The organism is Klebsiella electrica, assembly GCF_006711645.1.
Classification (GTDB): domain Bacteria; phylum Pseudomonadota; class Gammaproteobacteria; order Enterobacterales; family Enterobacteriaceae; genus Klebsiella; species Klebsiella electrica.
The window spans coordinates 1,552,616-1,610,286 of record NZ_CP041247.1 but is presented as its reverse complement, the minus strand read 5'-3'; the positions used below and the strand labels follow the sequence as shown (position 1 = coordinate 1,610,286).

At 56.0% G+C, this 57,671-nt stretch carries 51 protein-coding genes, 1 tRNA gene and 1 pseudogene (2 of these 53 running past the window's edge); 23 read left to right on the top strand and 30 right to left on the bottom strand.

Annotation, left to right across the window (positions count from 1 at the left end; genetic code table 11):
• Together yeiB and folE are read right to left on the bottom strand one after the other, a co-directional pair.
• Positions 1-460, bottom strand: partial view of a DUF418 domain-containing protein YeiB gene (gene yeiB, locus Electrica_RS07740; RefSeq protein ID WP_141964167.1) — the 5' end (the start) only. 698 nt of this gene lie to the left of the window's left edge; the window shows 460 of its 1,158 coding nt (coding positions 1-460); it begins with the start codon at positions 458-460; its stop codon lies beyond the left edge, outside the window.
• An 18-nt stretch (positions 461-478) separates the two neighbouring features.
• Positions 479-1,147 carry a GTP cyclohydrolase I FolE gene (gene folE, locus Electrica_RS07735; protein WP_100682697.1) on the bottom strand — a complete coding sequence of 223 codons (669 nt, stop codon included), beginning with the start codon at positions 1,145-1,147 and terminating at the stop codon, positions 479-481.
• Positions 1,148-1,517: 370 nt separating this feature from the next.
• Between folE and fghA the strand changes: the two genes are divergently transcribed.
• The gene (gene fghA / locus Electrica_RS07730; protein ID WP_131048162.1) at positions 1,518-2,354 is read left to right on the top strand and encodes an S-formylglutathione hydrolase; all 837 of its coding nucleotides are present in this window, start codon (positions 1,518-1,520) and stop codon (positions 2,352-2,354) included.
• 207 nt (positions 2,355-2,561) lie between these two features.
• On the opposite strand, the gene cirA is transcribed toward fghA, so the two are convergent.
• The 3 genes from cirA to yieE form a co-directional block, all read right to left on the bottom strand.
• Positions 2,562-4,535, bottom strand: coding sequence for a catecholate siderophore receptor CirA (gene cirA, locus Electrica_RS07725; RefSeq protein WP_131048163.1), 1,974 nt, complete (start codon positions 4,533-4,535; stop codon positions 2,562-2,564).
• A gap of 309 nt (positions 4,536-4,844) precedes the next feature.
• Positions 4,845-6,314 carry an amino acid permease gene (locus tag Electrica_RS07720; RefSeq protein ID WP_131048164.1) on the bottom strand — a complete coding sequence of 490 codons (1,470 nt, stop codon included), beginning with the start codon at positions 6,312-6,314 and terminating at the stop codon, positions 4,845-4,847.
• 191 nt (positions 6,315-6,505) lie between these two features.
• Positions 6,506-7,372, bottom strand: coding sequence for a DNA-binding transcriptional regulator YeiE (yieE, locus tag Electrica_RS07715; RefSeq protein ID WP_131048165.1), 867 nt, complete (start codon positions 7,370-7,372; stop codon positions 6,506-6,508).
• Between the two features lie 341 nt (positions 7,373-7,713).
• On the opposite strand from yieE, the gene Electrica_RS07710 reads away from it, so the two are divergent.
• Both Electrica_RS07710 and nfo read left to right on the top strand, forming a co-directional pair.
• Complete coding sequence (locus Electrica_RS07710; RefSeq protein ID WP_141964165.1) at positions 7,714-8,763, top strand: YeiH family protein; 1,050 nt, start codon at positions 7,714-7,716, stop codon at positions 8,761-8,763.
• 93 nt (positions 8,764-8,856) lie between these two features.
• The gene (gene nfo / locus Electrica_RS07705) at positions 8,857-9,714 is read left to right on the top strand and encodes a deoxyribonuclease IV (RefSeq protein ID WP_131048167.1); all 858 of its coding nucleotides are present in this window, start codon (positions 8,857-8,859) and stop codon (positions 9,712-9,714) included.
• 111 nt (positions 9,715-9,825) lie between these two features.
• Here the strand turns inward: nfo and fruA are convergent, their stop codons facing one another.
• From fruA to fruB, 3 genes are read right to left on the bottom strand one after another with little or no spacing between them, the layout of a single operon-like run.
• The gene (gene fruA / locus Electrica_RS07700) at positions 9,826-11,517 is read right to left on the bottom strand and encodes a PTS fructose transporter subunit IIBC (protein WP_131048168.1); all 1,692 of its coding nucleotides are present in this window, start codon (positions 11,515-11,517) and stop codon (positions 9,826-9,828) included.
• A gap of 16 nt (positions 11,518-11,533) precedes the next feature.
• Positions 11,534-12,472 carry a 1-phosphofructokinase gene (gene fruK, locus Electrica_RS07695; RefSeq protein ID WP_004864796.1) on the bottom strand — a complete coding sequence of 313 codons (939 nt, stop codon included), beginning with the start codon at positions 12,470-12,472 and terminating at the stop codon, positions 11,534-11,536.
• On the bottom strand, positions 12,473-13,603 hold the full coding sequence (gene fruB / locus Electrica_RS07690) for a fused PTS fructose transporter subunit IIA/HPr protein (RefSeq protein ID WP_141964163.1): 1,131 nt from the start codon (positions 13,601-13,603) through the stop codon (positions 12,473-12,475).
• 331 nt (positions 13,604-13,934) lie between these two features.
• On the opposite strand from fruB, the gene setB reads away from it, so the two are divergent.
• Complete coding sequence (setB, locus tag Electrica_RS07685) at positions 13,935-15,122, top strand: sugar efflux transporter SetB (RefSeq protein WP_141964161.1); 1,188 nt, start codon at positions 13,935-13,937, stop codon at positions 15,120-15,122.
• Positions 15,123-16,421: 1,299 nt separating this feature from the next.
• Here the strand turns inward: setB and Electrica_RS07680 are convergent.
• From Electrica_RS07680 to Electrica_RS07640, 8 genes are all read right to left on the bottom strand, one after another.
• Entirely contained in the window at positions 16,422-16,847 is a 426-nt protein-coding gene (locus Electrica_RS07680) for a hypothetical protein (RefSeq protein ID WP_100682707.1), read from the bottom strand.
• Positions 16,825-17,124 (bottom strand): polymorphic toxin type 44 domain-containing protein, encoded by a 300-nt coding sequence (locus Electrica_RS07675; protein WP_141964159.1) that lies wholly within the window; start codon positions 17,122-17,124, stop codon positions 16,825-16,827. The genes Electrica_RS07680 and Electrica_RS07675 overlap by 23 nt, the downstream gene beginning before the upstream one ends.
• Positions 17,115-17,959, bottom strand: a protein-coding gene (locus tag Electrica_RS07670; RefSeq protein WP_141963343.1) for an IS5 family transposase whose coding sequence is annotated in 2 segments (ribosomal slippage) — positions 17,115-17,614 and positions 17,614-17,959 — 846 coding nt in all. Because the reading frame shifts where the segments join, the coding sequence is not laid out codon by codon here. The genes Electrica_RS07675 and Electrica_RS07670 overlap by 10 nt, the downstream gene beginning before the upstream one ends.
• A gap of 193 nt (positions 17,960-18,152) precedes the next feature.
• Positions 18,153-18,644 carry an Hcp family type VI secretion system effector gene (locus Electrica_RS07660; protein ID WP_100682709.1) on the bottom strand — a complete coding sequence of 164 codons (492 nt, stop codon included), beginning with the start codon at positions 18,642-18,644 and terminating at the stop codon, positions 18,153-18,155.
• A 222-nt stretch (positions 18,645-18,866) separates the two neighbouring features.
• The gene (gene tnpC, locus Electrica_RS07655) at positions 18,867-20,423 is read right to left on the bottom strand and encodes an IS66 family transposase (RefSeq protein ID WP_141964155.1); all 1,557 of its coding nucleotides are present in this window, start codon (positions 20,421-20,423) and stop codon (positions 18,867-18,869) included.
• A gap of 19 nt (positions 20,424-20,442) precedes the next feature.
• Positions 20,443-20,790 (bottom strand): IS66 family insertion sequence element accessory protein TnpB, encoded by a 348-nt coding sequence (tnpB, locus tag Electrica_RS07650; RefSeq protein ID WP_141964154.1) that lies wholly within the window; start codon positions 20,788-20,790, stop codon positions 20,443-20,445.
• Positions 20,787-21,461: an IS66-like element accessory protein TnpA gene (gene tnpA, locus Electrica_RS07645; RefSeq protein WP_141964153.1), complete on the bottom strand. Its 675-nt coding sequence runs from the start codon at positions 21,459-21,461 to the stop codon at positions 20,787-20,789. Before tnpA ends, tnpB begins: the two co-directional genes overlap by 4 nt.
• A gap of 105 nt (positions 21,462-21,566) precedes the next feature.
• Positions 21,567-21,821 carry a YkgJ family cysteine cluster protein gene (locus Electrica_RS07640; RefSeq protein WP_100682710.1) on the bottom strand — a complete coding sequence of 85 codons (255 nt, stop codon included), beginning with the start codon at positions 21,819-21,821 and terminating at the stop codon, positions 21,567-21,569.
• Positions 21,822-21,970: 149 nt separating this feature from the next.
• On the opposite strand from Electrica_RS07640, the gene yeiP reads away from it, so the two are divergent.
• Positions 21,971-22,543 (top strand): elongation factor P-like protein YeiP, encoded by a 573-nt coding sequence (gene yeiP, locus Electrica_RS07635; protein WP_100682711.1) that lies wholly within the window; start codon positions 21,971-21,973, stop codon positions 22,541-22,543.
• Positions 22,544-22,661: 118 nt separating this feature from the next.
• Here the strand turns inward: yeiP and uxuA are convergent, their stop codons facing one another.
• Complete coding sequence (gene uxuA, locus Electrica_RS07630) at positions 22,662-23,852, bottom strand: mannonate dehydratase (RefSeq protein ID WP_141964149.1); 1,191 nt, start codon at positions 23,850-23,852, stop codon at positions 22,662-22,664.
• A gap of 206 nt (positions 23,853-24,058) precedes the next feature.
• On the opposite strand from uxuA, the gene Electrica_RS07625 reads away from it, so the two are divergent.
• From Electrica_RS07625 to yejF, 9 genes are all read left to right on the top strand, one after another.
• On the top strand, positions 24,059-25,525 hold the full coding sequence (locus tag Electrica_RS07625; RefSeq protein WP_141964147.1) for a mannitol dehydrogenase family protein: 1,467 nt from the start codon (positions 24,059-24,061) through the stop codon (positions 25,523-25,525).
• Positions 25,526-25,646: 121 nt separating this feature from the next.
• Positions 25,647-26,624, top strand: a complete 978-nt coding sequence (locus tag Electrica_RS07620) for a CobW family GTP-binding protein (protein ID WP_141964145.1) — start codon at positions 25,647-25,649, stop codon at positions 26,622-26,624.
• A 42-nt stretch (positions 26,625-26,666) separates the two neighbouring features.
• Positions 26,667-27,374: a phosphatase PAP2 family protein gene (locus tag Electrica_RS07615; RefSeq protein WP_131048174.1), complete on the top strand. Its 708-nt coding sequence runs from the start codon at positions 26,667-26,669 to the stop codon at positions 27,372-27,374.
• A gap of 426 nt (positions 27,375-27,800) precedes the next feature.
• Complete coding sequence (gene mepS, locus Electrica_RS07605; protein ID WP_100682717.1) at positions 27,801-28,373, top strand: bifunctional murein DD-endopeptidase/murein LD-carboxypeptidase; 573 nt, start codon at positions 27,801-27,803, stop codon at positions 28,371-28,373.
• A gap of 187 nt (positions 28,374-28,560) precedes the next feature.
• Entirely contained in the window at positions 28,561-30,123 is a 1,563-nt protein-coding gene (locus tag Electrica_RS07600; protein WP_131048175.1) for a cyclic di-GMP phosphodiesterase, read from the top strand.
• A 43-nt stretch (positions 30,124-30,166) separates the two neighbouring features.
• Complete coding sequence (locus tag Electrica_RS07595) at positions 30,167-31,972, top strand: extracellular solute-binding protein (protein ID WP_131048176.1); 1,806 nt, start codon at positions 30,167-30,169, stop codon at positions 31,970-31,972.
• A 9-nt stretch (positions 31,973-31,981) separates the two neighbouring features.
• Positions 31,982-33,076 (top strand): microcin C ABC transporter permease YejB, encoded by a 1,095-nt coding sequence (locus Electrica_RS07590; protein WP_131048177.1) that lies wholly within the window; start codon positions 31,982-31,984, stop codon positions 33,074-33,076.
• Positions 33,076-34,101 (top strand): microcin C ABC transporter permease, encoded by a 1,026-nt coding sequence (locus Electrica_RS07585; RefSeq protein WP_100682721.1) that lies wholly within the window; start codon positions 33,076-33,078, stop codon positions 34,099-34,101. Before Electrica_RS07590 ends, Electrica_RS07585 begins: the two co-directional genes overlap by 1 nt.
• 1 nt (position 34,102) lies before the next feature.
• Positions 34,103-35,692: a microcin C ABC transporter ATP-binding protein YejF gene (yejF, locus tag Electrica_RS07580; RefSeq protein WP_141964143.1), complete on the top strand. Its 1,590-nt coding sequence runs from the start codon at positions 34,103-34,105 to the stop codon at positions 35,690-35,692.
• A gap of 3 nt (positions 35,693-35,695) precedes the next feature.
• On the opposite strand, the gene Electrica_RS07575 is transcribed toward yejF, so the two are convergent.
• The 3 genes from Electrica_RS07575 to rsuA all read right to left on the bottom strand — a co-directional run bounded on the left by Electrica_RS07575 (position 35,696) and on the right by rsuA (position 38,286).
• The gene (locus Electrica_RS07575; protein ID WP_004864837.1) at positions 35,696-36,040 is read right to left on the bottom strand and encodes a YejG family protein; all 345 of its coding nucleotides are present in this window, start codon (positions 36,038-36,040) and stop codon (positions 35,696-35,698) included.
• Between the two features lie 333 nt (positions 36,041-36,373).
• Positions 36,374-37,570, bottom strand: coding sequence for a Bcr/CflA family multidrug efflux MFS transporter (locus tag Electrica_RS07565; RefSeq protein ID WP_141964141.1), 1,197 nt, complete (start codon positions 37,568-37,570; stop codon positions 36,374-36,376).
• Entirely contained in the window at positions 37,567-38,286 is a 720-nt protein-coding gene (rsuA, locus tag Electrica_RS07560; protein WP_100682725.1) for a 16S rRNA pseudouridine(516) synthase RsuA, read from the bottom strand. The genes Electrica_RS07565 and rsuA overlap by 4 nt, the downstream gene beginning before the upstream one ends.
• A 147-nt stretch (positions 38,287-38,433) precedes the next feature.
• Here rsuA and Electrica_RS07555 point away from each other — a divergent pair, with 147 nt between their 5' ends.
• Together Electrica_RS07555 and rplY are read left to right on the top strand one after the other, a co-directional pair.
• Positions 38,434-40,191, top strand: coding sequence for a DEAD/DEAH box helicase (locus Electrica_RS07555; protein WP_141964139.1), 1,758 nt, complete (start codon positions 38,434-38,436; stop codon positions 40,189-40,191).
• Positions 40,192-40,328: 137 nt separating this feature from the next.
• Positions 40,329-40,613, top strand: coding sequence for a 50S ribosomal protein L25 (gene rplY / locus Electrica_RS07550; RefSeq protein ID WP_100682727.1), 285 nt, complete (start codon positions 40,329-40,331; stop codon positions 40,611-40,613).
• A 56-nt stretch (positions 40,614-40,669) separates the two neighbouring features.
• Here rplY and Electrica_RS28795 read toward each other — a convergent pair.
• Positions 40,670-40,819: pseudogene (locus Electrica_RS28795) on the bottom strand (LysR family transcriptional regulator); the annotation flags it as partial.
• A 32-nt stretch (positions 40,820-40,851) separates the two neighbouring features.
• Positions 40,852-41,472 (bottom strand): NUDIX domain-containing protein, encoded by a 621-nt coding sequence (locus tag Electrica_RS07540; protein ID WP_141964137.1) that lies wholly within the window; start codon positions 41,470-41,472, stop codon positions 40,852-40,854.
• A gap of 81 nt (positions 41,473-41,553) precedes the next feature.
• Here Electrica_RS07540 and Electrica_RS07535 point away from each other — a divergent pair, with 81 nt between their 5' ends.
• The gene (locus Electrica_RS07535; protein ID WP_141964135.1) at positions 41,554-42,318 is read left to right on the top strand and encodes a DeoR/GlpR family DNA-binding transcription regulator; all 765 of its coding nucleotides are present in this window, start codon (positions 41,554-41,556) and stop codon (positions 42,316-42,318) included.
• A 63-nt stretch (positions 42,319-42,381) separates the two neighbouring features.
• On the opposite strand, the gene yejK is transcribed toward Electrica_RS07535, so the two are convergent.
• Complete coding sequence (yejK, locus tag Electrica_RS07530; RefSeq protein WP_141964133.1) at positions 42,382-43,389, bottom strand: nucleoid-associated protein YejK; 1,008 nt, start codon at positions 43,387-43,389, stop codon at positions 42,382-42,384.
• A gap of 189 nt (positions 43,390-43,578) precedes the next feature.
• Between yejK and Electrica_RS07525 the strand changes: the two genes are divergently transcribed.
• From Electrica_RS07525 to eco, 5 genes are all read left to right on the top strand, one after another.
• Positions 43,579-43,806 carry a YejL family protein gene (locus tag Electrica_RS07525; protein ID WP_015583825.1) on the top strand — a complete coding sequence of 76 codons (228 nt, stop codon included), beginning with the start codon at positions 43,579-43,581 and terminating at the stop codon, positions 43,804-43,806.
• Between the two features lie 19 nt (positions 43,807-43,825).
• Entirely contained in the window at positions 43,826-45,586 is a 1,761-nt protein-coding gene (yejM, locus tag Electrica_RS07520; protein WP_131048186.1) for an LPS biosynthesis-modulating metalloenzyme YejM, read from the top strand.
• A gap of 77 nt (positions 45,587-45,663) precedes the next feature.
• Positions 45,664-45,740: transfer RNA gene (locus tag Electrica_RS07515), tRNA-Pro, on the top strand.
• A gap of 238 nt (positions 45,741-45,978) precedes the next feature.
• Entirely contained in the window at positions 45,979-47,088 is a 1,110-nt protein-coding gene (locus Electrica_RS07510; protein ID WP_141964131.1) for an AI-2E family transporter, read from the top strand.
• Positions 47,089-47,299: 211 nt separating this feature from the next.
• Positions 47,300-47,791 (top strand): serine protease inhibitor ecotin, encoded by a 492-nt coding sequence (gene eco, locus Electrica_RS07505; protein WP_100682733.1) that lies wholly within the window; start codon positions 47,300-47,302, stop codon positions 47,789-47,791.
• Between the two features lie 56 nt (positions 47,792-47,847).
• Here the strand turns inward: eco and mqo are convergent, their stop codons facing one another.
• Positions 47,848-49,479, bottom strand: coding sequence for a malate dehydrogenase (quinone) (gene mqo, locus Electrica_RS07500; protein ID WP_131048189.1), 1,632 nt, complete (start codon positions 49,477-49,479; stop codon positions 47,848-47,850).
• A gap of 273 nt (positions 49,480-49,752) precedes the next feature.
• Here mqo and Electrica_RS07495 point away from each other — a divergent pair, with 273 nt between their 5' ends.
• On the top strand, positions 49,753-51,000 hold the full coding sequence (locus Electrica_RS07495) for a SulP family inorganic anion transporter (protein WP_141964129.1): 1,248 nt from the start codon (positions 49,753-49,755) through the stop codon (positions 50,998-51,000).
• Here the strand turns inward: Electrica_RS07495 and mgtE are convergent.
• The 6 genes from mgtE to Electrica_RS07465 all read right to left on the bottom strand — a co-directional run.
• Positions 50,963-52,399, bottom strand: coding sequence for a magnesium transporter (gene mgtE / locus Electrica_RS07490; RefSeq protein ID WP_100682736.1), 1,437 nt, complete (start codon positions 52,397-52,399; stop codon positions 50,963-50,965). The genes Electrica_RS07495 and mgtE overlap by 38 nt on opposite strands.
• A 141-nt stretch (positions 52,400-52,540) precedes the next feature.
• Positions 52,541-54,184: a multidrug ABC transporter permease/ATP-binding protein gene (locus Electrica_RS07485; protein ID WP_141964127.1), complete on the bottom strand. Its 1,644-nt coding sequence runs from the start codon at positions 54,182-54,184 to the stop codon at positions 52,541-52,543.
• A 75-nt stretch (positions 54,185-54,259) separates the two neighbouring features.
• Positions 54,260-54,910 carry a DNA oxidative demethylase AlkB gene (gene alkB, locus Electrica_RS07480; protein WP_141964125.1) on the bottom strand — a complete coding sequence of 217 codons (651 nt, stop codon included), beginning with the start codon at positions 54,908-54,910 and terminating at the stop codon, positions 54,260-54,262.
• A complete protein-coding gene (ada, locus tag Electrica_RS07475) occupies positions 54,910-55,974 on the bottom strand; it encodes a bifunctional DNA-binding transcriptional regulator/O6-methylguanine-DNA methyltransferase Ada (protein WP_142255855.1) in 1,065 nt (354 codons plus the stop codon). Before ada ends, alkB begins: the two co-directional genes overlap by 1 nt.
• 72 nt (positions 55,975-56,046) lie before the next feature.
• Positions 56,047-57,099: an FAD:protein FMN transferase ApbE gene (gene apbE / locus Electrica_RS07470; RefSeq protein WP_141964124.1), complete on the bottom strand. Its 1,053-nt coding sequence runs from the start codon at positions 57,097-57,099 to the stop codon at positions 56,047-56,049.
• A 102-nt stretch (positions 57,100-57,201) separates the two neighbouring features.
• Positions 57,202-57,671: the final stretch of a porin OmpC gene (locus tag Electrica_RS07465; protein ID WP_141964122.1), read on the bottom strand. Its footprint extends 625 nt past the window's final position; the window shows 470 of its 1,095 coding nt (coding positions 626-1,095); its start codon lies off the right edge, out of view; the stop codon is at positions 57,202-57,204.

Genomic DNA, 57,671 nt, shown 5'->3' with positions numbered 1-57,671 from the left:
CAGAAATCATGCCGAGCAGCACGAGCACGGCAACGCCGATAACGTAGAGCACGACGCCGGTGTTAAACAGCGTTTTGATGTGATGCGCATCGCGCACCATGCGCCACGCCACCAGCCCCACCAGCGCATAGGCCAGCAGGATATCGCCATCCCAGAAAAACAGACCGTGGATAAAGCCTAGCAGCGCCAGCAGCGTCAGACGTGACTGGATCCAGCGCTTGCCGCGAGGCAACAGCATCTGTAGTCCGGCGCCAAACAGCAAGGCAAACAACGTCAGGAATTTGACCTGCGCAAACAGATCGAGAATCGCCCAGGTCCAGGCGTCGGTGAGGGAGATGCTCCCGGACCAGGCCGGGTTGAGGTAAGCGGCCTTCGGCAAGCCGAAGGCGCTGATATTCAGAAGCAGGATCCCAAGGATGGCGACGCCGCGCACAAAGTCCAGCGTGACATTTCGCTCCATCTGTCCTGCTCCGTATTTTTAGTTGTGGTGGCGTACGGCGCGCAGGAACTCCTGGCGAGTATTCTGGCTGGATTTAAACAGGCCGCCCAGTGAGGTCGTCGTCGTGGCGCTGGTGGCATCACGGATGCCGCGCGCTTTGACGCAGTAATGCACCGCATCAATGGATACCGCAACGTTGCTGGTGCCCAGCAGCGTCTGCAGCGCCGTTAAAATCTGCTGAGTCAGTCGCTCCTGCACCTGAGGGCGCTGGGAGAAGAACTGCACGATACGGTTGATTTTCGACAGACCGATGACCGAATCTTTCGGGATATAGGCCACCGTCGCTTTACCATCAATCGTGACAAAGTGGTGTTCACAGGTGCTGGTCAAGGTAATATCGCGCACGGTGACCATTTCATCGACCTGCATCTTGTTTTCGATAACGGTGATTTTTGGGAACCTGGCATAGTCCAGCCCGGAAAAAATCTCATCGACGTACATTTTCGCGATACGTCGTGGCGTTTCCATCAGACTGTCATCAGTTAGATCAAGATTCAGCAGTTGCATAATCTCGGTCATGTGTCCGGCAATCAAGCTCTTGCGGGTTTCATTATCAATTTCTTCTACGGGCGGACGCAGAGGCGTCTCCAGCCCACGAGCGACCAGCGCTTCATGAACGAGTATGGCTTCTTTACTCAGTGCTGACATTTAGGTTCTCCTGCAGGTGTGGCGCTCTTTGCTCTTCTGCGGGCAAAGTTTGCATTCATTGTGCGTGAGGCGGCGCACATAATCCAGTAGCCGAAACGATAATTATTGAAATTTGCGTGAGCTATTGATCCCTCACGACGGGTTGCGGTTACCGCTGAGGAAACTCGCCCGACCCGCCTTGCACTCTGTCGCTGACCGCCACGCGCTATTGCGCCGTCTCCGGCGAGCGACCAGCATCGGGCATGTTGGCTAAAAGTTGCATTAATGATGCAATATGTTCCTCAAAGGAGGAAGTGAAAGTTGCTCACAGGTAGATGAAATATCTGTATTATGACCTGACACCCGCATTTACCTTCCTGAGGAGCCCGGCATGGAATTGCTTGAAGAGCATCGCTGTTATGAAGGTCGGCAGCAACGATGGCGGCACGACTCCAGTACCCTGAACTGCGCAATGACGTTCAGCATTTTTTTACCTCCCCTGTGCGATGAGACGCCGCCGCCGGTGCTCTACTGGCTGTCGGGGCTGACCTGCAATGATGAAAACTTCACCACCAAAGCGGGCGCCCAGCGTGTCGCCGCCGAACTCGGTCTGGTGCTGGTCATGCCGGATACCAGTCCGCGCGGCGATGATGTCGCCGACGATAGCGGCTGGGATCTGGGTAAAGGCGCAGGTTTTTACCTCAATGCCAGCGCCGCGCCGTGGTCTGCGCATTTCCGCATGTATGACTATCTGCGTGACGAACTGCCGCAGCTCATCCGTTCGCAGTTTAACGTCAGCGAGCGCTGCGCCATCAGCGGCCACTCGATGGGCGGGCACGGCGCGCTGATCATGGCGCTGAAAAACCCGGGGCGTTTTACCAGCGTTTCCGCTTTCGCGCCGATTGTTAACCCTACGCAGGTTCCCTGGGGACAAAAAGCGTTCACCGCCTATCTCGGCGCCGATGAGTCTGCCTGGCAGGCGTGGGACAGCTGCGCATTAATGCAGGCAAGCCAGCCCGCTGACGCCATTCCGACGCTGATAGACCAGGGCGATAGCGACACCTTCCTCGCGCTACAGCTGCAGCCAGCGGTGCTGGCGGAGTGCGCGCGGCAAAAAGCGTGGCCGTTAACCCTGAGAATCCAGCCCGGCTACGATCACAGCTACTACTTCATCGCTTCATTTATTGAAGACCATCTGCGTTTTCACGCCCGCTATCTGCTGGCCTGATTTCCTGCCGGTGTGCCGCGCTCCCGGTGGCGGCGCACCGTTTCCCGCTTGCCCGGCCACCGTGCGACGGCCAGGGTCATTCAACACTCTGCGTTGCTTTCTTCTTCGATGGCCGTATCTTTATCCGCGCAATAGCGCCGCTTCCCTGCGACCAGACGCTTTCCGGGGGCAGACAGCGTTCGCCATCTGCCCCTCTTTCCGCGTCGATCAGAAGCGGTAGTCCACGGCCATAAAGTAGCGACGGCCCTCTTCGGTATAGCTGTAGTCGTCGCGGCTCAGATCTTTATCCCCGACGTTCAGTACGCCTGAACGCAGCTTGACGCTCTTCGTCACCTGCCATGCCGCACCAATATCAAACATGGTGTAACCGCCCGGCGTTTTCGAGGTGGCGCTGACTGCGCGCTGCTCGCCGGTATAATTGGCGGTGACGTAGAAGGACCAGTCATCCAGCGGCTTCCAGTCCAGCGTCCCGTTGGCGGTGTGGAACGGCAGCGACTGCAGCGGTTTGTCGCCGCCGTTGCTGAGATCGCGGCCATCGTTATAGGTGTAGTTCACCGTCAGCTTCCACGCGTCGCCGAACGGCACTTTGACTTCGGTTTCCACCCCTTTGATGCGCGCTTTATTGACGTTGAAGTAGCGGAAGACCGGTACGCGTTTGCCGTTAACCGTTTTCCAGCCGGCAAAGTTAGGGTAGCCCGGCGCTTCGCTGGCGCTGGAGGTGCGCAGAATATCGATCATATCGTCGACGTTATTCTGGAAGGTGGTCACGCTGCCTTCTACGCCGTCCAGCAGCCCTTCTTCACCACGGTAATACAGGCCAAGTTCGAAGCTTTCGCTGGTTTCCGGCTTCAGGTCCGGGTTACCGATGATACTGCACGAGCCGCGGCAGGAGTTGGTGGTCCAGTCCGGGTTCAGCTGCAGCAGCGACGGCGCTTTAAAGGCCGTGGCCCAGCCGCCTTTTACGGTGACCGTATCGCTGGCGTTATAGACGAGGTAAGCACGCGGGCTCCAGTGATCGCCGTAGGTCTGATGGTCGTCCATACGAATACCGGTGGTCAGGGCCAGCGGTTCGAAAATACGCCACTCATCCTCAACAAACAGCGCGTACTGGCTGGCAGAGGTGGATTTTCCGCCGCTGCTCAGATTAATCGGATCTTTCAGTTTATCGTGGCGCCATTCGCCACCGAAGGTCAGCAGCTGGTTAATCATCCCCAGCGGCAACACGTACTTGCCATCAACCGCATTGCTTTCAGAGGTGATCGTGCCATTCTGGCCCGGATTTTTGTTATCGACTTTTTCGCCATAAAACTTCAGTTCGCTATTGCCCACATCCCAACGACCGTTATGGCTCAGGGAGTAGTTCTGGCGTTCCAGACGATTACGGTTGAGGGAGTCGGAATCACGATCCTGACGATCGAAGCCATAGCCGGCGGTGATATCCTGGTTATCGGTCGGCGTCCAGGCAAACTCAACGTTGCCATCGCGGCTGGTAAAGCCTTCAATACGCGGCGTTTCACCGGCGGCATTGCTGGAGGACTGCGGATCGTCTTTCGCGCGTTTTGCCAGGTTGCCGTAGGCTTTCATCCCCAGCACGCCGTCAATCAGCGGACCGCTGGTAAAGAACTGGCCGTTGTAGGTATCGCCGCGATCGCGATGTTCCTGAATCGTGGTATCGGCGCTCAGGGTTCCGGTCCACTTCTGACCGACTTTTTTGGTGATGATGTTCACCACGCCGCCGAGGGCGTCGGAGCCATAGAGGGAGGACATCGGCCCGCGGACCACTTCAATGCGCTCAATGGCGTCGACCGGGATCCAGTTTAAATCGAAATCGTTGTGGCGGAAGACCGCGTTGCGCGAGTTAACGCGTTTGCCGTCGACCAGAATCAGCGTGTAGCTGCTGTCGAGGCCACGAATGCTGACGCCCTTGCGGTTGTCGCCTTCGTTGGTGAGCTGCACGCCTGGCACGTCGCGCAGAACATCTTTCAGATTCTGAACCGGACGGCGCTGCAGATCTTGCTGAGTAATGACGCTGATACTGGCTGGCGCATCTTTTACGCTCTGTTCAGTCGCCGCGGCGGTGACGACCAGCGTTTCTTCATTGGCCTTGGCAACAGCCGGAAACGCCAGCGATACGACGGATGCGCACAATCCCGCCCGGACAAAAGGGTTTAACCTGAACATTCCATATCTCCATGAGGTGTATAACGAATCAAACAAAAGGTGCAATTAACACGTACTGCCGGCGCACCGCTCATTGGCGGTACGCGCGCTCTTTTTACAGTTGACGTGGCTGGTCGCCCCTTGCTGGTTGTTTACGACCGGCAAGACAGGGAGATTGGCTTCATCCTGATTTTGATGAGGATGATAAAGATAATGATTTTGATTATCAATAAAATTATGAGGAACTGTATCAATTTGTAAGAATGTACAGATAAAAAAAACCCTCTTAAAAGAGGGTTTCATCAGAACGATTACTGCCAGCGTCGGCCGTCAGCCTTTAAATCGCTGCGGGAACTTCATCTCGCTGTAGCGAACGAAACGGGTGCCTTTTGCCAGCTTATAACCAAACCAGATAACCAGGAACAGCGGGATACCGATATAGGTTGCGGCCACTCCGCCCCAGTCGATGGTGTCTTTCAGGAAGGCTTCATAGTTCTGGCCTAGCGTGACAATCAGGCACAGCACGAAGGCAAAGATCGGCCCCAGCGGGAAGAACCCTGAACGATACGGCAGATCGTTCAGATCGTTGCCCTGCAGCACATAGCCGCGACGGAAACGATAGTGGCTGATGGCGATCCCCAGCCAGGCGATGAAACCGGTCATCCCGGAGGTGTTGAGCAACCACAGATAGACGGTCTGGTTACCAAACATCGAGCTCAGGAAGCACAGCGCGGCAATCACCGTCGTGGCATACAGCGCATTACGCGGCACGCCGCCACGGGACAGCTTCGAGAAGATGCGCGGGGCTTTGCCATCGCAAGCCAGGGTATAAAGCATGCGCGTTGACGCATACATTCCCGAGTTCCCCGCCGACAGTACCGCCGTCAGGATAACCGCGTTCATGATTGCCGCCGCCGACAGCAGACCCGCGTGCTGAAACACCAGGGTGAACGGGCTGACGGAAATGTCTTTCACGTCGTTACGCAGCAGGCTTGGGTCGGTATACGGAATGATCAGACTGATAATCAAAATCGCGAAGACATAGAACAGCAGGATACGCCAGAACACCTGGCGCACCGCGCGCGGAATATTCTTCTCCGGATTTTCCGATTCGCCCGCCGCAATACCGATAAGCTCGGTGCCCTGGAACGAGAAGCCGACGATCATCGCCACGCCAATCATCGCGGAGAAACCGCCGGCAAACGGCGCGTCATTGATGGCCCAGTTGCTCCAGCCCGCTGGCTGCGCGCCTTTAAAGATACCGACGATCATCATCACGCCGACAATAATAAAGATAATAACGGTGGCCACTTTGATAAGCGAGAACCAGTATTCCGCTTCGCCAAAACCTTTCACCGAGATCCAGTTCAGCAGGAACATAATGCCAAGGAACAGGGCGCTCCAGATCCAACCCGGCGTATCCGGGAACCAGTAGCTCATCACCAGTTGAGACGCCACGAGATCAACGGCGATGGTCACCGCCCAGTTATACCAGTAGTTCCAGCCCAGCGCGAAGCCAAAGCCCTCTTCGACATAGTTCTGACCGTAGGTGGCGAAGGAACCGGATACCGGCATGTATGCCGCCAGTTCACCCAGGCTGGTCATCAGGAAGTAGACCATCAGGCCGATCAGAATATAGGAAAGCAGTGCGCCGCCTGGGCCTGCCTGAGAAATAGTTGCACCAGATGCAACGAAAAGACCTGTACCGATGGAACCGCCAATAGCGATCATGGTCAAGTGGCGCGCCTTCAGTTCACGGCGTAAGCCGGGCGCTTCTGTGGTTTTAGTATCCGAAACCATGTGAAAATGCTATCCATCCAAAAAACGAGGCGAGATTGTAGCAGACGATCCGGGTTCTATCCGGTACAAATGCGCAGTTATAAGAGAGCTTCATGATCGACAATGAATTATTAGCAAAGCACTCATCTGCGAAAATGTCCGCCATAATATGCTGATCTCTCACAATAAATGCCTTGCTAACCGCCGATGATTTACACCTGACAGTAGTGCAGAAAACGCTGTAATGCCTTAGAAACATGCTTTTGCCGATGGTGAATCCGCCACAGGGTGCGGGTCAGAGCAGGCAGCGGGACCGACAGTTCGACCAGCGAGCCGACCTCAAGCTGTTCGGCGATAACCCGTCGGGAGAGACAGCTGATGCCCAGGCCGTGACGCACGGCGTGTTTGATAGCTTCCGAATTGCCAAGCTCCATGCCCAGATGAAACGCCGGCAGGTGCGACAGCAGCAGGTAGTCAACGATTTCGCGGGTGCCGGAGCCATGTTCACGCAGGATCCACGGCGCTTCCGCCAGCCGTTGCAGCGTCACCTCTCCTTCCAGCAGCGGCGAATCCGGCGCGGCGAACACCACGAGTTCATCTTCCAGCCATGGCTCGGCGATGATATCTGCCGCATGACATGGTCCTTCGATAAGCCCGATATCCACCCGCAGATCGGCGACCGCATTAATCACGTCCTGGCTATTGCCCACGCTCAGCTCCAGCGGCAGGTCGGGAAAATCACGGCGATAGCGGGCGATAATTTCCGGCAGGATATAGTTGCCGATGGTGCTGCTGGCATAAACCCGGATCGCGCCGTTGTCGCCGCGAAACAGCTGTTCAATCTCCAGCGCGCGCTCCAGTAAGGCCAGCGCCCGCGGGTAGAGAAGCCGCCCGTGTTCGTTTACCACCAGCCGCTTGCCGACGCGGTCAAACAGTTGCACACCCAGCTGTCCTTCCAGATCGGTCAGCGCCGCGCTGACCGCGGATTGCGACAGCGCCAGCATTTGTGACGCCTGGGTCGTTGACCCGCTCTTAAGCACTTCAGCAAACACTTCCAGCTGCCGTAGCGTGATATGCATAGCTCATCCTGCCTTCATTGATATGCTGCGTGGCTCTCCGACAATCCGCCGAACGTGGGAATGTCACCCAAAACGCGAAAATATTCGCATCTACCCGCAATAATTCGAGTTGCAGGACAAAACGGTTGACCGTTTTGCACAGCGCTTGCGCTGGCGTAGGCCGCGAGAGCGACACCCCAGGAGCTTACTGCAGTCAGTGACTGGGGGAATCGGCGCAGCCAACACACATGCAACGTGAAGGATAGCGGGTATACCACTTATTACGATTGATTATAAATATATAATCAATTTTATATTTAAACCAGCGCGTCGTAATCTTTACGCAGACAAAGGAGAAGGTTATGACAGCACTCACTTTACCGACGAAACATCACACGCTATGGCATTTTATCCCGGGACTCGCGCTGACCGCCGTTCTGACCGGTGCCGCGCTTTGGGCCGGTAGCTTTTCCGCTATCGCTGGCGCCGGCTTCAGCGCCCTGACGCTGGCCATCTTATTCGGTATGGTTATCGGCAACACGATTTACCCTAAGCTCTGGCAATCCTGCGACGGCGGCGTGATCTTTGCCAAACAGTATCTGTTACGACTCGGCATCATTTTATACGGTTTTCGCCTGACGTTCGCCCAAATCGCCGATGTCGGGGTCAGCGGTATCACCATCGACGTCCTGACGCTGACCAGCACCTTTTTTATCGCCTGTTTCCTCGGGCAGAAGGTCTTCGGTCTGGACAAACATACCAGCTGGCTGATTGGCGCCGGTAGCAGCATCTGCGGCGCCGCCGCGATTCTGGCAACCGAACCGGTCGTCAAGGCACAAGCCAGTAAAGTGACCGTCGCGGTGGCCACGGTGGTGATTTTCGGTACCCTGGCTATCTTCCTCTATCCGGCGATGTACCCGATGCTGGCGCACTGGTTCACCCCGGAAGCCTATGGCATCTATATGGGCTCCACGATGCATGAGGTTGCGCAGGTGGTGGCCGCAGGACATGCTATCAGCCCGGATGCGGAAAACGCCGCGGTGATTGCGAAAATGCTGCGCGTGATGATGCTGGCTCCGTTCCTGCTGTTCATGGCCGCTCGCGTCAAACAGCTGGCGCCAGCAGGCCTGGGAGAAAAAAGCAAAATCACCATTCCGTGGTTTGCCATCCTGTTTATTGTGGTGGCAGTGTTTAACTCTTTCCATCTGCTGCCAAAACCCATCGTCGGGATACTGGTCACGCTTGATACCGTCCTGCTGGCGATGGCGATGGCGGCACTGGGGCTGACCACTCACGTCAGCGCGCTGAAAAAAGCCGGCGCCAAACCGCTGCTGATGGCCTTAATCCTGTTCGTCTGGCTGATAGTCGGCGGCGGTGCTATCAACCTGGTGATTCACGGCCTGATGGCATAACCCGGTCGGATGAACCCACGCATTCGTTGATGTAACTCTCCGGTTAAGCCGCTATCATTACCCTCTCCCCAGCGGCTTAACTGGAGCTTTTTTATGAAATACATTGGAGCGCACGTCAGCGCCTCCGGCGGACTGGCCAATGCCGCCATTCGCGCCGCGGAAATCGACGCCACCGCCTTCGCGCTGTTTACCAAGAATCAACGGCAATGGCGAGCAGCCCCGCTCAGCGACGAAACGATTGCTGAATTCAAAGCCGCCTGCGAAAAATACCGCTTTGGCCCCGGACAAATCCTGCCGCATGACAGCTACCTGATTAACCTCGGCCACCCGGTTGAGGAGGCGCTGGAAAAATCCCGCGATGCCTTTATTGATGAACTGAGCCGCTGTCAGCAGCTCGGGCTGACGCTGCTCAATTTCCATCCCGGCAGCCATCTGCAGCAGATACCGGAAGACGAGTGCCTGGCTCGTATTGCCGAGTCCATTAATATTGCGCTGGCTAAAACCGAAGGCGTGACCGCCGTCATTGAAAATACCGCCGGCCAGGGCAGCAACCTCGGCTTTCAGTTTGAACACCTGGCCGCCATTATTGACGGAGTGGAAGACAAATCCCGCGTCGGCGTCTGCATTGATACCTGCCACGCCTTTGCTGCCGGTTATGACCTGCGTAGCGTGGAAGGGTGTGAGAAAACTTTCGCCGACTTCGAACGCATTGTCGGTTTCCGCTATCTGCGCGGCATGCACCTCAACGATGCCAAAAGCGCCTTCGGCAGCCGCGTTGACCGCCACCACAGCCTGGGCGAAGGCAATATCGGCCACGACGCTTTCCGCTGGATCATGCAGGACAGCCGCTTCGATGGCATCCCGCTGATTCTGGAAACCATTAACCCGGATATCTGGGCACAAGAGATTGCCTGGCTGCGGGCACAGCAAACGGAAGAAGCCTCGGCCTGACCTCAGGACCGCGTACCGTGTGACGCAGACCGTTACGCAGATAAGCAGAACAGAAAAAGGGCCGAATCCGGCCCTTTTGTTTGCTTCTGACGTGCTTTTGTGCAGGAGAACTCAGGCCGCTTTTCCTGCGGTCTGTCCTTCCGGACGTTTCAGCACCGCGTAGGAGAGACCGGCCACCAGGGTGCCGGCAACAATCGCCAGCAGGTAACCGACCACTGGCGTAATCGCACCAGGAATCAGCAGGACGAACAGACCGCCGTGCGGCGCCATCAGTTTCGCTCCGATAGCCATAGAGATTGCACCGGTCACCGCGCCGCCCACGATACAGCATGGCAGGACGCGCATCGGGTCACGGGCAGCAAACGGAATCGCCCCTTCAGAGATAAAGCACAGACCCAGAACCAGCGCCGCTTTCCCCCCTTCCCGTTGTCCTTTATCAAACTTATTGCGGGCAACCAGCGTAGCGATACCCATCGCCAGCGGTGGCACCATACCGGCCGCCATAATCGCCGCCATCGGTGCGTAGGTTTGGGTACTCAGCAGACCGACGCCGAAGGCATAGGCCGCTTTGTTCACCGGACCGCCCATGTCGGTACACATCATCGCGCCGAGAATAGCGCCCAGCAGTACGGCGTTCGCCGTTCCCATCGTTTGCAGCCAGTGGGTCAGCCCTGCCAGAATGCCGGCAACAGGTTTACCGATCAGGTAGATCATCGCCAGGCCGACGATCAGGCTGGAGACCAGCGGAATGATCAGGATCGGTTTCAGCGCTTCCATGCTCGGCGGCAGTTTTAATTTGGTGCTGATCAGTTTAGCAACGTAACCGGCAAGGAAACCGGCGATAATCCCGCCGATGAAGCCGGAACCGCCGCTGACGGCCAGCATCCCGCCGATAAGACCCGGCGTCAGGCCCGGACGGTCGGCAATGGAGAAGGCGATAAAGCCTGCCAGCACCGGAACCATCAGCGCAAAGGCTGAACCACCGCCAATCTGCATCAGCGCGGCTGCAAGGGTATCTTTTACTTCAAACGCTTTGATACCGAAGGCAAAGGAGAGCGCGATACACAGACCGCCGGCAACGACCATCGGCAGCATATAAGACACGCCGGTCAGCAGGTGACGATAGGCACCGCCGCCCTCTTTCTTCGCCGAAGCCGCCTGCTGGCTGCTCTGGCCGGATGGCTGGTACGGTTTCGCTTCAACAACGGCTTTATCCAGCTCCTGCACGGTTTTCTTCAGCGCCAGACCGGTGGTGGTGCGATACATCGGTTTGCCGGCAAATTTTGCCAGGTCGACTTCAATATCGGCAGCCACAATCACCAAATCCGCCTGCGCCACCTCTTCCGGCGTGATGGCGTTACCAGCGCCGACCGAGCCGCGAGTTTCCACTTTCACCCACCAGCCGCGTTTTTTGGCTTCGGTTTCAATGGCTTCCGCCGCCATAAAGGTATGCGCGACGCCGGTCGGGCACGCGGTGACCGCCACGATGCGTTTTACGCCACCGGCGGCAGCCGGCAGTGTCGCCGCTGCCGGAGCAGCATACGGCGTCGCCTGGCTTTTCGCTTCGCTCAGGAACAGCTCCGGATGGGCAACGGCGCGATTGATATCGCCGAGGAACACCTGTTTACCGCTCAGCGCGCTATCCGCCGGCAGGGTGGTGCCAAGAACGATCGCCAGTTCCGCGTCGTTCGGGTTGTCTGTCAGTTCAAGATGTGCTTTATGCGCTGCGGTACCCAGCAAGGTTTTCGCCATATAGGCGCGCGCCTGTCCAAGTCCGGCATCAATAATCAGCAGCGTTTTCATTATGCCTCTCCTGCTGTCAATTAAAGGGTTTTAAGTCGACACGCGCCATCATGGCGGCCAACTGGGTACGATCGGTAATACCTACATTGCTCTGGCTGACCGCCAGCGCCGCAACAGCAGTAGCCAGACGCAGCGTATGCTCGCTGGATTCACGCATCAGCAGGCCGTAGATCAGGCCGCCAACCATGGAATCCCCGGCACCGACGGTGCTGACCACTTCGACTGAAGGGGGTTTCGCAATCCATTCGCCAGAAGCGTTAACCCACAGCGCCCCCTCTTCACCGAGGGAGATAACCACGTGGGCAATGCCCTGCTCGCGCAGCGCGTGCGCCGCATCAATCACGTCTTTCATTTCCGGCAGTTTACGGCCAGCCCAGATCTCCAGCTCGCGACGGTTTGGCTTCACCAGCCACGGCGCGGCTTTCAGACCGGCAACCAGCGCTTCGCGGCTGCTGTCAAAGATAATGCACGGGCACTGGCTACGCAGACGAACCATCCAGTCTGTGAAGGCTTCCGGGCTAACGCCTGACGGCAGACTGCCGCTGACGCACACCATGTCGAACTGGCCCAGCCAGCTCAGGGAGTCATTCACAAAGCGTTCCCAGTCGGCCGGGGTGACTTCAAAACCGGAGAAGTTGAAATCGGTCACTTCACCATCTTTTTCCGTCAGCTTGACGTTGATGCGCGTCCGCCCCTGAACCACCTGGAAGCGGTTGGCAATCCCCAGCTCGCTGAACAGCTGCTGAAAACCATCCTGGTTGTCTTTCCCCAGGAAACCGCCAACGGTGACGTCAATACCAAGATCTTTCAGCACTTTCGCAACGTTGATACCTTTTCCGGCGGCATGCAGACCGGTGGTCCGCACGAGGTTGACTTCTCCGCGTTCAATTTCCGGTGTGAAACCCACCAAATCATATGCCGGGTTTAATGTAATCGTTGCTACACGTCTGCTCATTTATGCGCCCTCCCCAAGGCCTTCGGCGATCGCTTCGCCAATCGCATCCAGCGCTTGTTGCGCATCTTCACCTTGCGCGGTAAAACGCAGACGGTGACCTTTCTTCACGCCCAGCGCCACGACTTTCATCAGGCTGCGGCCATTTGCCGGCTTGCCGGATCCGTCCAGATTGGTGACGGTAATGTCGCTGGAAAATTGTTTAATGGTGTTCACCAGCATCGTGCCCGGACGGGCATGCAGCCCGTGCTCATTGCGCACCACAAACTCGGCGCTCAGCACGTCGTCGGCGATAGCATCGTCGCTGGTCAGCAGCGCCAGCAGGGTCGCGCCATCAGACTTCAGCAGGCGGTCAGCTTTTTTATCAATCAGCAGATTGCTCAGGCGATTCAGTACCGCGGTAGGCTGTTCATCCGCCATCGCGACGGTAATCAGCAGCGATACCGGCTGCTCATCGGCGGTAAATGTACTGGCGGCACGGCTGACCGCAATCGCGCTGCGCAGGTTGCCTTCCGCGCTGTCGTTCAGCCAGATGCCCTGACCGAGGTTCAGCGGCTTATCATTGATGGTGCGGCTGACGAAGGTGGCGTCAACGGCGCCGGCCTCTTTCAGACGCGCAGCGTTCAGCGCCTGTAAGGTCATCAGATCGCTGGCAGCGATATCCAGGCTCAGCGTGTCATTATCGAGTTTCAGCGCTTCGCTCTGCTTTTCACCCATCAGCAGGGCCCGTAGCTCTTCCGCCGTGGTCGCCGATTTAAGTTGTTCAGCGACCGAATCATCGCTCAGTACGTGGGTCAACTGACGCAACAGCCCCAGATGTTCATCCGAACTGGCGGCGATGCCGATGGCCACGTACGCGGTCTGCCCTTCTCCCCAGGTCACGCCCTGCGGAAACTGGTAGACCTGAACGCCGGTTTTCAGCACCTGGTCACGCGTGTCGGTAGTCCCGTGCGGGATGGCAATGCCGTTGCCAAGGAATGTGGAGGTTTGCTGTTCGCGAGCCAGCATCCCGTTAACGTAGCCTTCCGCCACGTTGCCAGCGCTGACCAGCGCCGCGGCAACCTGACGAATCGCCTCTTCTTTATTACCGGCCTGCTGGCCGGGATGAATATCCTGCACAGATAACTGGAACATGGTTCTCCTCTCCTGCTAGATTGAATCGTTTCAGCTATTTTGTGAAAAAAGGCGTCAACTTCCTGATGGAGAAAATTCCTATAACGCTGAAACGTTTCAATGAGTCTGTACCTTTCTTATCCACTGCGCAAGATCTGTTATCAATCTGATAACGGAAATTAGAGGTGCAGCACACTTTTGCTGAAGCTAGCCTCCCGCATTCAGCCAGGCTTCAGCTTTTTGCTGAAATGACTAATTTGAAACTACTTTTTAATTTTCCGTACCATACTACTGTTCATTTTCTGAGTGACGGCGTAAACTCCGCTGCTCAAACAATGACAGATACTCCGCCATGCAAAACAGTAGCGCTGCCCTTCCCCGCCGCGGGTTCGATTTAACCTCTTCTGCTTTCCTGATCGTCGCCTTCCTGACAGGCATTGCCGGCGCGTTGCAAACGCCGACCCTGAGCCTGTTTTTAACCAATGAAGTGCATGTACGCCCGGCGATGGTCGGCTTCTTTTTTACCGGTAGCGCGGTCATCGGTATTTTGGTCAGTCAGTTTCTGGCCGGGCGCTCGGATCGCCAGGGCGATCGCAAGCGGCTGATCGTCTTTTGCTGCCTGCTTGGGATCCTGGCCTGCCTGCTGTTCGCCTGGAACCGCAACTACTTTATCCTGCTCTTCATCGGGGTCTTCCTCAGCAGCTTCGGCTCCACCGCCAACCCGCAGATGTTCGCCCTCGCGCGCGAACATGCCGATAAAACCGGTCGCGAAGCGGTCATGTTCAGTTCCATTCTGCGCGCCCAGGTCTCGCTGGCATGGGTGATCGGCCCGCCGCTGGCCTACGCGCTGGCAATGGGGTTCGGTTTTACCGTGATGTATCTCTGCGCCGCGATCGCCTTTGTGGTCTGCGGGGCGATGGTGTGGCTCTTTCTGCCCAGCATGCGCAAAGAGAAGCAGAAACTGGCGGCGGCAGGTCATCTGGAAGCGCCGCGCACCCATCGTCGCGACGCGCTGCTGCTGTTCAGCGTTTGCACACTCATGTGGGGCATTAACAGCCTGTACATTATTAATATGCCGCTCTATATCATTAATGAGCTGCATTTATCAGAGAAGCTGGCCGGGCTGATGATGGGGACCGCCGCCGGGTTGGAAATTCCGACGATGCTGATTGCCGGCTATTATGCCCGACGCTTTGGTAAGCGCTTTTTGATCCGCCTCGCCGCAGCGGCAGGAATACTGTTTTACGTGGGGATGCTGCTGGTGCATACGCCCGCTTTACTGCTGGCTCTGCAGGCGCTGAACGCGATATTCATCGGTATTCTGGCAGGCATTGGCATGCTCTATTTCCAGGACCTGATGCCCGGCCAGGCCGGCGCTGCCACCACGCTGTATACCAATACCACCCGCGTCGGCTGGATTATCGCCGGTTCGCTGGCAGGTGTAGTGGCCGAAATCTGGAGCTATCACGCTGTTTTCTGGATTGCCCTTGGCATGGGTGCGGCGTCATTACTTTGCCTGTGGCGCATTAAAGACGTTTAAGACGCAGGCAGAGCCTGCGGAATAAGACAGGTCATGGCCGCCTGGCGATTGCCGTGATCTGTAGGCGTTCTTATCTGCAGGATGACCGTTGCCAAAGAATTTTCGCCTCCAAAGACCGGAATATTATCTTGCCGTGAAGTTGCTTACCTCATGATGTTATCAACTAAAAAACAACCAGTAATGGTTAGAAATAAAGTTCCAGCATTCTACCATCACTGACAGATAGAGGATGCCCCATACGAGTAAGACAAGCGCTGCGAAGTGTTTTTTAATGAAACGAAGCATACCCAGCCATATTTAAAATAAACATACCGAGCAATATAACTTCTGCAAAATAAACATTCGCACAACCAGACCAAATTGAATTGTTATTGAATCGCTAATAATCAGCTCTTGTTTTTCGATTCTTTAAATTCACCAGGCATTAATGTTTCATTTCATATTAAATGTTAATTTTAGTTCTGACGCCCGGAGGCTTTGGGCGTGGTTCCTTGTAATCAACCGATACCCGAATCGGGGCTTTATCATCAGTTCCCGGCACCACTTCAGCATTTAGAGGTGGAACCGCCGGGCCTCTCTGTCCCACTCTTTCCCGCGGGCTCATTCATCCACAGCCTCTCCCGCTCACTTGTCCGGAGGAATGGATTTTCCCCACGAGCTGTCCTTGATGCATGAATACATGCAGTATACAGAGAGACAGGTCAAGACTATCAGGATGATTACAGCAAGAAGATACAATATTAACCTCCCGTAAAAAAACAAACCGCTTAAAGCTGTTGAGGTAAAAATGCCGCACAGTCAGGGAAAGGGACTGGCGGCAAACGGCATCTCAGGACTTTCGATGTTTTTCTATGGAACGACCCCATATAACCATAATCACTGTAATGTTATGTATCCATTTCAAAATTAAATTACGCAGACTGTATAAAAAGCATTTAAGCGTATTAGTTGTAATATTTTATCAGCATATTTAATGCTAAAAAACAGCATTATTGAAACGAAGTTTTTAATTATTTAATTCAGTACCAGGCTGATAATGAGATGTTTTTGGCAACCACCATGAATAACTCAACGCTCAGGGATAAAAGGTGCCTAGGTATCCAGGGTCAAACGCACGACAAAGACTTATGGCGCTGTACTAAACTCTAAATGAATGAGATATGTCATAGCAGCGTCACGATCCGTTGAGCACATATCAGGTGAAGGCTGTAGGCTACCGCATACTTTTGGCCGTCGTTTCGACCTGAAGATGCGACATAGATTGAAAGAAAAGAGCCAGCACCAAAGCTGGCTATGCTATTAGAATGGCGATGAAGTGAGGTAAACAGGAACAGAGTAGATTGAGCCACCCGCAAGATAAGTCGCAGGGCTATTAAAGGTATAAATGGTTCCTTTCACTGACAGATAAAGCGCGTCGTTTTCAGCCTTCGTCAATGCGCCTTTGTCCGTCGTGTTCATAAAAGGCTCGTTCCCGTCCTCCAGACTCGCCATAAACGCTTTATCATCTTTGGATGCATCATAGAGATAGAAACGATAGGAAAAACCGGTAGTTGCTCCTGTGCTCGCTTCGGTGATGTAGAGGTTAGCCAGATTGTTTATTTTCACCTTCTTGATTATCTCTTGCTCAAGCGGCGAGTAATGCAACACCTTATATACCCCAATGACGACAACCGCCAACAGGATTAAGAGTAGGTAGCCTTTCCTAAAAACCAGCGCGTTTTGCATAGTCAATCCCTGCTCTTATCCAATACTGGTCGTTAGGGTCATCGCCATAAGGCGTTGAGCCATACCAATCACCAAAAGCTGGATCGCTCGTTCCTGCTTGACTTTGCGCCCATCCTGCCCCCCGAAGTAATACCTCATCGGAAATCCCCGCAGCGTGACCTACAGCCCCATAATGAAAGTTACCAAAACTTTCGAACCCTTTCCCGCGCTGCTTGTAATCCCACGGGCCATGCCTTCTTACTTGTTGGTAAAACCAGGCTGTGTCCTTTAATTGCATAATTTTTTGTAAAACAGTCTAATGCAACCCAGTTTCACCATCGCCAGATAATTCCTCGCCGTTTTGTCGTAACGCGTGGCAATGCGACGGTATTCTTTCAGACAGCCAAAACACCGCTCAACAACGTTGCGATTACGATAAGCATCACGATCAAGCTGTGAACGACCATCTGCTGCCATTTTTTCATTAGATTTCCGCGGGATAACCACTTTTATCCCTTTTCGTTTCAGCTCATTGCGAAGCGCATGTCCTGAGTAGGCTTTGTCAGCCAGCACCGCATAACCACGACGTTTCATGCTGCCGTTCTGGCGCTGAACACCAATTCCGTCCAGAAGGCGTAATGCGAACTGGCTTTCGTGAGCCTGTCCGGGACTCAGCACGATATTTAACGGGAGACCGCCTGCATCCGTCGCCATATGGATTTTGGTGCCAAAACCACCGCGAGAGCGACCCAGCCCATGATCTCCGGCGATATCGGGATGTTTTTTTGCGCGCCGGCGGCGCACCTGAGTGCCCGGATATTGCTGCCATCCAGCGCAGTAGCTGACCAGTCAACGAGGCCGTGAGCATCAAGAGAAGAAAGCAACCTGTTGAAAATAATATTAATCACACCCGACTTAGACCACCGGTTAAAGCGGTTATATACGGTTTTCCATGGGCCGTATCGTTCAGGTAAATCACGCCATGGGGCACCAGAGCACAACACCCAGAACATGCCATTGATGATCATACGATGCTCCGCCCATGGGCGTCCGGCCCGTGGTGTTGCAGGTTGAGCGGGCAGTAAAGGCTGGATGATATCCCATGCTTCATCGGGAAGGTCGTAGCGGGCCATAGTTCAATATGTTGTAGAAACAGATGGTTACTATAGCTCAGACGATTAAGGGACACAGCCCAGGAATAGGTGAGGGCTGATGGGCCACGGTGAAAACGAGCCATCATCATATTATTGACAATGCTTACGCCGGGCGGGGCGAATGAGGATACATCAAATGGTGGGTGGGGTGATGCCGCTAAAGTTGGGTATCTCACGCCTGGGCTCTCTCATTCCATGCGTCAGTAAACATGATGTTGCCATCGCAGTGCTTCCAGGTAATTTTTTCATAGCGAAACTCTACGCACTCAAGGTGGTTATGCTTCTCTTTGGTTGCATCTTTAGTATCGTGCATCACTGGTGAAACACCGACAATTTTCACACCTTCAAGCAGCATGTTGAAGTATTCCGCTTCCTGACCAGCATCATTGATGCGATACCATTTAAATTCCGCTGATTTAAGTGTCTGACCAGTGGCAACTGCTTTGTAAAGATACGGGCTGGAGCTATCAAACTCTTTTTGAATGAGTACGGCTGAATGCTTGCGGGTTCCTGTGATTTTTCCCGTCATTGCATCAGTTGGGATACTCAAGTTATGTGAGAATCCGGTGATCTCAATGCTGCCATCGCGGTCTTGAACGTCTACAGACCCCATAATGTCTGCGCCGCCGTCATCTTTAAGCCATAGATAAGCTGGAATAGCCATTGTCTCTTTTCCTCGTGTTGTTATAGAAATCCACAAGGAAATTGTACCTAATCAGGGTCTGTATAGTAAACGATCAAATGCAATAAAATCATCAAATTAAGCGTGACTAAAAGTTTAATTAAGTTCTGTTTCATAGACTGGTTCCATAGTTCACCAGACACTTCGCGTCTCTTAATGTAATGGAATTATTGTAAGCGCCTCGTGAAGGACGTGGGGTAAAAATTAGTTTACAGAGAGGGTGACGTTCCAGGGCAACAGATCTTTCACGCGGTTGGCAGGCCAGGTATTGATGACACTGATCACGTGGTGCAGCCAGGCCTCCGGCTCGATGCCGTTGAGTTTGCAGCTTCCGAGCAGGCTGTACATCACTGCCGCACTGTCACCACCACTATCAGAGCCGAAGAACATGTAGTTACGCCGTCCCAGCGCCACCACTCGAAGTGCGTTTTCGCACAGATTATTGTCGATCTCCACCCAGCCATTGCGGCAGTATTCGTTCAGTGCATCCCATTGTTTCAGCAGGTATGCGAACGCTTTCGCCGTATCTGAGTGACGCGACAGCGTGCCCATCTGCTGTTGTATCCAGTCGTACAGCGACTGCATCAGCGGAACACTTCTGGCTTTCCTGGCTGTCAGTCGCTCTTCTGCCGGACTACCGCGGATCTCCGATTCGATGGCGTACAGCGCCCCGATACGGTTCAGCGCCTCTGCTGTTACCGCCGTTGGATGGCGAACGTGAACATCGTGGAGCTTGCGTCGGGCATGTGCCATACAGGCCGCTTCGGTTACCCGCCCGCTTTCATAAAGAGCGTTGTAACCCGCGTAGGCATCGGCCTGCAGGATACCACTGTAGTCCGCCAGATGTTGCTGTGGATGGATACCTTTGCGGTCGGGAGAGTAGGAGAACCACACGGCAGCCGGCATGGTTGAGCCGGCGTTACGATCGTCACGAACATAGACCCACAGCCGCCCGGTACGGGTTTTACCCTGACCAGGCTCCAGTACACTCACCGGCGTGTCGTCTGCATGCACTTTACCCGGCATCAGCACATAGTGGTTCAGTTCATCATACAGCGGACGAAGTTGTTCTCCCATAATGTCAACCCAGCGCCCCATCGTATTGCGGCTCAGCTCCACGCCCTGCCGGGCGTAGATTTCCGACTGACGATACAGCGGCAGGTGTTCAGCGAACTTCGCCATGATAATGCGTGCCAGCAGAGCCGGACTGGCGTAACTGCGCTCGATGGGTTTTGGTGGCAGTGGTGCCTGCACGATGCAGTCGCACCGACTGCAGGCCAGTTTTGGGCGGACCGTTTCGATTACCCTGAACGCAGTGTTGATGATATCCAGCTGTTCAGAGATGCTTTCCCCCAGCGGTTTTAGTTTGCCGCTGCAGACCGGGCATTCGGTTTCTGCCGGGGAGATAACCCGCCTGTCACGGGGGAGTGTTACCGGAAGCGCTTTGCGGGCGGGAGTGTCTGATGTTTTTGATCCCGTATCTCCGGCCATTGAGGTGAGTTGCGACTGCGCCTCGCCAAGCCTGTTCTGGAGCTCGGTTATGCGCTTTTCTGCCTGCGCGATCTTCTTTTCTATCTTCTCGCGGTTTTTCTCGCTGCTGCGGCCGAACAACATTCTCTGCAGTTTAGCGACCAGCGCCCTGAGTGAGTCGATCTCGCGGGCATAGCCGGTTATTTCACCGGACAGACGGACGATAACCGCCTGCTGTGCGATCAGCAGGGCCTTCAGTTGCTCGATGTCGTCGGGGAGTGTGTTGTTCATTCCCCTGTTTTATCACGGGTTATATCCGTATACCAGGCCGTTCCGTCCGTTTTGGATGTTGCCACGCGATCCCCTCCAGAAGCATGGACAACTGGGCGGGTGTCAGATGCACTTTCCCGTCGCGGGTCACCGGCCACACGAAGCGGCCCTGCTCGAGGCGTTTGGCGAACAGGCACAACCCGTCACGATCGGCCCACAGTATTTTCACCATTTTGCCACTGCGGCCCCGGAAGACGAAGATATGCCCGGAGAACGGGTCATCTTTCAGCGTATTCTGCACCTTCGAAGCCAGCCCGTTGAAGCCACAACGCATATCTGTGACGCCAGCGATGATCCAGATTCTGGTACCGGTTGGCAGAGTTATCATCGGGCACCGCCTTTCATTTCGCGGATTAGCGCCCGTAACAGTTCCGGAGTGAGAGGGTCAAACAGTTTTACCACACCTGATTTAAGATGCAGCTCGCACCGTGGGACGTTTTCGGGATCGCACTCAGGGCACTCATCAGGCTTGTTACGCCAGAAGGGATTTGTAACTGGTCTGATCGGCTCTGGCGTATCAGTCAGTGCCACCGGGACAGGCATGCATTCCTGTATATCATCATCGCTCAGTAAGCCGTCCTCGTACTGGCTTTTCCATTTAAACAGCAGGTTATCATTGATATCGTGCTCTCTGGCGATCCGGGCAACAACAGCACCGGGTTGTAATGCCTGCTTAGCCAGACTGACCTTAAATTCACGGCTGTAGCTGGCTCGCCGTTCTTTTCGCCATTTTTCCTCGCTGATTTCAGGGCGAGTGGATTCATTTTTTCTGTTGGCATAAAGGATGGCGTCAAGCTGAGCGAATGAGACTGAATCGGGCAATGGCCATGCGATACCGGATGCAATAAAGCGCTGAAAAAGCGTATGTATTGTGGAATGACTGAGACCGAGGCGCTGAGCGATGGCCCGGATGGTCAGTTTATCTTCAAATCTTAAACGCAGGGCATCAGGCAAATAAGAACGGAAGCAGGGAATATCTTTTGTTGTCTGGGAATTCATCGTTCGTGTCCATCAAAATAGATGGGCGCGATTGTTGCCAGACAGGACAATTTTCACAAGACGTCGCAGATGGGGCGCTTACGAATTATTTACGGCAGCAGTTTTTTAAGATGAAGTTTGCTTTTCGAGGTGAATCAGGAAAGCCATCGCCTCTTCACGACTGGTGCAGCACATATCAGGTGAAGGCTGTAGGCTACCGCATACTTTAGGACGTAAAGCCGAGCCAAAGATATTGCATAAGTTATCTTCCGATAGCTGCACGCACCTGACATTCGCAGGCTTGCCGTCAGGCATTCCGGGGATCGGGGATGAAATAGAGGGGGCGATACAGCAGGCACCGCAATCGATACGACATTCCATAAATGACTCTCTTGATGTTGCGGTTTACGGCCAAGCCTAAACGTTTTGTCCGGAGATAGCAAAACTCGTGAATTCCGCTTGCCTGAAAGCCCCGGCGCGAGTAGTTTTACGCGATATTTTTTGAACCGTTAAGCGACAGGATTACTGCAATGCCAAGAGCGAATGAAATTAAAAAAGGTATGGTGCTGAATTACAACGGCAAGCTGCTGATTGTAAAGAATATTGATATTCAGTCACCGAGCGCCCGTGGCGCAGCAACGCTGTACAAAATGCGTTTCTCTGATGTACGTACCGGCCTGAAAGTGGAAGAGCGCTTTAAAGGCGACGATATCGTTGACACCGTTACCCTGACCCGCCGTTTCGTTGACTTCTCCTATGTTGACGGCAACGAGTACGTGTTTATGGATAAAGAAGATTACACGCCGTACACCTTCACCAAAGAGCAGATTGAAGAAGAGCTGCTGTTCATTCCGGAAGGCGGCATGCCTGACATGCAGGTTCTGACCTGGGATGGTCAGCTGCTGGCGCTGGAGCTGCCGCAGACCGTGGATCTGGAAATTGTAGAAACCGCCCCGGGCATTAAAGGCGCCTCGGCGAGCTCCCGTACCAAACCGGCAATCATGAGCACCGGCCTGGTGATTCAGGTTCCGGAATACCTGACCACCGGCGAGAAAATTCGTATCCATATCGAAGAAAGCCGCTACATGGGTCGCGCAGACTAATATCGCGTCGTCCCGGATGAGGGTGGAAACGCCCCGTCCAGGCCGCCCGTCGTATGAGCCGGGCAGTAAGACAAAAAAGACAGCCTGAGGCTGTCCTTTTACTTTTCCGCCGCCAGAATTACAGCAGTTCCGGATACTTCGTCATCTTCAGCGCCAGCTCAACGCCGCGTACTTCCGCCATCCCCTTCAGGCGACCAATCGCCGAATAGCCCGGGTTGGTTTTCTTACGCAGATCGTCCAGCATCTGGTGACCATGGTCCGGACGGAACGGAATCGGACGCAGATCGCCCGCGTGCTTGCGGCGCAGCTCTTCGCTCAGAATCGCCTCCACCACCGCCACCATATTCACGTCACCGGTCAGATGCGCCGCTTCGTGGAACGTTTTTGGGTTCTCTTCACGGCAGGTCGAACGCAGATGGGTAAAGTGGATCCGGTCGCCGAAGGTTTCGACCATTTTCACCAGATCGTTATCGGCACGCACGCCGTAAGAACCGGTGCACATCGTAAAGCCGTTGTTGATGCTGTCCACGGTCTCTTTCAGCCACCGCATGTCTTCGATAGTCGAAACGATACGCGGCAAGCCAAGGATCGGGCGCGGCGGATCGTCCGGGTGTACGGCCAGCCGCACGCCAACCTCTTCGCATACCGGTACGATAGCGCGCAGGAAGACGGCCATGTTCTCACGCAGCTGCGCTTTATCGATCTGGTCATATTCCGCCAGCCGCGCGCGGAACTGTTCGAGGGTATAGCCCTCTTCTGCGCCCGGTAAACCGGCAATAATGTTGCGGGTCAGCTTGTCAATGTCCGCTTCGCTCATCGCCGCAAAGCAGGCCTGAGCCTGGCGCTGCTCCTCTTCACTGTAATCCGCCTCGGCACCAGAGCGCTTCAGGATATGCAACTCAAAAGCGGCAAACGCGATGTGGTCAAAACGCAAGGCTTTCGAACCGTCCGGCAACTGGTACTCAAGGTCGGTACGCGTCCAGTCGAGAATCGGCATGAAGTTATAGCAGACGGTATCAATCCCGCAGGCCGCCAGGTTGCGAATGCTCTGCTGGTAGTTGGCAATCCAGGTCGCGCACTGCCCGCTCTGGGTCTTGATCTCTTCGTGTACCGGGATGCTTTCCACGACCGACCAGGTCAACCCTTTTTCCGCCAGCAGCGCCTGGCGCTGTTTAATTTCGTCAACCGGCCAGACTTGACCGTTAGGAATATGGTGCAGCGCAGTGACCACACCCGTCGCGCCAGCCTGCCGTACATCATCAAGCGACACCGGATCGTTCGGTCCATACCAACGCCAGGTTTGTTCCATCGCTATGCCCTCTCAAAGTTGTTATACCAATATTGCTAACATCAATGATGACTACCATACAGGCTTCTCGCCAGGGATCAATTTATCCCGCTGAATTGATTGATCCAGCTCACACTAAGCGTATAAATACGGCTCACCAATTTAATTTGTTGTCATATAACTTTACACTGCCATTGTTAATCATTGGTTAATCAGGTGTGTAAAGAATGACTACTATTGCTACCGCTACGCTGCCAGAAAGCGTGCAGCTTCCTCAGTACGATCGCAGCCAGTTGCGCTCGCGCATTGTGCACTTTGGCTTCGGGGCGTTTCATCGCGCTCATCAGGCCCTGCTCACCGATCGGGTGCTGAACGCCAGCGGCGGAGACTGGGGGATCTGTGAAATTAGCCTGTTCAGCGGCGATCGGCTGATGAGCCAGCTCCGTCAGCAGGACCACCTGTTCACCGTGCTGGAAAAAGGCGCACAGGGTAACCAGCCGATTGTCGTGGGCGCCGTTCACGAATGCCTGAATGCAAAGCTGGACTCTCTGCCCGCGATCATTGAAAAATTCTGCGAGCCGCAGGTGGCCATTGTCTCGCTGACGATTACGGAGAAAGGCTACTGCATCGATCCCGCCAGCGGCATGCTGGACCTGACGCAACCGCGCATTATTCACGATCTGCAAAATCCCGCGCTGCCGCAATCGGTGCCGGGGATTCTGGTTGAAGCCCTCTCCCGCCGCCGCGAACGAGGCCTGCCGCCGTTTACGGTTCTCTCCTGCGATAATATTCCTGATAACGGTCACGTGGTCAAAAATGCGGTTCTGGGCATGGCGGAAAAACGCGCCCCCGAACTGGCGCAGTGGATTGCTGAACACGTCAGTTTTCCCGGCACCATGGTTGACCGTATCGTGCCCGCCGCCACCGATGAGTCGCTGGCTGAAATCAGCGCCGCACTCGGCGTGGAAGATCCTTGCGCTATCAGCTGTGAGCCATTTATTCAGTGGGTCATTGAGGATAACTTCGTGGCGGGCCGCCCGGCATGGGAAACCGCCGGCGCCCAGATGACCGATAACGTGCTGCCGTGGGAGCAGATGAAGTTGCGGATGCTCAACGGCAGCCACTCTTTCCTTGCCTGGCTCGGCTACCTTGCCGGTAATACGTATATCAGCGACTGCATGCAGGATGAGGTGCTGCGCAGCGCCGCTCGCCGGTTGATGCTCGACGAACAGGCCCCGACGCTCGCTATCGAAGGCGTCAATCTGACGCACTATGCCGACAGCCTGATCGCGCGCTTTAGTAATCCAGCGCTAAAGCACCGCACCTGGCAAATAGCGATGGACGGCAGTCAGAAGCTTCCGCAGCGTATGCTTGACGGTATTCGCATTCACCTGCAACGCGGTAGCCGTTGGCCGCTGCTGGCGCTCGGCGTGGCGGGCTGGATGCGCTACGTCAGCGGTAGAGATGATGCCGGTCAGGCGATTGATATTTGCGACCCGCTGAGCGACAAAATTCAGGCTCTGGTCGCCGGCAGCCGCAACGAGGAACGCGTCAGCGCCCTGCTTTCACTGGAAGAAATCTTTGGCCGCGATCTGCCGCGCAATGCGCTGTTTGTGGAGAACATCACCGCCGCCTGGCATCAGCTTTCTGCCGTCGGTGCCCGCCAGGCCATTGCCAACGTGCCCGGGATTTAACAATTACTGCTCTTTAGCGGACAGAATTCTTTTCTGTCCGCCGTAACCCTTCTCTTTTCCCCTTTTTTTCGTCAGGATAGGACCAACTGTTACAACATTACATTTGTATCCTGGAGAAAATGTGACCAAAACAAACTTGATCACGGGGTTTCTCGGCAGCGGTAAAACGACCTCGATTCTTCATCTGCTGGCCCACAAGCCTGCAGATGAAAAATGGGCCGTGCTGGTTAATGAGTTTGGCGAAGTGGGTATCGACGGCGCTTTACTGGCCGATAGCGGCGCGCTACTCAAAGAAATTCCCGGCGGCTGCATGTGCTGCGTCAACGGCCTGCCGATGCAGGTTGGGTTGAATACCCTGCTGCGCCAGGGGAAACCGGATCGTCTGCTGATTGAGCCTACCGGGCTTGGCCATCCCAAACAAATTCTCGATATTCTGACCGCCGCCGTCTATGAGCCGTGGATCGATCTTCGCGCCACCCTGTGCGTGCTGGATCCCCGCCTGCTGCTGGACAGTAAAGTGATGGCGAACGACAACTTCCGCGATCAGCTGGCGGCGGCCGACGTCATTATCAGCAATAAAGCGGACCGGATGACGGCGGAAAGCGAACAGGCCTTTGACGCCTGGTGGCAGGAACACGCGGGCGAACGTCTTCATATTCGCGCAACCCACGGCAACATCGACCCGGCGCTGCTGGATTTACCGCGTCTGAACCTGGCTCCACTGCCGGAAAGTGCCGCACATGCGCACAGCCACGGGCAGAAAAAGGGTCTGGCCGCCCTCAGTCTGCCCGCTCATCAGCGCTGGCGCCGGAGCCTCAACAGCGGTCAGGGCTACCATGCCTGCGGTTGGATTTTTGATGCCGATACGACGTTTGATACGATTGGCCTGCTTGAGTGGGCGCGTCTGGCGCCGGTTGCCCGCGTCAAGGGGGTGATGCGTATTGCGGAAGGTCTGGTCCGCATCAACCGTCAGGGACGGGATCAGCATATTGAAACCCAAAACGTTGCGCCGCCGGACAGCCGCATTGAGCTGATTACCGAATCCGAGGCGGACTGGAATGCCTTACAAGCCTCTTTGTTGAAACTTCGTTTAAATTAAGGTGGGTATGTTTCCCGCCGTCTTACACCACTTGCAACTGTTATGATTAAAAACCGAATTCCTCTGATCCTGCTGCTTAACGCGGCAGGTTTTGTCCTCTTTTTTTCGTGGTTTTTGCCCGCGAATCATGGTTTCTGGCTGTCGCTGGACGCCGCCATTTTCCACTTCTTTAACCAGGGAGTGGGAAAGAGTCAGGCCTATGCCTGGCTGCTGGCTATCATCAATAACCGGGCTTTTGACGCCTGCTCTTTGCTGGCGATGGGTGGCCTGATGCTGAGCTTCTGGTTGAAAGAGCAAAGCGCCGGTCGCCGTCGGATCGTCATTATCGGCCTGGTGATGCTGCTCTTCGCGGTGGTCATTAATCAGCTGGCGCAGCATCTGATGCCGGTTAAACGCGCCAGCCCGTCGCTCGCGTTCAGTGAGATTGTTAAAGTAAGCGACGTGGTCGCCTTCCCGACCAAGGATGCGTCGAAAGACAGTTTCCCCGGCGATCACGGCATGATGCTGCTCATCTTCGCCACCTTCATGTGGCGCTATTTTGGCCGCCGGGCATTTGCTATTGCGCTGATTATTTTTGTGGTTTTCGCTTTTCCGCGGGTCATGATTGGCGCCCACTGGTTTACTGATATAGCCGTCGGCTCATTGACCGCCGTACTTATCGGCATCCCCTGGGTGCTGATGACGCCGTTAAGCGACATCTTGATCGCCTGGTTTAACCGTTCGCTTCCGGGCGGTGCGGGTAAAAATTAATATTCTCCTTACATATTATTAACTACATCCATAAGGGATCGTTCTCGGTCCCTTTTTTATTTGTCCATTTTTTTTAGCATCCGCGTCATCTTCCCGTCACATTAATCGTCTTACAAATGAATGAATTGCATATTTCTTACCCGCCATTGCTGCTATTTTGTGCTTTCCCGATGATTCACTTTTAGATGCACAATTTCTTATAAGAAATCTCGCGAAACCGCTCGCCATCCCACGTTTGATAGGGTACTCTCAATCTCGTTTTGCCTTTCCAGTAACGTCAATCCGGCTCAAAAATAAATTTGTGCGGTATCCCACAAATTTAGGTTTAAGGAATTGTCTCATTGCTGGCAGGTATTTAGGCTCTAGCACGTTTGGCATTTTTTATAACGACATTGTCGTTAAGGACAACAAGGGAAAACAAACAACATGGTCAAATCTCAGCCGATTTTGAGATATATCTTGCGGGTTGTGCCCGCGATAGCAGTGGCAGTTTTGCTCTCTGCCTGTAGTTCGACAAGTAGTACCGCAAGGAATATGCATTCTGAGACGCATGCTGTGGGTAGTGGCGATTTATCATCACTGCAAGCCTCTCAGGATGAATTTGAAAAGATGGTCAACAATCTGGACGTTAAGTCCCGTTTGATGGACCAGTATGCCAGCTGGAAAGGCGTGCGTTACCGCCTCGGCGGCAGCACCCGCAAAGGCATTGATTGCTCCGCCTTTGTGCAGCGTACTTTCCGCGAACAATTTGGTCTGGAACTGCCGCGCTCCACTTCTGAGCAGCAGGATTCCGGCAGGTCTATTTCACGCTCTCAACTGCGCACCGGTGATTTAGTTCTGTTCCGGGCGGGTTCCACCGGTCGCCATGTCGGCATCTATATCGGCAACGATCAGTTCGTCCATGCTTCCACCAGCAGCGGTGTGACCATCTCCAGCATGAACGAGCCGTACTGGAATAAGCGCTATAACGAAGCGCGACGAGTTCTGAGCCGCTCGTAATCCTTTCTGACGTCAGTTATCCCTTGGCTGACGGCCAGAACAAAAAAACACTGCTACGGCGGTGTTTTTTTTTGCCTGTTTACCTATGAATGCCGCAATATAGGCTATCCCTTTTAGTGGCGATAGAGAAAACGTTTCCTGTCAACCCATTGGCGCAACTCATTAATACGGATCGACTATATAGCCTATGCCTACCCGTCACCTGTCACCCCGGCGTAATATCTGGCTGACCAGCATACTCATCGGGGTTATCGTCGCTCTGCTGGCCGGTAGCATTCAGGTTATGGTGATTTACCATAGCCGGTCTGAACGTTTTGACAGTATCATCGACAACGTCAACGTCTACCTGACCGAATACTTTAGCCAGCTCGAGAAAACCATGACCGGCCTGCAGCCACTGGTCGGCCAGAAGTGTGAAAACATTGCCTCAGGACTGACCGCACGGGCGGCCTTTAGCCCAAACGTGCGCGCGTTTTTGCTGGTGAAAGACGGTGTCGTCTTTTGCTCCTCCGCCACCGGCGCCATGGACACGCCTCTGGTACAGCTTATCCCGCATATCGATCCCCGTAAGGCGGTCGATATGCGGCTCCTGCCAGGGACGCCGATGATGCCGAAGAACGCCGCTCTGGCGATGTGGGTACGCAATCCGGGCAGCAGCGAGGATGGCGTTTTCGTCTCAATCAATACCAACCTGACACCCTATATTCTTTACTCCGCCCGTCAGAACGATTTCAGCAGCATCGTGCTGGTTGTCAACGATACCGCCCTCTCCACCCTGACCAACAGCATTATTGACCCGCAGAACCTGGCCGCAGAGCCCATTCGCCAGGTACAAATCAAAGGGCTGCCGCTGAAGGTTTATCTCTATGCCAACAGCTGGCTATCGGAAAATACACAATTTTCGCTGCTGCTCGGCGTGGTCTGCGGCCTGCTGGCTGGACTGGTGAGTTACTATGTGCTGTCGCTGAAATCCGATCCGCGTAAAGCCATTCTGCTGGGGATTAAAAACAATCAGTTCTACGTTGTCTATCAGCCGGTAGTCAAAGCGGATACCCTGCGCATTAGCGGTATTGAAGTGCTGATGCGCTGGCGCCATCCGGTCGCCGGGGAAATCCCGCCCGACGTGTTTATTAACCTGGCTGAAACGCAGCAAATGATTGTGCCACTCACCCATCATTTATTCGCGCTGATCGCCCATGACGCGCCGGCCTTGCAAAAAATTCTGCCCGTCGGCTGCAAGCTGGGGCTGAATATCTCACCGGCCCATCTGCACGCCGACCAATTTCAGGCCGACCTTCAGCAGTTCGCGGCCTCCCTGCCAGCCAACCACTTCAATGTGGTTCTTGAAATTACCGAACGTGCGATGATCGATAAAAACAAGTCGCTGGCCATCTTTGACTGGCTGCATGAGCAGGGATTTGAGATCGCGATTGACGATTTTGGTACCGGACATAGTGCGCTTATCTACCTTGAGCGTTATAAATTTGACTATCTGAAAATCGATCGCGGCTTTGTACAGGCTATCGGGACCGAGACCGTCACCTCACCGGTGCTGGATGCGGTACTGACACTGAGCCGCCGCCTGCAGCTCATGACCGTTGCGGAAGGGGTCGAAACGCCGGAGCAGGCGGAGTGGTTACGCAAACATGGCGTAAACTTCCTGCAGGGCTATTGGCTGAGCCGTCCGCTGCCGCTGGAAGAGCTGATCGCGGCCCATGACAAACCGGCAAAATATTTTGCCGCCCGGTAACCGCTCTTGATGATGCCCGCTCACAGAGGATATTAATCTGGCTATGTTTGCGCGAGTCTGCCTGATATTACTGACCCTGTTCAGCCTGAATAGTCAGGCGCAAACCATAAAAGAGGGCAGCACTTTTGCCATCATTGGCGAACCGAAATACGCCGTCGGCTTTGACCATTTCGATTATGCCAATCCCAGGGCCCCGAAGGGGGGAACTATCGTTAACGCCACCATTGGCACCTTCGACAACTTCAACCGCTATGCGCTGCGCGGCAACCCGGGCGTGCGCACCGAGGCACTGTATGACACGCTGTTCACCACGTCCGATGATGAACCGGGCAGCTATTATCCGCTCATTGCCGAGCACACGCGCTACGCCGATGATTTCTCATGGATGGAGATAACCCTCAATCCGCACGCCCGCTTTCATGATGGCAGCCCGATTACCGCCAGCGATGTCGCCTTCACCTTCCACAAATTTATGACCGAAGGGGTGCCACAGTTCCGCCTGTTCTACAAGGGGACCCGCGTTGAGGCCGTTGCGCCGCGCACCGTGCGCATTACGCTGGCGCAGCCCGGCAAGGAAAATATGCTGAGCCTGCTCTCCCTGCCGGTGATGCCGGAGGCCTTCTGGCGTAACCATAAGCTCAGCGACCCGCTCTCCACTCCGCCGCTGGCCAGCGGCCCCTATCGGATTACCGACTGGCGGATGGGCCAGTACATCATCTACTCGCGAGTGAAAGACTACTGGGCAGCCGACCTGCCGGTAAACCGCGGACGCTGGAATTTCGACACCCTGCGCTACGACTACTACCTCGATGATAATGTCGCCTTTGAAGCCTTTAAGGCTGGTGCCGTCGACCGCCGGGCAGAGACAATAGCCAAAAACTGGTCGACCCGCTATGTCGGACGCAATTTTACCCACGGCTATATCGTCAAGGATGAGTACCCGAACACCTCGGCGCAGGATACCCAATGGCTGGCATTCAATATCCAGCGCCCGGTGTTTAACGACCGCCAGGTCCGTGAAGCCATCACCCTCGCCTTCGATTTTGAATGGATGAATAAGGCGCTGTTTTATGGCGCCTACAGCCGGGCCAGCAGCTACTTTCAGAATACCGAATATGCGGCGCGTCAGGCGCCCGATGCCGAAGAGCTCGCCCTGCTGACGCCAATGAAAGCCGATTTGCCGCCGGAGGTCTTCACCTCCGTCTATCAGCCGCCGCGCTCCCGCGGCGATGGCTTCGACCGCAGCAATCTGCTGCAGGCCGATGCCTTGCTTAAACAGGCGGGTTGGGTGCTGAAAAACCAGCGCCGGATCAACGCCGCTACCGGCAAGCCGCTGCGCTTTGAACTTCTGCTGCCTTCCGGGGGCAACGATCGCTGGGTGCTGCCGTTCCAGCATAATCTCCAGCGCCTCGGGATTACGATGGATATTCGCCAGGTCGATAACTCACAGTACAGTAACCGCCGCCGCAGTCGCGACTACGATATGATGCCCATCGTCTGGCGCGCGACGCCCTGGCCGGGAACCGACCTGCAAATCTCCTGGGATTCGTCATATATTCACTCCAGCTACAATGCGCCCGGAGTTCAGAGCCCGGTGGTGGATAAACTGATTGCGCAGATCATCCGCTGGCAGGGTAATAAGCAGAAGCTCCTGCCCCTGGGCCGCGCGCTGGACCGGGTGCTGACCTGGAACTATTACATGCTACCGATGTGGTATATGGCGCAGGACAGGACGGCGTACTGGGATAAATTCTCTTTCCCACAGACCCGCCCCGTCTACTCATCCGGGTTTGATACCTGGTGGTATGACGTCAACAAAGCGGCAAAACTGCCCGCGGACAAACGGTAAGGAATAACGATGGGCGCATACCTGATCCGCCGACTGCTGCTGATAATCCCCACGCTGTGGGCAATCATTACGATCAACTTTTTTATCGTCCAGATAGCGCCGGGCGGCCCGGTCGATCAGGCCATCGCCGCCATTGAATTTGGCAACCGCGGCGGTTTACCTGGCGCCGGAGAAAGCGGTATGGCCGCCAGCCATGCCCGTACCGGCGTCGGCAACATCAGCGAAGGTCATTATCGCGGCGGACGCGGTCTCGATCCGGAAGTGATTGCCGAAATCACCCACCGCTACGGCTTTGATAAACCGCTCCACGAACGCTACCTGAACATGCTCGGCGACTATCTGCGCTTCGATTTTGGCGACAGCCTTTTCCGCAGCGCGTCGGTCTTACAGCTGATCAAAAACAGCATGCCGGTTTCCATCACCCTGGGGCTATGGAGTACGCTGATTATCTATCTGGTTTCAATCCCGCTCGGCATCCGCAAAGCCGTCCATAACGGCAGCCAGTTTGATATCTGGAGCAGTACCCTGATCATTATTGGCTACGCCATCCCGGCCTTTCTGTTCGCCATCATCCTGGTCGTACTCTTCGCGGGGGGGAGCTATCTGGACCTGTTTCCGCTGCGCGGGCTGGTGTCCGCTAATTTCGCGAGCCTGACGTGGTATCAGAAGGTTCTCGACTATCTCTGGCACATTACGCTGCCGGTGCTGGCGACGGTCATCGGCGGCTTTGCGGCGCTCACCATGCTGACCAAGAACAGCTTTCTTGATGAGATCCGCAAGCAGTATGTCGTGACCGCTCGCGCCAAAGGGGTCGGCGAAACGCAAATTTTATGGGGCCATGTTTTTCGCAATGCCATGCTGCTGGTGATCGCCGGTTTCCCGGCGATGTTTATCAGCATGTTTTTCACCGGTTCCCTGCTGATTGAGGTGATGTTTTCCCTCAACGGCCTGGGACTGCTGGGCTATGAGGCGACCGTTTCCCGTGATTACCCGGTGATGTTCGGCACGCTGTATATTTTTACGCTGATCGGCCTGCTGCTGAATATTGTCAGCGATATCTGCTACACGCTGGTCGATCCGCGTATTGATTTTGAGGGCCGCTGATGTCTTTTCTGAGTCCCGTGAATCAGGCCCGCTGGGCGCGTTTTCGTCACAATCGCCGCGGCTACCTGTCGCTGTGGCTATTTATGCTGCTTTTCCTGTGCAGCCTGTGCGCCGAGCTGATTGCCAACGACCGGCCGCTGCTGGTGCAGTATCGCGGCAGTCTGTACGTTCCGGCGTTGAAAAATTATAGCGAGACGACCTTTGGCGGCCCGTTTGCTACCGCCGCCGACTATCAGGATCCGTGGCTGCAAAAGCAGCTGGATGATAACGGCTGGGTACTGTGGGCGCCGATCCGATTTGGTGCCACCACTATCGACTTCGCCACCCAGACGCCCTTCCCTTCCCCTCCCTCAACGAGAAACTGGCTGGGTACCGATGCCAACGGCGGCGATGTGCTGGCCCGTATTTTATACGGCACGCGGATATCGATTCTGTTTGGCCTGCTGCTGACCTTTTTCTCCAGCGTACTGGGGGTGCTGGCGGGCGCTATTCAGGGGTACTACGGCGGTAAGATCGACCTGTGGGGCCAGCGGTTTATTGAGGTGTGGTCAGGGATGCCGACCCTGTTCCTGATTATTTTGCTCTCCAGCGTCGTCCAGCCGGGCTTCTGGTGGCTGCTGGCCATTACGGTACTGTTCGGCTGGATGGCGCTGGTCGGCGTGGTGCGCGCGGAATTCCTGCGCACCCGTAACTATGACTACATTCGCGCGGCGCAGGCCCTGGGGGTCAGCGACCGCCATATCATTTTCCGCCACATGCTGCCTAACGCCATGGTCGCGACCCTGACTTTCTTACCGTTTATTCTGTGCAGTTCAATCACCACCCTGACTTCTCTGGATTTTCTCGGCTTCGGCCTGCCGTTAGGTTCGCCCTCGCTGGGTGAACTGCTGCTACAGGGGAAAAACAATCTGCAGGCGCCGTGGCTGGGCATCGCCGCCTTTTTGTCGGTCGCGGTGCTGCTATCGCTGTTAATTTTCATTGGTGAAGCCGTCCGCGACGCCTTCGACCCCGGTAAGGCGGTATAACATGACGCAGCCTTTGTTAGAGATAGACAACCTCTCCATCGCCTTCCGCCAGCAGGGCAAGCCCCACACCGTCGTCAGCGAGCTGTCCCTGGATATTCGCGCCGGAGAGACTCTGGCGCTGGTCGGCGAATCCGGATCCGGTAAAAGCGTCTCCGCGCTCTCGGTGCTGCGGCTGCTTCCCTCTCCGCCGGTCTGCTACCCTGGCGGAGATATTCGCTTTCACGGTCAGTCGCTGCTCCACGCCGATGAGCGCACGCTCAGTCAGGTGCGCGGCAACCGTATCGCGATGATATTTCAGGAACCGATGGTGTCGCTCAATCCCCTGCATACGCTGGAAAAGCAGCTGTATGAAGTGCTGTCTTTGCATCGCGGCATGCGTAAAGAGGCCGCGCGCGGCGAGATCCTTAACTGTCTGGAACGGGTCGGGATCCGCAATGCGCTACGCCGGCTGGCGGACTACCCGCATCAGTTTTCCGGCGGCGAACGCCAGCGGATCATGATTGCCATGGCGCTGCTCACCCGGCCGGAGCTGCTGATTGCCGATGAACCCACGACCGCGCTGGACGTGACCGTGCAGGCGCAAATCCTGCGGCTGTTACGCGAACTGAAAGACGAACTGAATATGGGGCTGCTGTTTATTACCCATAACTTAAGCATTGTCCGCCAGCTCGCCGACCGCGTGGCGGTGATGCAAAACGGCCGCTGCGTCGAACAAAACGCCTGTCGGGCGCTGTTCGCCGCCCCCGAACACCCTTATACCCGTCGCCTGCTGGACAGCGAACCCTCCGGCAGCCCGGTGCCGCTGGCCGCCGATGCGCCGCTGCTGCTAAAAGCCGTCGATCTGAGCGTCGCCTTCCCGGTACGTAAAGGGATCCTCCGCCGGATCGTGGAGAGTCACCGGGTGGTCAAGGCGCTGAATTTCCAGCTGCGCGCCGGGGAAACCCTCGGCCTGGTGGGCGAGTCGGGATCGGGGAAAAGCACCACCGGGCTGGCGCTGCTGCGCCTGATTGCCTCGCAAGGGACAATCGTCTTTGAAGGACAAGCGCTGCAGGGGCGTAGCCGTCGGCAAATGCTGCCGCTGCGCCGCCAGATGCAAATAGTCTTCCAGGACCCCAACTCATCGCTGAATCCCCGCCTGAACGTGCTGCAGATTATTGAAGAGGGTCTGCGCGTCCACCAGCCAGGGTTAACGCCGGCCGCGCGTGAACACGCGGTGATACAGGTGATGCAAGAGGTAGGGCTCGACCCGCAAACGCGGCATCGCTATCCGGCTGAGTTTTCCGGCGGCCAGCGTCAGCGTATTGCGATTGCCCGGGCGCTGATCGTGAAGCCTCAGCTTATCGTGCTGGATGAACCTACGTCGTCGCTGGATAAGACCGTCCAGGCACAAATTCTGGCTTTGCTGAAAGCCTTACAGCAAAAACACCGGCTGGCCTATATTTTTATCAGCCATGATTTACGCGTGGTGCGGACGTTGTGTCATCAGGTGATGGTGTTACGACAGGGAGAAGTTGTCGAGCAGGGGGAGTGCGAGCGCGTCTTTACCGCTCCACAGCAGGCTTATACCCGCCAGCTTCTGGCGCTGGGCTGACGGTCAGAATGGGTTGTGGCCAGAGAACGGTTCGGCAATCGCCACGCCGAAATTTTTCAGTCGACAGGTTGCCGCAAACTCGTCCTGCAAATTGACAAACAGGCACGGCTCCCCTTCACACTCAACGATGGAGCAATCGACTTCGATGTCGCTGAGGGCCTGGCTGAGCTTATGCATCACCGGCCACGCTTTCTCCCCGTCCGGGCTGAGCAGCTTCAGCGCAACGAGGCTGTTTTCACTCTCGGCGCCGTTTTGTGGAATCGGTTCAACTCTTGAACCCGCAAACCCGGCCAGCCAGCGATAGCTCTGCGGCAGACGGTGTACGATAGAGAGTTGCTGTGTATTCACTTAGTTTCCCCGGAAGCAAAATGCTTCACAATAAATTTACATCAATACTAACACATCGTTGACAAATAGTCCTGCATCAGCATAGAAAACGTTTACACCCGCATCGCGTCAGGGTTAACGACTGATAATCCAGAACCTTATTGTTTCTCTGCGCAAGCAGATCGGGGCTATATGTACCCGTTTCTGTGATCCAAAACAACTTTTTTATCGCAACAATGCGACTTTTTACACTATTTGATTTTACATAAAAGAAACAAATTACAGAACCGGGAAGCCCATCGCGGTTGATGTGCGTCAAAAAAGGGGCGGAAATCGCCCCTTCAGGAAGGTCTTTTAGCGAGCGATTTTTCGCCGTCGGCTGGCGTAGAGAGAGAAAAGGATGGAGCTGCTGGCGCAAAATGCGATCGAAATCAGCATCGGCCAGGCGGTCGTAAAGGTAGCCATGGACAGCAGCGCGCCAATAATCGCCCCGATGCCAAAGCGGAAGGTCCCCGCCAGCGATGAAGCGGTGCCCGCCATATGGGGAAACTCATCCAGAATGACCGCCATCGCGTTGGAGGAGACCATCGAAACGCAGCCAACAAAGGCGGCAACGCCGACCACCAGCGCCCAGAATCCGACATCCAGCAGCGCGCAGACCACCATCCATATCGCCATCACAAACTGAATCCACAGCCCGGCGCGGAACATATTCAGCGCGCCGATCCGGCGGACAAAACGGCTGTTAATGATGGTCATGATGAACAAGAAGGCAATATTCAGCGCAAAATAGTAACCAAAGTGCTGCGGCGAAACGTGGTTGATATTGATATAGACAAACGGCCCGGCGCTCAGGAATGAGAACATCCCGGCAAAGCTGAAGCCGCTCGCCAGCATATAGCTCAGCACCCGCTTATGGCGGAACAAGGTGGCAAAGTTACCCAGCGTAGTGCGCAGGCTAAACTTTTGCCGCCGTTCAACCGGCAGCGTTTCGCTGATGAAAAAAGCGATCATCGCGGAGGCCAGCAGCGCCGCCAGCGCAAGGATCCAGAAGATCGCATGCCAGCTGAACCATACCAGCACCGCGCCCCCCACCATCGGCGCAACCAGCGGCGCGATAGTGGTGACCAGCATGACAAACGACATCATGCGCGAAAACTCCTCTTTCGGATAGATATCGCGCATCAGGGCGTTGATGACCACGCTCGCCGCCGCGGCCGCCAGACCGTGGAAGAAGCGCATGGTAATCAGCATGTCGATAGTCTGCGACAGCGCACAGGCCACCGCAGCCGCGGCAAAAATCAGCGTTCCCCCGAGGATCACCGGCTTACGCCCAATGCTGTCCGCCATCGGGCCATACAGCAACTGGCCGAAAGCAAAGCCCAGAATATAGGTACTGAGCGTCATCTGCGCACTGCCGTCCGGCACATTAAACTGCGCCGAAATCACCGGCAGCGCCGGGAGATACATATCTATCGACAGTGGCATCAACATGGCCAGCAGGCCAAGAATAAACACAATCCCCAGTGAAGAATTCTGCTTTGCCGTCACGTTTTACTCCGCGCATGCTGGAGGCCAACGCTGGCTATCTCATCTTCCGTCAGCGGGCGGTACTCGCCAGGCTCCAGAGATTCATCCAGCATGATGTCGCCAATACGTTCACGATGCAGGCCGACGACGTGGTTACCCACCGCCGCGAACATGCGTTTCACCTGATGGTAGCGCCCTTCGCTTATCGTTAAGCGAACTTCCGTTGGCGTCAGCACTTCCAGGCGCGCAGGTTTCGTCAGATCTTTTTCATTATGCAGCTGAACGCCTGTAGCAAACTGTTCAGCCGTTTGCTCATCCACCGGGTTTTCGAGGGTCACCAGATAAGTTTTCTCGCAGTGATGGCGCGGAGAAGTAATGCGGTGCGACCACTGCCCGTCATCGGTCATCAGCACCAGTCCGGTGGTGTCGATATCCAGTCGACCTGCGGCATGCAGCTTATGCGCGACCGGGACATCGAGGAAATAGAGAATCGTTGGATGATCCGGATCGTCCGTGGAGCAAACGTACCCCTGCGGCTTGTTGAGCATAAAGTAGCGCGGGCCGTTCTGCTGGGTCAGCGTATTGCCGTCATACTCCACGTCGTGCTCTGGCTGGAGCTTAAACGACGCATCTTTGACGATTTCGCCGTCGACAAGAACGCGGCTGCTGCGGATTTCACGCCCGGCAATAGCCCGACTGACGCCAAGTTGCTGAGCGATAAACTTATCAAGTCGCATGAGATTTTTTTAGCCTGTAATAATGCTGGAGCGGGCAAACGCCCGAAAAAGAAGAAGTTCGCTGGCTAGTATAACGGGCTCTTAACGCCACTCAAGGGAAAAGATTCGTGGCATACTATTTGCGAGTTAATCAACACCAGTATAGCCATGACTTTTACATTACGTCCCTACCAAAAAGAGGCCGTCGACGCCACGCTCGCCTGGTTTCGTCGCCATCAGGAACCTGCCGCCATCGTCCTGCCGACCGGCGCGGGCAAAAGCCTGGTCATCGCCGAGCTGGCGCGTCTGGCGCGTGGCCGCGTTCTGGTGCTGGCGCACGTTAAGGAGCTGGTGGCGCAAAACCACGCCAAGTATTGTGCGCTTGGGCTGGAGGCGGATATTTTTGCCGCTGGCCTGAAACGCAAAGAGAGCCACGGCAAGGTGGTCTTCGGTAGCGTGCAATCGGTCGCCCGTAATCTTGAACAGTTTCAGGCCGAGTTTTCACTGCTGATTATCGATGAATGCCACCGTATCAGCGATGATGATGACAGCCAGTATCAGCAAATTATCAGCCATTTGCAGCAGGTTAACCCGCAGTTGCGCCTGCTCGGATTGACCGCCACGCCGTTCCGCCTCGGCAAGGGCTGGATCTACCAGTTTCATTATCACGGCATGGTTCGCGGCGATGACAAGGCGTTGTTTCGTGACTGTATTTACGAGCTACCGCTGCGCTATATGATTAAGCACGGATATCTGACGCCTCCGGAGCGGCTGGATATGCCGGTCGTGCAGTACGATTTCAGCCGCCTTCAGCCGCAGAGCAACGGTCTGTTTAGCGAAGCCGACCTCAATCATGAGCTGAAAAAGCAGCAGCGCATTACGCCGCATATCGTCAGCCAGGTCGTCGAGTTTGCCCAAACGCGTAAAGGCGTGATGATTTTCGCCTCCACGGTAGAGCACGCGCGGGAAATTACCGGCCTGCTGCCCGCCGGCGACGCAGAGCTCATTACCGGCGAAACGCCCGGTCCACAGCGCGATCGCCTCATCGAAGCCTTTAAAGCGCAGCGGTACCGTTATCTGGTGAACGTCGCGGTTCTCACCACCGGATTTGATGCCCCGCATGTCGATCTGATAGCCATCCTGCGTCCCACGGAGTCGGTCAGCCTTTATCAGCAAATTGTCGGCCGCGGCCTGCGTCTGGCGCCGGGGAAAACCGACTGCCTGATTCTCGACTATGCCGGAAATCCTCACGATCTCTACGCACCGGAGGTGGGCTCGCCGAAGGGCAAAAGCGATAACGTCCCCGTACAGGTCTTCTGCCCGGCCTGTGGCTTTGCCAATACCTTCTGGGGAAAAACCACCGCCGACGGCACGCTGATTGAACACTTCGGCCGCCGCTGCCAGGGCTGGTTTGACGATGACGATGGTCACCGCGAACAGTGCGATTTTCGTTTTCGTTTTAAACACTGTCCGCAGTGCAATGCGGAAAATGATATTGCCGCCCGCCGCTGCCGCGAGTGCGACACCATTCTGGTCGACCCCGATGATATGCTCAAGGCCGCGCTGAAGCTCAAAGATGCCCTGGTGCTGCGCTGTAGCGGCATGGACCTGCAGCACGGTGCCGACGATAAAGGCCCGTGGCTGAAAATCACCTATTACGATGAGGACGGCGCTGATGTCAGCGAACGCTTCCGCCTGCAGACGCCGGCCCAGCGCACCGCGTTTGAGCAGCTGTTTATCCGCCCGCATACCCGCACGCCGGGCGTGCCGCTGCGCTGGATTACCCCTGCCGATATCCTTGCCCAGCGGGTCCTGCTGCGCCACCCGGACTTTGTCGTCGCACGCATGAAAGGGCAATACTGGCAGGTCCGTGAAAAAATCTTCGACTATCAGGGCCGCTTTCGCCGGGCCAACGAACTGCGTTAATCGCCACCGCGCCTGAGGTTTTCATTGCCGTCAACGCCATAGGTGGATATAATGCCGCCCGCTTTTGCATTCGCAAAGCAGAAAATCTGCCTGTTGCTGGGTCGCCTGTAGCAGGATTTAAATATAGAGAGACATCAATGTTTACTATCGACGCAGAAGTACGTAAAGAGCAGGGTAAGGGTGCGAGCCGCCGCCTGCGCGCAGCTAACAAGTTCCCGGCTATCGTTTACGGTGGCGAAGCGGCTCCGGTTGCTATCGAACTGGATCACGACAAACTGTGGAACCTGCAGGACAAAGCTGAATTCTACAGCGAAGTTCTGACCATCGTTGTTGATGGCAAAGAAGAGAAAGTAAAAGTTCAGGCTGTTCAGCGTCACGCTTACAAGCCGAAACTGTCTCACATCGACTTCGTTCGCGCTTAATCGCGATAGCAAGTTGAGTGGCAAACGCCCCGGCCCGCAAGGTCCGGGGCGTTTTGTTATGCGTTCCGCTCCCACAGCAGAGGCGCAAAATCAATCCCCTCTCCCGGCGTCGGGTGCTTGTTCATTCCCGGCTGCCACAACATCACCATTGTGATATTCAGCCCCTGGGTACCGACTTCGGTTGCGATCTCCTCTACCCCTTCCCAGCCGTGTACAGCGCCATCGCCCGCAAACTGCGCTAAGCGTTATCGCGCCTTGCGTCATCCGGGGCAAGGCGCGGCGACACCGTGAGCGCCAGGTGTTGCAGTAGCATAATGGTTTTGGCATCCACAATTTCCCCTTCGCGAATCGCTTGTAACGCCCGGGCCAGCGGCCACTCCAGTACTTCGATATCCTCCCCTTCCGCCGCCAGCCCACCGCCTTCGTTCCGCCGGTCATCCGCCGAATATTCGGCAATGAAAAAGTAGAGCTTTTCCGTTACCGAACCGGGGCTCATATAGGCGGTAAAAACCGGTTCAATGCCGGTGACGCGAAAGCCGGTCTCTTCTTCCGCCTCGGCGATAATGCGCTCTTCCGGCGATGCATTATCCAGCAGTCCGGCGGCCGCTTCGATCAAAAAGCCATTATGACCGTTAATCCACACCGGAAAACGAAACTGGCGAATAAGCACGACGGTTTGCTGTATCCGGTTATAGAGCAGAATCACCGCGCCGTTGCCGCGATCGTAGGCCTCACGGCTCTGCTCCTGCCAACGGCCGTCCCGTCGCAGCAATTCAAAAGTGTATTTTTTTAACGTATACCAGTTGTCGGACAGCAGCGTTTCACGCACGTGGCGAACGCGAGGGGTATCACTGGACATATTTTTCTCCTGATGAGATGACAGCGGCCACGATAACATGCAAAATAACGCATAAACAAGATAAAGCGTGAAGGTAAAAATATGCTTGCCAGCCAACGAAAACAGCAAATACTGCAGATTCTCGCCGTCGAAAAACAGGTTATGTCCGGCGAGCTAAGCCAGCGGTTTAACGTCTCTGAAGACTCGATTCGCCGGGATTTACGCGAGCTGGCGGGGGAAGGTAAACTGCAGCGGGTCCACGGCGGCGCGCTGCCGGTTTCGGCGGCCATCGCGCCAATCGAAACAAGAAAAAACGTGCAAATCGCCTCGAAGCAGGCCATTGCCCGCCGGGCAGCGGCGCTGATCCAGCCGGGACAGGTGGTGATTATCGACGGCGGGACCACGACAGAAGAAATGGTCCGCTCTCTGCCGGCTGATTTGGCCTGTACCGTCGTGACCCACAGCCCCGGTATTGCCGTCGCGCTGGTGGAGCGGCCTTTGATTGAAGTCATTCTTATCGGCGGGCGGCTGTTTAAACACTCGGTGGTCGCCGTCGGCGCCAGCGCGCTGGAAGGTATTGCGCGGATCAATGCCGATCTGTTTTTTATGGGCGTTACCGGAGTGCACGACCGCGCCGGTTTCACGACCGGCGATTATGAAGAGGCGGCTATCAAGCGGGCGCTCGCCGCGCGGGCAGCGGAAACCATTGTGATGGCGTCGCAGGAAAAACTGAACTCGGCGTCGGCGTTTGCCATCGGCGAGTTAAGCCTTGCCAGTACCCTGATTATCGATGGTGTGCTCGATGAGGCCCTGCAGGCGAAGCTGACTCAGCATGGGATCGAAACGATCCGCGCTGATGCAGAGTAGGAACGCCGCGGGCCGCAGAAGGCACGGGCAGCAGCCCCGACATTCAGCGGGGCTGGCGGAGAATCAGCTACCGCCGGAGGTCCGACGCTGCAGCTGATCGCGCAGGTTGGGCGGCGTGCCTTTGATGGTCAGCGTATCCGTTGCCGGATCCCAGAACACCCGCTCACCCAGCAGCATGGCATCAAAGTTGATCGTTAACCCGCCGCCGCTGCCGGCAAACTTGGTCAACTGACGCAGCGTACTGCGATCCGCCGGGAAGCTCTCTTCCAGCTCATACCCCTGTTCAGCGGTAAACTGCTGGAAACTCTTCTCGCTGACGCCGGCCAGCTCTTTGGATAAAGATTCCAGTTCAATCTCTTCTCCCGCCTGCAGCTGCTCGTTGCAATAAGCGTATACCTGCTGACGAACGTTCTGCCGCTCGGACTTATCGAGCTGAGCATCGGAGGCAAAATCATCGACCGCCTGCAGCAGGCCACGGTTCTGCGCTTTGGCGTTCAGCCCTTCGCTGGCGCCGAGGAAGTCCATAAAGAAATCGGCCACTTTACGTCCGACCCGGCCTTTGAGGAAGGTCAGGTAGCGGGTTGACTCCGAATTGGTTTCCCATTCCGTCAGGTCAATGCGCGCCACAATATCGGCATGATTGATATCCAGATAGTGGGTCGAGCTGATATCCAGATCTTCGTTAACGCGCATACTGCTCAGGTTGTTGAGTACCGCCACCAGCAAATACTCTACCGCCAGATAACGATACTGACAGAACAGAACGATACCGCCTTCTGCGAAAGGATATTTCGCCAGTTCGTCACGCAGACGGCCGGTTGCCGCCCGGCTGAACGGGAGAAAGTCTTCTTCGCCCTGGCGCTGCTGGCGAAGGGCCTGCGCCAGCTCGCTCTCTTCGTTAAACAGACCGTAGGCTTTGTTTTTAGCGCTGTAGACACGATGCAGCTCGGCCATCATTTCCACGACCGGCGCATTCGGCTCCAGTAAGGAATCGCGCAGCACCAGCTCGAGGTTTTGTTCATCACGTTTAATTAACTGATGCAGGGCAATCTGGTCGATATCCAGACTCATGTTAAACTCTCCTTTTAGACCGGCCGGTATTCAACCACCGCCGGGACGGCGACGCAACTGCCGCGTGACTCTTCGAGCGCCTGAGACTCGCGATCGTGCACGCTTTTGCGCCGTGGCGAAAAAATGCGGAAAAAAAGCTTCTGCTACGGTAATATGTTGCCCTTTCACGAACAAACAGATTTTGAGTTTATGCCGCAATTATCCCGCTATAGTGATGAACACGTCGAACAGCTGCTCAGCGAGCTGACCAACGTGCTGGAAACACACAAAGCCCCCGTTGACCTTTCACTGATGGTGCTGGGCAATATGGTGACTAACCTGATCAATAGTAGCGTCGCGCCGGCGCAGCGTCAGGCGATCGCCCGTTCTTTTGCCCAGGCTCTACAGTCTTCAATCAACGACGATCCGGCGCACTAAGGATAACCAACAACTGTATATGGTGACTCTTCGTCAGCCCTACCGAGAAAAAATCTCCCAGATGGTCAGCTGGGGGCACTGGTTCGCCCTGTTCAACATGTTGTTGGCCATGGTGCTCGGCAGCCGCTATCTTTTTGTCGCCGACTGGCCCACGACTCTGGGCGGACGTATTTTCTCGTACGTCAGCCTCGTGGGTCACTTCAGTTTCCTGGTGTTTACCAGCTATGTCCTGATTCTGTTCCCGCTGACCTTTATCGTCATATCGCAGCGCTTGATGCGCTTCCTGTCGGTCATTCTGGCGACCGCGGGCATGACGCTGCTGCTGATCGATAGCGAAGTTTTTACCCGTTTCCACCTGCATCTTAACCCGATTGTCTGGGAACTGGTCATCAACCCTGACCAGAATGAGATGGCGCGCGACTGGCAACTGATGTTTATCAGCGTGCCGATTATCTTCCTGCTGGAAATGCTGTTTGCGACCTGGAGCTGGCAGAAGCTGCGCAGCCTGACGCGTCGCCGTCACTACGCCCGGCCTGTCGCCTGGTTCTTCTTCCTCTCTTTTATTAGCAGCCACCTGATTTATATCTGGGCGGATGCGAATTTCTATCGCCCGATCACCATGCAACGGGCGAACCTGCCGCTCTCCTATCCGATGACGGCTCGCCGTTTCCTTGAGAAACATGGCCTGCTCGACGCCCAGGATTACCAGCGGCGTCTGATGGAACAGGGGGCGCCGGAAGCCGTCTCCGTTGAGTACCCCCTGAGCACCCTGCGCTATCGCGATCTGGGGGCTGGCTACAACGTTCTGCTCATCACCGTCGATAACCTGAACTATTCGCGGTTTGAGAAAAATATGCCGGAACTGGCCCGTTTCGCGCAAGAGAACGTCAACTTTACCCAGCATATGAGCTCCGGCAACACCACCGATAACGGTATGTTTGGCCTGTTCTACGGGATTTCGCCGGGCTATATGGATGGCGTGCTCTCTGCCCGCATTCCGGCAGCGTTGATTACGGCCTTTAACCAGCAGGGATATCAGCTGGGACTGTTCTCCTCCGATGGCTTCAGCAGCCCGCTCTATCGCCAGGCGCTGCTGTCCGATTTCTCGCTGCCCAATGAGAAAACGCAGAGCGATGAGCAAACGGCGGACCAATGGATTGGCTGGCTCAATCGCTATGCTCAGGATGAAAACCGCTGGTTCTCGTGGATTTCGCTGAACGGCACCACATTGGACGACAGTCAGCAGCAAAATTTCGCGCGGCGCTACAGCCGTGCGGCGGGAGATGTTGATAACCAGATCGGCCGGGTGCTGAGCGCTCTGAACGAGGCCGGAAAACTGGATAATACGGTGGTGATTATCACCGCCGCTCACGGGATGCCGTTGAATCCGCAGAACGGTGAATTTGACTGGTCCCGGGAGCAACTGCAGGTTCCTCTGGTTATTCACTGGCCTGGCATTCCGGCGCAGAACATCGCGACGCTGACCAGCAACAAAGATGTGATGACGACGCTGATGCAGCGCCTGCTGCACGTCTCCACGCCCGCCAACGAATATTCTCAGGGCGAAGACCTGTTCAGCCCCGTGCGCCGCCGGGCCTGGGTAACGGCAGCCAACGGCGATACGCTGGCGGTCACGTCGTCAGAGGCGACCGTGGTGCTGAACCACAACGGCACCTACAGCACCTGGGACAGCGACGGTAAGAAAATCGATAACCGCAAACCTCAGCTCAGCCTGCTGCTGCAGATCCTGACTGACGAAAAACGCTTTATCGCTAACTGATTGATTAATTATGAATCAATCAGCCGTTCCCCGGCTTGCATTCGGTTGGGGAACGGGTAATATTGTCCTCCATACGTCGGCACGTAGCGCAGCCTGGTAGCGCACCGTCATGGGGTGTCGGGGGTCGGAGGTTCAAATCCTCTCGTGCCGACCAAATCATTCACCGGTAAGTTTCGTTAACGACCGGTAACCCCACAAAAACCCGCACTCTCTCTGAGTTTGCGGTTTTTTTGTTGCCTGAATCCCGCCGCCGCAATGGTCGCGGGCCGCGGCCAAATCCATTTTTATCCCGCTTTCTGCGCTTGTGATGAACAAACTCCGACCTTATTGATTGTAAATCGGTGAATAGCTTCTATTATTCGTCGTACTTGCCTGACACCGGAACGATTAATATGAGAGTTAATGGACTTACGAAGGGATTTTTTATCCTGATTTTGCTGATGGTCAGCCTCGCCTTTTTTAATGTTCTTTCCCCTTATTATTCAGCCATACTGTGGGCCGCGATTCTGTCGGTCATCTTTAACCCGGTGAAGAACAAATTGCGTGCTCGCCTCGGTGAGCGCAATGGCCTGGCATCGCTATTGACCGTCGTGATTATCTGCCTGATTGTCTTCACCCCGCTGGCGATCATCATTTCATCGCTGGCGATTGAGCTAAACCTGGTGTACACCCGGCTGCAGCATAACGACACCCAGTTTCCCGTGGTGGTGGCAAACCTGTTTGCCCATCTGCCGGAGTGGGCCAGAAGCTTTCTCTCCGAGCATAACCTTGACAGCGCAGAGCAGATTCAGAAACAGCTCTCTGACGCCGCCCTCAAAGGCGGACAATATCTGGCCGGCAGCGCGTTCCTGATTGGTAAAGGGACTTTCGGCTTTACCGTTAGCTTCGGCATCATGCTCTATCTGCTGTTTTTCCTGCTCAAGGATGGCCCCTATCTGGTTATGCTCATCCTTGAGTCTCTGCCGCTGTCTAACTACGTTAAGCAGCATCTGTTTGCCAAATTTGCCGCCGTATCACGAGCCACCGTAAAAGGGACCGTCGCCGTCGCCGTCGCGCAGGGCACACTCGGCGGTATCGCGTTTTCTATCGCCGGCCTCGACGGCAGCATTTTGTGGGGCGCCATCATGGCGTTCCTGTCGCTGATTCCGGCGATCGGTTCGGCCATTGTCTGGGTGCCGGCCGCCATCTTCCTGTTTGCCACCGATCAGCTCTGGCAGGGGGCGTTTATCGTCGGCTTCTTCGTGGTGGTGATAGGCCTGGTGGATAACATTCTGCGCCCGCTGCTGGTGGGCAAAGACACCAAAATGCCGGACTATCTGATTTTAATTTCCACCCTCGGCGGCATGGAGATTTACGGTATCAATGGCTTTGTTATCGGCCCGCTGATCGCCGCCCTGTTTATCGCCTGCTGGAATCTGCTATCGGGCCGCGAACACGCTGGCAATACCGACGAAATAAATGAAGAGTTCATCGAGGAAGGCAAAATCAGTCGCGATGAATGAGCACCGGGGGAAGCCTTAGCTTCCCCCTGGCGGATGGCCAAAGAACCTTTCGCTCATAGAGTAAAAGCAGATAGTGAATACTTGCAAACACAATATCAAATCCAGTGAATACGACCAGGATATATGAAAATAATGGTAAATTATTCTTACCATTCTGCAAAAGGGTGTTAGTCTTTGGTCGTTAAAGATCGATAACAAAGGATGATGAATCGTGAAGAAAATCGCTACGCTTGCTGTTTCTCTGCTGGCCGTTGCCGGTGTATCCACCAGCGCGCTGGCCGCTGAACAACCTCTGGAAAAGATCGCCCCCTATCCGCAGGCGGAAAAAGGCATGAAGCGTCAGGTGATTCAGCTGCCGCAGCAGCAGGACGAATCCGCATTTAAAGTCGAGCTGATGATCGGCCAGACCCTGGAGGTTGACTGCAACCACCATCGCCTTGGCGGCCAACTGGAAAGCAAAACGCTGGAAGGCTGGGGCTACGATTACTACGTGTTTGACAAAGTGACCGGACCGGTTTCGACCATGATGGCCTGCCCGGACGGCAAAAAAGAGCGTAAATTCGTGCTGGCAGGATTAGGTGATGATGCGATGCTGCGCTACAACAGCAAGCTGCCAATCGTGGTCTACACGCCAGATAACGTCGAAGTGAAATACCGTATCTGGAAAGCCGGCGAAACCATCGGCAATGCCGTTGAACGCTAAGGCATAACAATCACCATCCGGCGGCATCAGCCGCCGGATATCGTGCTACCGCGCAATTACAGCGCAATATCCGCCATAGGTTTATCGCCAGACAGCGGCTTGAGCTGTGCAAGCGGGACCTGATCAACCATCGTGACTGGCTCGTAATGCAGTTGCAGTACTTCACTGGTCCACGCCAGCGCCTGTTCAATCGCCGCCGGGTTACCATCCAGACGCAGGCCGTAGGACGGGATGATCTCTTTCAGTTTCGCCTGCCAGGCGGGCGACTGAACTTTCTCTTTAAAGACCTTCTCCATCAGCTGCAGCATGATAGGCGCTGCCGTCGAGGCTCCTGGAGACGCCCCCAGCAGCGCGGCAACGGTCCCTTCATCATCGCTGACGACTTCGGTGCCCAGACGCAGTACGCCCTTCTTACCGTTGCGTTTGATAATCTGCACGCGCTGACCGGCCTGCCACAAGCGCCAGTCTTCTTTATTCGCTTCCGGATAGTATTCGCGTAGCGCCTCGTGACGATCGTTATCTTTCTGCATCACCTGACTAATCAGGTATTTCACCAGGTCGAAGTTATCCAGACCGACATTGAGCATCGGCAGAATATTCGAGGTGTTGGTTGATGCCAGCAGATCCCACAGCGAACCGTTTTTCAGGAAGCGGGTCGAGAAGGTGGCGAATGGCCCGAACAGTACCACCCGCTTGCCATCGATAATCCGCGTATCGATATGCGGGACCGACATCGGCGGCGCGCCCACTTCAGCCTGACCATAAACTTTCGCCAGATGATGGTTAACCACCTCCGGGTTTTCACACACCAGGAACTGACCGCCCACCGGGAAGCCCGCGTACTCTTTCGCCTGAGGAATACCGGTTTCCTGCAACAGCGTCAGCGCGGCTCCACCGGCGCCAATAAAGATAAATTTGGCTTTAATCACCCGCTTCTGGCGACGATTATCGGCATCGGCCAGGGTGACCGTCCAGCTCTTGTCCGCGTTGCGCTTAAAGCGACGCACGACGGTACCAAGCTGCAAAGAGAAGTTATCGTGGGTCTGCAGTCCGGCAATCAGCTGACGGGTGATTTCCCCGTAGTTGACGTCGGTCCCGACTTCGGTGCGGGTCGCGGCCACTTTTTGCTGCGGATCGCGCCCTTCCATCACCAGCGGCGCCCACTCTTTGATCTGCTGATGATCTTCAGAATAGCGAATCCCGCGGAACAGCTCACTTTGCTGCAGCGCCGCATAACGCGCGCGCAGGAAATTCACATTGTCTTCGCCCCACACAAAACTCATGTGCGGTACGCTGTTAATAAACGATTTCGGCTTACTGAGTATGCCGCGTGTCACCTGGTGCGCCCAAAATTGCCGCGAGATTTGGAAGGATTCGTTGATATCGACCGCTTTATCGATGTTAATCCCGCTGGCGGTTTGCGGCGTGTAGTTCAGCTCCATCAAAGCCGCATGGCCGGTACCCGCATTGTTCCAGCCGTTCGAGCTCTCTTCTGCCACGCTCGACATCTGCTCGACCATGGTAATAGACCAGTCCGGCTCAAGTTCCTGAAGCCAGGTTCCCAACGTGGCGCTCATGATGCCGCCGCCGATCAACAATACATCCGTCTCTTGCTCATGGCGGGTGTTGGTCCGAGGTGTATTTGAACCAACCGCCGGTGAGCTGGGTACGGCCATCTTTTTCTTCATTGGATTTGAGCCTTACTTTACTCGCTTTTTATTTAGCGCAGGTGAAACGATTATCAAGAATCAAGGTAACACCGAAGATCAAAAAATTAAATATTGTTTAAATTTTAAGTTGAGTTTTGAGATCCGTTATAAAAATGTTTAATAAATGTGTACGTCAAATCATATTTTGTACTGGTATATGCCCCGTCCACGCGCTATCATCCCCTGTTTTGTGACAGACCGCACACAAGCTCAGGCTCGTGGCTCCGGCTTTTATCTACCAGCGAAACGCGTATGCATCAGGCCCCCAACCACACCCCACCCGCTTCAAACGGCGCGCCTCGCCACGTATTACGCTCGCCGTCACTGCTGGCCCGCGAAACGCTGGCTGGCGTCCTCACCGCGCTGGCCCTGATTCCAGAGGTTATCTCCTTCTCGGTGATTGCCGGGGTGGATCCGAAAGTCAGCCTGATTGCGTCCGTCGTGCTCTGTCTGGCGATGTCGGTGCTCGGCGGCAGACCGGCCATGGTCACCGCGGCGGCGGGGTCGGTGGCGCTGGTGATTGGTCCGATGGTGCATCAGCACGGCGTCGGGTATATCCTGCCCGCTGTCATTCTGGCTGGCATTATTCAAATTTTGTTTGGGTTGTGCGGCATGGCCCGGCTGATGCGCTTTATTCCTCAATCGGTGATGACCGGTTTTGTGAATGCGCTGGGGATACTGATCTTCTTTGCCCAGGTGCCGCATTTCTGGAGCAGCCAGCCGCTGATCCTCGGCCTGTTTGTACTGACGCTGCTGATTGTGCTGTGGGCGCCGCGCTATATCAAAGCCATCCCTTCGCCGCTGATCGCCATCATCCTGCTGACGCTGTTTACCGTCACCACCGGCCAGCTGTTGCCCACCGTTGGTGATGCAGGCAGCATGAGCGGCGGGCTGCCTGGGCTGACCGCTCTGCTGGTACCGCTCGATCTGCACACGCTGAACATTATCTGGCCCTGCGCGTTGAGTATCGCCTTCGTTGGGCTGCTGGAATCGCTGCTGACGGCGAAACTCGTGGATGATCTGACCCACACGCCATCCAGCAAAGCGCGCGAGAGTACCGGACTGGGCATTGCCAATATTCTCGCCGGACTCTACGGCGGCATCGCCGGCTGCGCGATGATCGGGCAGACCATCGTTAACGTCGAAATGGGCAAGGGCCGAAGTCGCGTCTCAACCGTTGCGGCAGGCCTCGTCCTGCTGCTGCTGGTGACCGCGCTGAGTGACGTGATGGCGAAAATTCCGATGGTGGTGCTGGCCGCAGTGATGGTTATCGTGGCGGCCAGGACCTTCAGCTGGCATAGCGTTCGTCCGACGGAAGTGGCGCGTCATCCGTGGCCGGAAACGCTGGTCATGCTGGCGACCGTCGCCGCGACGGTCGGGACCAGCAATCTGGCTATTGGCGTTCTGGCCGGGCTGGTGGTGATGGCGCTGATTCCTCGCCGCCTGCGCAACAGACCGGCGCTTACATCAGAAATATCGTCGCCAGACCGAGAAAAATAAAGAAACCGCCGGTGTCGGTGATAGCGGTGATCATCACGCTGGAGCCGACCGCCGGATCGCGCCCCAGTTTGACCATCACCATCGGGATGATCACCCCCATCATCGCGGCCATCAGCAGATTCAGCATCATCGCCAGCGTCATCACGCCACCCAGCTGCGGGTCCTGATACAACCACCAGGTGATCGCCCCCATGATCCCGCCCCATACCAGACCGTTAATCAACGCGACGCCCATTTCACGCATGATCAGAAATGAAAAGCTGCCGGGCTGGATGTGCTGTAACGCCATCGCGCGCACGATCATAGTGATCGTCTGATTGCCGGTGTTGCCGCCGATCCCGGCGACGATCGGCATCAGCGAGGCCAGCGCCACCAGCTGTGAAATGGTGTGTTCAAAGCCGTCTATCACTCGCGAGGCGATAAAGGCGGTGCACAGATTGACCGCCAGCCACGCCCAACGGGTCTTCACCGCTTTACTGACCGGAGCAAAGACATCTTCTTCGCTGCTCAGGCCGCCCATGCCGCGCAGATCGCTGTCCGTCTCTTCATAGACGACGTCAACAATCTCATCGATGGTCAGACGCCCCATCAGCTTCCCTTCCGCGTCAATCACCGCGGCGCTGATCAGGTCGTCACGTTCAAAGGTACGCGCCACCTTTTCGGCCTCTTCGTGCGGCTGGAACGTCACCGGGTCCCCTTCCATGACGTCGCCGACCCGTTTTTGCGCATCATTGAGCAGAATCGTTTGCAGCTGGAGTTCACCCAGCAGGAGCTTATTGCGGGTGGTCACAAACAGCTTATCGGTGTTCTCCGGCATTTTGCCCAGCCGCCGCAGGTAGCGCTGTACCGCCGCCAGCGTCATTTCCGGGCGCACGACAATCACTTCGAACTCCATGATTGCCCCGACGGTATTATCGGCGTAGCGCATCATCTGGCGGACGCGCGCGCGCTTATCCGGCGGCATCGTCGCCAGCAGGCGTCCGGTCAGGTTGCGCGGCAGGTGCTGAACCAGATAGACCTGTTCGTCAATATCCAGGGTTTGCAGGGCATCGAGCAGCTCGTGGTCGCTCATCTTATCGATGAGATCGCCCCAGACGTTTTCCGATGCCTCGAGCAACACCTCGCCGCGTTTATCATTGCTGACCAGCTGCCAGAGCGCATTACGCCCGTCGTACGGCAGCGCTTCGAGGGCATCGGCGAGGTCCGGCGGCGGCAGGTGGGAGACCAGCACCTCGACCTCCGCCAGATCGTCAGCCAGCGTGCCGTCGTCATAGCGTTCAGCCAGCGTTAATTTTCCCAGCAGCGCCGAGGTCACGGCTTTATCGGTGGCCAGTAGCCAGATCAGGCGGGCGCGCTCTTCATCACGTAATCTGGCGCTTTTTTTATGCGAAACGGACATCGGTCAGGCAATCCTTTTGAGAACATGTGGCAGGCCAGGAGCCATAAGCATAGCGCGGGGAGGGAGAAAAATAACCGTCGCTCCGTTCAGGCGGCGGAAAAATCAACAATCGCGCCGCCGGTGAGCCGACGACGCGCTCAATCAGGCGGTACGGGCCACCGCATCCCGGGTCGCCAGCTCGCGCTCTTCTCCCGTCAGCTCCGTCAACTGGCCGCTGCGCATCTCCAGCAGGCGGTCGGCATGCTGGAAATAATGATCGTCATGGCTAATGGCGAAAACGGTTTTCCCCATTTGCTGCATCAGCGGCAGCAGCAGCTGGTAAAACTCGCGACGAAAATGCGGGTCCTGATCCGCCGCCCACTCGTCAAGCAGGATGATATCCCGCTCCTCCGCCAGCGCCAGCAGCAGCGCAACGCGTTTTTTCTGCCCTTTCGACAGCTTCAAATCGACAATCCGGCCGTTATCCAGCTGCAGCTTATGCGTCATTTTCAGGTAACCCATCCACTGGCCGACCAGCGCGGGATCTGCCGCTTTGCCGCCGGGCCCCAGCAGCCTGTCGAACAGCCAGACATCGGTAAAGACTGCCGAAAAAAGCTGGCGGTACTCTTCGGGCTTATCCGCCGCCAGGGGCTGACCATCGAGCAGAATCTGCCCGCAGGCTGGTTGGTACAACCCGGTCAGCAACATCGCCAGCGTCGATTTACCGCTGCCGTTGCCGCCAATTAAAAACACCAGCTCGCCGCGCTGCAGGGTCAGATTAATCGGCCCGACGGCAAAGCTGTTATCCGGATAGTGGAAGCAGACGTCGCGCAGTTCCAGGGTCTGCCAGCGTGGATGTGGTTCCGGCCGAGGGAAGTCGGCGCGATAGACTGCCAGAGAGAAAGTGTTCAGCTTGTTGAACGCCACCTGGGCGCTGAGCAACGTCGGCAGCGCTCCGACCGCCGACAGCAGCGGCGTGCGCAGGAACAACAGGGTCAGCGAGTAGGTCGCCGCCACCGCGGTATTCGCCCAGCCGAGGCTGTTTGCCATCCAGAACACCAGTCCGATGGCCCCCAGCATCATAATATTCGACCAGTTCACCGCGCTGAGATGGAACGTATCGGCGCGGATAATATGGTGACGATATTCGCGGGCATCCGGCAGATAAAGCTGATTAAACACGTATTCCGCGCGTTCCCGGTTAAGGGTTAACTCTTTGCGCCCCTCCAGCACCGTCTGGTAGTCGTGGTACAGCTTGTCTTCCGTTTCCCGCAGTGTCGCCATATGCCTGTAGACGCGAGCCACCAGCACAAACCCGCCCCAGATGGTCAGCGCCATCCACAGCGCGGTGACCATCATCATTTTGCCCGACAGCCACGCCAGATAGGCGGCGGAACCAAAGGTCAGGATAATCCCCTGCACCAGCTCCGGCAGGCGCACAAAAGCGATGGTGATATTGCGAATGTCGCTGGTTAAGCCGGCAAGTAGCGACGCGCTGCCGCTCTTCTCGACCTTTTCGATTTGGCTATCAAGGATGCGCTTGATAAATTCGCCGCGCAGGCGGAAGACAAAATGGTGTCCCAGCGTGGTCAGGGCCAGTTGGGAACTCAGCGTCACGACCATCAGCAGCAGCAATAAACCGAGAAACTCCGGCAGCACCGCCAGCGAGGTATCGACCACGGTCATCAGACGCAGATTAATAAAGGCGATAAGCCCGATTCCCAGCGCCGCGCTGAGCAGACTCAGGGCCATGACGGAGATAAACGGCCAGCGATACTGGCGCCAGACAAGCAGCACAAGTTCCATAACACACAATCCGGGCAAGCAAAACAGCCAGCAGTTTAAACGGCTCGCCCATGACATCAAGAATAATTCTTATTTTTATTCTCTGCCGCCAGCCAGACGGAAGGTGAGATTGTAACGACAGGCGCCGGTTTGCGGATGGTCGCCCTCTTTCAGCGGTTGGATACCGTGGTAAAACAGGCGTGATTCCCCGCCCCAGACCACCACATCGCCATGCTCCAGCAGCACGCGCTGCAGCGGATCGTTGCGCCGCAGACCGCCAAACTGGAACACGGCGGGCAGCCCCAGCGACACTGAAACGATAGGCGCCCGCAGATCGCGTTCATCTTTATCCTGATGTAGCGATAGCTTGGCCCCCGGCAGGTAGCGGTTGATCAGACAGGCGTCGGGGGCAAAATGAGGATAGCCGCCGGCAGACGCCGCTTCCGCCGCCAGTTCGCGAAAGATCGCCGGCATCGGCGGCCAGGCCTCGCTGGTTAGCGGATCGTCAGGGGCATAGAGGTAGCCGTGCATATCGGTGGTCCAGCCAAGTCTGCCGCAGTTGGTCATCGCCACCGACATGGTATAACCTCCCGGCGTCACCATTTGCCGAAACGGCGAACGGCTGGCGACCTGCTTTATCGCCTGCAGCAACGCCGCCGCGCGCGGGTGGGCGAAACGCCGCAGAATGGTGGCCCCCGGCGCCAGCGGCTCCTGCCAGGGGGGCATATCGGCAAATAAATCGAGCATCACTTCTCCTCGGTTTGCGCTTCCCGGGCCAACAATTGCGCTTTGCGGGCCGTTCCCCAGCGGTAGCCTGAGAGCGCCCCGCCCTCGCGGACGACCCGATGACACGGGATAACCATTGCCAGTTTATTGGCCGCGCAGGCGCCTGCCACGGCTCTGACCGCACGGGGTTGACCAATGCTCTGCGCGACCTGACGATAGCTGCGGGTTTCTCCTGCCGGGATCTGGCGCAACGCCTGCCAGACTCGCAGCTGAAACGCGGTGCCGCGCAGATCCAGCGGCAGATTAATGGCCTGGCGAGGATCGTCCAGATGGGCGAAAACCTGGGAGACCCGCAGGCAAAAATGCGCATCCCCCGACAGAAGCCGGGCGTGAGGGAAGAGACGGGATAACGCATCAAGCAACGCCGCATCCTCTTCCCCCGGTAAAACGGCGCAGACCCCCCGTTCACTTTCCGCGACCAGACAGCGGCCGACCGCGCAGTCGCCGACGGTATAGATAATGTCGGTATCCTCACCGCCGCGGCGAAACTGGCGGGCGGTCATCCCAAGCGCGGCATCCGCCTGGCGATAATAGCTGCTGCCTCCGGGGAAGCCTGCGGCCAACACGGCGGGCGTCACTTTTTCACCCTGCCCCAGCGCTTCGCGCAAACGTCGCGCGCGCCAGGCCTGTTGCCAGGCTTTCGGTGTCATGCCGGTGACGGATTTGAACAAACGGTGAAAATGAAAGGGGCTGACCGCCAGCTCCTGCGCCAGCGTCTCAAGGGTCACCGGCGATTCCTGTTCCAGCAGGCGACAGGCTCGAGTGACTTTGTCCACCTTCTGCTGCTGCGGATCGCTTTTATCCGGCTGGCAGCGCTTACAGGGACGAAAGCCATCGGCGATAGCTGCCTCAACGCCGGGGTAAAAGCGAACATTCTCCCGCAGCGCTCGCCGCGAACGGCAGGACGGGCGGCAGCAGATGCCGGTGGTCAGGACGGCAAAGACAAACTGACCATCGGCTCGCGCATCACGATCGCATACCGCCTGCCAGCGGCGATCGTCGGTATCAGCAATTATCGGTTTCATCATGGGCTCCTGCTTTAAGTGTATCGTCAGTCTGAATCAGCGCCCGATGAAAAAAACCCGAAATCTTGCGGTTTAATTCTTTTCGCCGACGAGGAAAGTGCGGAACTGCGGCGACATCCAGGTTTTAAACCCGTCGCCCTCTTTAACGATCATGTAGACCGCCAGCCCCTGTTTGCGCACCACTTCCTGCGCTCTTTCCGGCCCCAGCACCATCAGGCCGGTATCCCAGCCATCGGCTTCCAGCGCCGTCGGGGCGATGACCGTGACCGAGACCAGTTTATGATCGATAGGCCGGCCGGTTTGCGGATCGATAACGTGGGAAATACGTTTGCCGTCCAGCTCATAATAGTTGCGGTAGCTGCCGGAGGTGCTGATTCCATGCCCGTTGATATCCACAATCGCCTGTACGGCATTTTCGCGATCGGTTGGTTTCTGGATGGCCACTCGCCACGGCTGCCCGTCGGCATTCATCCCCCGGCTGACCAACGCTCCGCCGACCGAAACCAGGTAACGGGAAATCCCCTCCTGCTCCATCAGACGAGCCAGATGATCGGCGGCATAGCCTTCGCCAACGGTAGAGAGATCGACAAACAGATCCGGGATGTCTTTTTGCAGATATTGCCGATCCGCATGGTTAATGACCGTCAGATGCTGGAGCCCGGTGCGCGCTTTCGCGGCGGCAATCTGCTGAGGATCCGGCGTTTTAACCGGTTGCCTGGCGGGGCCAAATCCCCAGAGATTCACCAGCGGCCCCACCGTAATATCCATGGCGCCCGCGGTTTTTGCGCCGATACGCAGCGACAGGGTGACAATATCGGCCATCGCCTCGCTGACCGGCCACGGCTCGGTCGTGGCGGCATGGTTAAAGCGCATCAGCGCAGAATCGTTTTTCCAGGTGGAGAGCAGGCGATCGTCGGCATCAAGCTGCGCCTGCACCTTCCGTCGCAGCGCCTCGGCTTTGCCTTCATCCATGCCAATGACGCTGACCCGCCAGAATGTGCCCATCGTCTTACCATCGAGTACCGTCGCGGCGCTCTTTGGCGTAGTGGGGGTCGTGGCTGAATCGCAGCCGGAAAGCAGTACGCAGACGCTGAACAGCGCGCTGCGGAAAAAAGTGATATCCATAAAATCAGGTTCCTCTTGCTAAGGCAGCAAGATTACACCAGCGAGGTTAAACCGGGCATAAAAAAAGGCGCCAGAGGCGCCTTTTTCAAGACTTCAGCGTGCTTAGAACTGGTAAACCAGGCCCAGAGCAACCACGTTGTCGGTAGAGATACCGGCGCTACGAGTGAAGTTGTTGTCGTCCAGCAGGTTGATTTTGTAATCAACATAGGTGGACATGTTTTTGTTGAAGTAGTAGGTCGCGCCAACATCAACATATTTCAGGAGATCCTGGTCGCCGAAGCCTTCCAGATCCTTACCTTTAGACTGCAGGTAAGCCACGGACGGACGCAGACCGAAATCGAACTGGTACTGTGCAGCGACTTCGAAGTTCTGTGCTTTGTTAGCAAAGCCCAAGGAGCCAGCGCGGGTTGCGTTGTAGGTCTGGGTGTACTGAGTCGCCAGGTAGATGTTGTTCGCGTCGTATTTCAGGCCGCCGGTGTAGGTTTCAGCATTGTCGCCTTTACCCAGCAGGCCAGCTGCGTTCTGATCGTCAGTACGTTTAGAGTGACCGTATGCGAAACCAGCGCTGATGC

What these genes read in the sequence shown, in the direction of transcription:
- yejM (WP_131048186.1), top strand. Translation starts at nt 43,826, where the DNA reads ATGGTGACTCTTCGTCAGCCCTACCGAGAAAAAATCTCCCAGATGGTC.
- Electrica_RS07510 (WP_141964131.1), top strand. Translation starts at nt 45,979, where the DNA reads ATGAGAGTTAATGGACTTACGAAGGGATTTTTTATCCTGATTTTGCTG.
- Electrica_RS07680 (WP_100682707.1), bottom strand. Translation starts at nt 16,847, where the DNA reads ATGCAAAACGCGCTGGTTTTTAGGAAAGGCTACCTACTCTTAATCCTG.
- mgtE (WP_100682736.1), bottom strand. Translation starts at nt 52,399, where the DNA reads ATGTCCGTTTCGCATAAAAAAAGCGCCAGATTACGTGATGAAGAGCGC.
- Electrica_RS07660 (WP_100682709.1), bottom strand. Translation starts at nt 18,644, where the DNA reads ATGGCTATTCCAGCTTATCTATGGCTTAAAGATGACGGCGGCGCAGAC.
- Electrica_RS07485 (WP_141964127.1), bottom strand. Translation starts at nt 54,184, where the DNA reads ATGGAACTTGTGCTGCTTGTCTGGCGCCAGTATCGCTGGCCGTTTATC.
- fghA (WP_131048162.1), top strand. Translation starts at nt 1,518, where the DNA reads ATGGAATTGCTTGAAGAGCATCGCTGTTATGAAGGTCGGCAGCAACGA.
- Electrica_RS07720 (WP_131048164.1), bottom strand. Translation starts at nt 6,314, where the DNA reads ATGGTTTCGGATACTAAAACCACAGAAGCGCCCGGCTTACGCCGTGAA.
- folE (WP_100682697.1), bottom strand. Translation starts at nt 1,147, where the DNA reads ATGTCAGCACTGAGTAAAGAAGCCATACTCGTTCATGAAGCGCTGGTC.
- Electrica_RS07585 (WP_100682721.1), top strand. Translation starts at nt 33,076, where the DNA reads ATGTCTTTTCTGAGTCCCGTGAATCAGGCCCGCTGGGCGCGTTTTCGT.
- yejK (WP_141964133.1), bottom strand. Translation starts at nt 43,389, where the DNA reads ATGAGTCTGGATATCGACCAGATTGCCCTGCATCAGTTAATTAAACGT.
- yeiP (WP_100682711.1), top strand. Translation starts at nt 21,971, where the DNA reads ATGCCAAGAGCGAATGAAATTAAAAAAGGTATGGTGCTGAATTACAAC.
- rplY (WP_100682727.1), top strand. Translation starts at nt 40,329, where the DNA reads ATGTTTACTATCGACGCAGAAGTACGTAAAGAGCAGGGTAAGGGTGCG.
- mqo (WP_131048189.1), bottom strand. Translation starts at nt 49,479, where the DNA reads ATGAAGAAAAAGATGGCCGTACCCAGCTCACCGGCGGTTGGTTCAAAT.
- Electrica_RS07625 (WP_141964147.1), top strand. Translation starts at nt 24,059, where the DNA reads ATGACTACTATTGCTACCGCTACGCTGCCAGAAAGCGTGCAGCTTCCT.
- Electrica_RS07640 (WP_100682710.1), bottom strand. Translation starts at nt 21,821, where the DNA reads ATGGAATGTCGTATCGATTGCGGTGCCTGCTGTATCGCCCCCTCTATT.
- apbE (WP_141964124.1), bottom strand. Translation starts at nt 57,099, where the DNA reads ATGGATATCACTTTTTTCCGCAGCGCGCTGTTCAGCGTCTGCGTACTG.
- Electrica_RS07535 (WP_141964135.1), top strand. Translation starts at nt 41,554, where the DNA reads ATGCTTGCCAGCCAACGAAAACAGCAAATACTGCAGATTCTCGCCGTC.
- fruB (WP_141964163.1), bottom strand. Translation starts at nt 13,603, where the DNA reads ATGTTCCAGTTATCTGTGCAGGATATTCATCCCGGCCAGCAGGCCGGT.
- mepS (WP_100682717.1), top strand. Translation starts at nt 27,801, where the DNA reads ATGGTCAAATCTCAGCCGATTTTGAGATATATCTTGCGGGTTGTGCCC.
- nfo (WP_131048167.1), top strand. Translation starts at nt 8,857, where the DNA reads ATGAAATACATTGGAGCGCACGTCAGCGCCTCCGGCGGACTGGCCAAT.
- uxuA (WP_141964149.1), bottom strand. Translation starts at nt 23,852, where the DNA reads ATGGAACAAACCTGGCGTTGGTATGGACCGAACGATCCGGTGTCGCTT.
- fruA (WP_131048168.1), bottom strand. Translation starts at nt 11,517, where the DNA reads ATGAAAACGCTGCTGATTATTGATGCCGGACTTGGACAGGCGCGCGCC.
- tnpA (WP_141964153.1), bottom strand. Translation starts at nt 21,461, where the DNA reads ATGAATTCCCAGACAACAAAAGATATTCCCTGCTTCCGTTCTTATTTG.
- Electrica_RS07495 (WP_141964129.1), top strand. Translation starts at nt 49,753, where the DNA reads ATGCATCAGGCCCCCAACCACACCCCACCCGCTTCAAACGGCGCGCCT.
- Electrica_RS07525 (WP_015583825.1), top strand. Translation starts at nt 43,579, where the DNA reads ATGCCGCAATTATCCCGCTATAGTGATGAACACGTCGAACAGCTGCTC.
- tnpC (WP_141964155.1), bottom strand. Translation starts at nt 20,423, where the DNA reads ATGAACAACACACTCCCCGACGACATCGAGCAACTGAAGGCCCTGCTG.
- Electrica_RS07540 (WP_141964137.1), bottom strand. Translation starts at nt 41,472, where the DNA reads ATGTCCAGTGATACCCCTCGCGTTCGCCACGTGCGTGAAACGCTGCTG.
- ada (WP_142255855.1), bottom strand. Translation starts at nt 55,974, where the DNA reads ATGAAACCGATAATTGCTGATACCGACGATCGCCGCTGGCAGGCGGTA.
- Electrica_RS07595 (WP_131048176.1), top strand. Translation starts at nt 30,167, where the DNA reads ATGTTTGCGCGAGTCTGCCTGATATTACTGACCCTGTTCAGCCTGAAT.
- rsuA (WP_100682725.1), bottom strand. Translation starts at nt 38,286, where the DNA reads ATGCGACTTGATAAGTTTATCGCTCAGCAACTTGGCGTCAGTCGGGCT.
- Electrica_RS07710 (WP_141964165.1), top strand. Translation starts at nt 7,714, where the DNA reads ATGACAGCACTCACTTTACCGACGAAACATCACACGCTATGGCATTTT.
- Electrica_RS07615 (WP_131048174.1), top strand. Translation starts at nt 26,667, where the DNA reads ATGATTAAAAACCGAATTCCTCTGATCCTGCTGCTTAACGCGGCAGGT.
- cirA (WP_131048163.1), bottom strand. Translation starts at nt 4,535, where the DNA reads ATGTTCAGGTTAAACCCTTTTGTCCGGGCGGGATTGTGCGCATCCGTC.
- Electrica_RS07675 (WP_141964159.1), bottom strand. Translation starts at nt 17,124, where the DNA reads ATGCAATTAAAGGACACAGCCTGGTTTTACCAACAAGTAAGAAGGCAT.
- Electrica_RS07600 (WP_131048175.1), top strand. Translation starts at nt 28,561, where the DNA reads ATGCCTACCCGTCACCTGTCACCCCGGCGTAATATCTGGCTGACCAGC.
- Electrica_RS07590 (WP_131048177.1), top strand. Translation starts at nt 31,982, where the DNA reads ATGGGCGCATACCTGATCCGCCGACTGCTGCTGATAATCCCCACGCTG.
- Electrica_RS07555 (WP_141964139.1), top strand. Translation starts at nt 38,434, where the DNA reads ATGACTTTTACATTACGTCCCTACCAAAAAGAGGCCGTCGACGCCACG.
- alkB (WP_141964125.1), bottom strand. Translation starts at nt 54,910, where the DNA reads ATGCTCGATTTATTTGCCGATATGCCCCCCTGGCAGGAGCCGCTGGCG.
- tnpB (WP_141964154.1), bottom strand. Translation starts at nt 20,790, where the DNA reads ATGATAACTCTGCCAACCGGTACCAGAATCTGGATCATCGCTGGCGTC.
- fruK (WP_004864796.1), bottom strand. Translation starts at nt 12,472, where the DNA reads ATGAGCAGACGTGTAGCAACGATTACATTAAACCCGGCATATGATTTG.
- setB (WP_141964161.1), top strand. Translation starts at nt 13,935, where the DNA reads ATGCAAAACAGTAGCGCTGCCCTTCCCCGCCGCGGGTTCGATTTAACC.
- yieE (WP_131048165.1), bottom strand. Translation starts at nt 7,372, where the DNA reads ATGCATATCACGCTACGGCAGCTGGAAGTGTTTGCTGAAGTGCTTAAG.
- yejF (WP_141964143.1), top strand. Translation starts at nt 34,103, where the DNA reads ATGACGCAGCCTTTGTTAGAGATAGACAACCTCTCCATCGCCTTCCGC.